Source organism: Amycolatopsis sp. TRM77291 (genome assembly GCF_054166285.1).
Map to the genome: position 1 here is coordinate 7002713 of NZ_JBSZHF010000001.1, position 56616 is coordinate 7059328.

56 protein-coding genes (2 of these 56 only partly in view) are annotated in these 56616 nt (G+C 69.4%); 19 read left to right on the forward strand and 37 right to left on the reverse strand.

Translation table 11 applies throughout. The features are described from left to right. From ACXIZN_RS32605 to pheA, 3 genes are all read right to left on the reverse strand, one after another. Window positions 1–355: the 5' portion of a DUF4232 domain-containing protein gene (locus ACXIZN_RS32605; protein WP_457958861.1), read on the reverse strand. The gene continues 296 nt to the left of window position 1, outside the view; 355 of the gene's 651 nt are visible here — the first part of the coding sequence; its start codon is at window positions 353–355; its stop codon lies beyond the left edge, outside the window. 155 nt (window positions 356–510) lie between these two features. Then, window positions 511–1131 carry a histidine phosphatase family protein gene (locus tag ACXIZN_RS32610; RefSeq protein ID WP_457958862.1) on the reverse strand — a complete coding sequence of 207 codons (621 nt, stop codon included), beginning with the start codon at window positions 1129–1131 and terminating at the stop codon, window positions 511–513. Further along, the gene (pheA, locus tag ACXIZN_RS32615) at window positions 1128–2036 is read right to left on the reverse strand and encodes a prephenate dehydratase (RefSeq protein ID WP_457958863.1); all 909 of its coding nucleotides are present in this window, start codon (window positions 2034–2036) and stop codon (window positions 1128–1130) included. Before pheA ends, ACXIZN_RS32610 begins: the two co-directional genes overlap by 4 nt. Before the next feature lie 97 nt (window positions 2037–2133). Between pheA and ACXIZN_RS32620 the strand changes: the two genes are divergently transcribed. The 3 genes from ACXIZN_RS32620 to ACXIZN_RS32630 all read left to right on the forward strand — a co-directional run bounded on the left by ACXIZN_RS32620 (window position 2134) and on the right by ACXIZN_RS32630 (window position 4860). Beyond that, a complete protein-coding gene (locus ACXIZN_RS32620) occupies window positions 2134–2775 on the forward strand; it encodes a macro domain-containing protein (RefSeq protein ID WP_457958864.1) in 642 nt (213 codons plus the stop codon). Window positions 2776–2932: 157 nt separating this feature from the next. Beyond that, on the forward strand, window positions 2933–3865 hold the full coding sequence (coaA, locus tag ACXIZN_RS32625) for a type I pantothenate kinase (protein ID WP_126732485.1): 933 nt from the start codon (window positions 2933–2935) through the stop codon (window positions 3863–3865). Window positions 3866–4689: 824 nt separating this feature from the next. After that, a complete protein-coding gene (locus tag ACXIZN_RS32630) occupies window positions 4690–4860 on the forward strand; it encodes a hypothetical protein (RefSeq protein ID WP_167373516.1) in 171 nt (56 codons plus the stop codon). 75 nt (window positions 4861–4935) lie between these two features. On the opposite strand, the gene ACXIZN_RS32635 is transcribed toward ACXIZN_RS32630, so the two are convergent. The 5 genes from ACXIZN_RS32635 to ACXIZN_RS32655 form a co-directional block, all read right to left on the reverse strand. Next, window positions 4936–5352 carry a type II toxin-antitoxin system VapC family toxin gene (locus ACXIZN_RS32635; RefSeq protein ID WP_192747446.1) on the reverse strand — a complete coding sequence of 139 codons (417 nt, stop codon included), beginning with the start codon at window positions 5350–5352 and terminating at the stop codon, window positions 4936–4938. Continuing rightward, entirely contained in the window at window positions 5349–5648 is a 300-nt protein-coding gene (locus ACXIZN_RS32640) for a type II toxin-antitoxin system Phd/YefM family antitoxin (RefSeq protein WP_192747445.1), read from the reverse strand. Before ACXIZN_RS32640 ends, ACXIZN_RS32635 begins: the two co-directional genes overlap by 4 nt. A gap of 68 nt (window positions 5649–5716) precedes the next feature. Continuing rightward, window positions 5717–7273, reverse strand: coding sequence for a DUF1841 family protein (locus ACXIZN_RS32645; RefSeq protein ID WP_457958865.1), 1557 nt, complete (start codon window positions 7271–7273; stop codon window positions 5717–5719). A gap of 157 nt (window positions 7274–7430) precedes the next feature. Then, the gene (locus ACXIZN_RS32650; protein WP_457958866.1) at window positions 7431–8744 is read right to left on the reverse strand and encodes a hypothetical protein; all 1314 of its coding nucleotides are present in this window, start codon (window positions 8742–8744) and stop codon (window positions 7431–7433) included. Next, complete coding sequence (locus ACXIZN_RS32655; RefSeq protein ID WP_457958867.1) at window positions 8741–9631, reverse strand: nitrate- and nitrite sensing domain-containing protein; 891 nt, start codon at window positions 9629–9631, stop codon at window positions 8741–8743. Before ACXIZN_RS32655 ends, ACXIZN_RS32650 begins: the two co-directional genes overlap by 4 nt. Before the next feature lie 121 nt (window positions 9632–9752). Between ACXIZN_RS32655 and ACXIZN_RS32660 the strand changes: the two genes are divergently transcribed. The 4 genes from ACXIZN_RS32660 to ACXIZN_RS32675 all read left to right on the forward strand — a co-directional run bounded on the left by ACXIZN_RS32660 (window position 9753) and on the right by ACXIZN_RS32675 (window position 14898). Next, the gene (locus ACXIZN_RS32660) at window positions 9753–10070 is read left to right on the forward strand and encodes a nucleotide pyrophosphohydrolase (RefSeq protein ID WP_457958868.1); all 318 of its coding nucleotides are present in this window, start codon (window positions 9753–9755) and stop codon (window positions 10068–10070) included. A 68-nt stretch (window positions 10071–10138) separates the two neighbouring features. After that, entirely contained in the window at window positions 10139–12658 is a 2520-nt protein-coding gene (locus ACXIZN_RS32665; protein ID WP_457958869.1) for a M14 family zinc carboxypeptidase, read from the forward strand. Between the two features lie 9 nt (window positions 12659–12667). After that, the gene (locus tag ACXIZN_RS32670; protein ID WP_034309658.1) at window positions 12668–13294 is read left to right on the forward strand and encodes a response regulator; all 627 of its coding nucleotides are present in this window, start codon (window positions 12668–12670) and stop codon (window positions 13292–13294) included. Window positions 13295–13365: 71 nt separating this feature from the next. Then, on the forward strand, window positions 13366–14898 hold the full coding sequence (locus ACXIZN_RS32675; protein WP_457958870.1) for a hypothetical protein: 1533 nt from the start codon (window positions 13366–13368) through the stop codon (window positions 14896–14898). Here ACXIZN_RS32675 and ACXIZN_RS32680 read toward each other — a convergent pair. From ACXIZN_RS32680 to ACXIZN_RS32720, 9 genes are all read right to left on the reverse strand, one after another. Continuing rightward, window positions 14879–16996: an AAA family ATPase gene (locus ACXIZN_RS32680; RefSeq protein WP_457958871.1), complete on the reverse strand. Its 2118-nt coding sequence runs from the start codon at window positions 16994–16996 to the stop codon at window positions 14879–14881. The genes ACXIZN_RS32675 and ACXIZN_RS32680 overlap by 20 nt on opposite strands. 63 nt (window positions 16997–17059) lie before the next feature. Further along, window positions 17060–17686 carry a histidine phosphatase family protein gene (locus ACXIZN_RS32685; protein WP_457958872.1) on the reverse strand — a complete coding sequence of 209 codons (627 nt, stop codon included), beginning with the start codon at window positions 17684–17686 and terminating at the stop codon, window positions 17060–17062. A gap of 9 nt (window positions 17687–17695) precedes the next feature. Beyond that, entirely contained in the window at window positions 17696–18328 is a 633-nt protein-coding gene (locus ACXIZN_RS32690) for a class F sortase (protein WP_457958873.1), read from the reverse strand. Beyond that, window positions 18325–18933, reverse strand: coding sequence for an excalibur calcium-binding domain-containing protein (locus tag ACXIZN_RS32695; RefSeq protein WP_457958874.1), 609 nt, complete (start codon window positions 18931–18933; stop codon window positions 18325–18327). The genes ACXIZN_RS32690 and ACXIZN_RS32695 overlap by 4 nt, the downstream gene beginning before the upstream one ends. A gap of 133 nt (window positions 18934–19066) precedes the next feature. Then, window positions 19067–20212: a GAF domain-containing sensor histidine kinase gene (locus ACXIZN_RS32700; RefSeq protein ID WP_457958875.1), complete on the reverse strand. Its 1146-nt coding sequence runs from the start codon at window positions 20210–20212 to the stop codon at window positions 19067–19069. Between the two features lie 14 nt (window positions 20213–20226). After that, window positions 20227–23469, reverse strand: a complete 3243-nt coding sequence (cydC, locus tag ACXIZN_RS32705; protein WP_457958876.1) for a thiol reductant ABC exporter subunit CydC — start codon at window positions 23467–23469, stop codon at window positions 20227–20229. Then, window positions 23466–24473: a cytochrome d ubiquinol oxidase subunit II gene (cydB, locus tag ACXIZN_RS32710; protein WP_457958877.1), complete on the reverse strand. Its 1008-nt coding sequence runs from the start codon at window positions 24471–24473 to the stop codon at window positions 23466–23468. The genes cydC and cydB overlap by 4 nt, the downstream gene beginning before the upstream one ends. A gap of 489 nt (window positions 24474–24962) precedes the next feature. After that, window positions 24963–26474: a cytochrome ubiquinol oxidase subunit I gene (locus ACXIZN_RS32715; RefSeq protein ID WP_457958878.1), complete on the reverse strand. Its 1512-nt coding sequence runs from the start codon at window positions 26472–26474 to the stop codon at window positions 24963–24965. An 81-nt stretch (window positions 26475–26555) separates the two neighbouring features. Beyond that, the gene (locus tag ACXIZN_RS32720) at window positions 26556–27509 is read right to left on the reverse strand and encodes a S41 family peptidase (protein WP_457958879.1); all 954 of its coding nucleotides are present in this window, start codon (window positions 27507–27509) and stop codon (window positions 26556–26558) included. Between the two features lie 188 nt (window positions 27510–27697). On the opposite strand from ACXIZN_RS32720, the gene ACXIZN_RS32725 reads away from it, so the two are divergent. Both ACXIZN_RS32725 and ACXIZN_RS32730 read left to right on the forward strand, forming a co-directional pair. After that, window positions 27698–28285: a TMEM165/GDT1 family protein gene (locus tag ACXIZN_RS32725; protein ID WP_457960656.1), complete on the forward strand. Its 588-nt coding sequence runs from the start codon at window positions 27698–27700 to the stop codon at window positions 28283–28285. Between the two features lie 87 nt (window positions 28286–28372). Then, the gene (locus tag ACXIZN_RS32730) at window positions 28373–29035 is read left to right on the forward strand and encodes a DUF998 domain-containing protein (protein ID WP_126732501.1); all 663 of its coding nucleotides are present in this window, start codon (window positions 28373–28375) and stop codon (window positions 29033–29035) included. Between the two features lie 4 nt (window positions 29036–29039). On the opposite strand, the gene ACXIZN_RS32735 is transcribed toward ACXIZN_RS32730, so the two are convergent. Next, window positions 29040–29681: an IclR family transcriptional regulator gene (locus ACXIZN_RS32735; RefSeq protein WP_034309631.1), complete on the reverse strand. Its 642-nt coding sequence runs from the start codon at window positions 29679–29681 to the stop codon at window positions 29040–29042. 178 nt (window positions 29682–29859) lie between these two features. Then, the gene (locus ACXIZN_RS32740; protein WP_457960657.1) at window positions 29860–30717 is read right to left on the reverse strand and encodes a hypothetical protein; all 858 of its coding nucleotides are present in this window, start codon (window positions 30715–30717) and stop codon (window positions 29860–29862) included. 85 nt (window positions 30718–30802) lie between these two features. Between ACXIZN_RS32740 and ACXIZN_RS32745 the strand changes: the two genes are divergently transcribed. From ACXIZN_RS32745 to ACXIZN_RS32755, 3 genes are all read left to right on the forward strand, one after another. Then, on the forward strand, window positions 30803–31975 hold the full coding sequence (locus tag ACXIZN_RS32745; protein ID WP_457958880.1) for a homogentisate 1,2-dioxygenase domain-containing protein: 1173 nt from the start codon (window positions 30803–30805) through the stop codon (window positions 31973–31975). Between the two features lie 174 nt (window positions 31976–32149). After that, on the forward strand, window positions 32150–33967 hold the full coding sequence (locus tag ACXIZN_RS32750; protein WP_457958881.1) for a substrate-binding and vWA domain-containing protein: 1818 nt from the start codon (window positions 32150–32152) through the stop codon (window positions 33965–33967). Between the two features lie 11 nt (window positions 33968–33978). Next, a complete protein-coding gene (locus tag ACXIZN_RS32755) occupies window positions 33979–34719 on the forward strand; it encodes a hypothetical protein (protein WP_457958882.1) in 741 nt (246 codons plus the stop codon). A 2-nt stretch (window positions 34720–34721) separates the two neighbouring features. On the opposite strand, the gene ACXIZN_RS32760 is transcribed toward ACXIZN_RS32755, so the two are convergent. Beyond that, the gene (locus tag ACXIZN_RS32760; protein ID WP_457958883.1) at window positions 34722–35729 is read right to left on the reverse strand and encodes a hypothetical protein; all 1008 of its coding nucleotides are present in this window, start codon (window positions 35727–35729) and stop codon (window positions 34722–34724) included. Between the two features lie 94 nt (window positions 35730–35823). Here ACXIZN_RS32760 and ACXIZN_RS32765 point away from each other — a divergent pair, with 94 nt between their 5' ends. After that, window positions 35824–36615, forward strand: a complete 792-nt coding sequence (locus tag ACXIZN_RS32765) for a DUF2470 domain-containing protein (protein ID WP_257483647.1) — start codon at window positions 35824–35826, stop codon at window positions 36613–36615. Here ACXIZN_RS32765 and ACXIZN_RS32770 read toward each other — a convergent pair. Beyond that, a complete protein-coding gene (locus ACXIZN_RS32770) occupies window positions 36612–37073 on the reverse strand; it encodes a PPOX class F420-dependent oxidoreductase (RefSeq protein WP_126732507.1) in 462 nt (153 codons plus the stop codon). The genes ACXIZN_RS32765 and ACXIZN_RS32770 overlap by 4 nt on opposite strands. A 23-nt stretch (window positions 37074–37096) precedes the next feature. On the opposite strand from ACXIZN_RS32770, the gene ACXIZN_RS32775 reads away from it, so the two are divergent. The 3 genes from ACXIZN_RS32775 to ACXIZN_RS32785 all read left to right on the forward strand — a co-directional run bounded on the left by ACXIZN_RS32775 (window position 37097) and on the right by ACXIZN_RS32785 (window position 39828). Continuing rightward, window positions 37097–37894: a CPBP family intramembrane glutamic endopeptidase gene (locus ACXIZN_RS32775; RefSeq protein WP_034309615.1), complete on the forward strand. Its 798-nt coding sequence runs from the start codon at window positions 37097–37099 to the stop codon at window positions 37892–37894. A 13-nt stretch (window positions 37895–37907) separates the two neighbouring features. Continuing rightward, window positions 37908–39119 (forward strand): arginine deiminase, encoded by a 1212-nt coding sequence (locus ACXIZN_RS32780; protein WP_457958884.1) that lies wholly within the window; start codon window positions 37908–37910, stop codon window positions 39117–39119. Between the two features lie 157 nt (window positions 39120–39276). Beyond that, a complete protein-coding gene (locus ACXIZN_RS32785) occupies window positions 39277–39828 on the forward strand; it encodes a ferritin (protein ID WP_034309611.1) in 552 nt (183 codons plus the stop codon). A gap of 75 nt (window positions 39829–39903) precedes the next feature. Here the strand turns inward: ACXIZN_RS32785 and ACXIZN_RS32790 are convergent, their stop codons facing one another. The 4 genes from ACXIZN_RS32790 to ACXIZN_RS32805 all read right to left on the reverse strand — a co-directional run bounded on the left by ACXIZN_RS32790 (window position 39904) and on the right by ACXIZN_RS32805 (window position 42748). Then, a complete protein-coding gene (locus ACXIZN_RS32790) occupies window positions 39904–40746 on the reverse strand; it encodes a hypothetical protein (RefSeq protein ID WP_457958885.1) in 843 nt (280 codons plus the stop codon). Then, on the reverse strand, window positions 40743–41255 hold the full coding sequence (locus tag ACXIZN_RS32795; RefSeq protein WP_457960659.1) for a SigE family RNA polymerase sigma factor: 513 nt from the start codon (window positions 41253–41255) through the stop codon (window positions 40743–40745). The genes ACXIZN_RS32790 and ACXIZN_RS32795 overlap by 4 nt, the downstream gene beginning before the upstream one ends. Before the next feature lie 184 nt (window positions 41256–41439). Then, on the reverse strand, window positions 41440–41793 hold the full coding sequence (locus ACXIZN_RS32800) for a DUF952 domain-containing protein (RefSeq protein ID WP_457958886.1): 354 nt from the start codon (window positions 41791–41793) through the stop codon (window positions 41440–41442). Window positions 41794–41866: 73 nt separating this feature from the next. Then, window positions 41867–42748, reverse strand: a complete 882-nt coding sequence (locus ACXIZN_RS32805; RefSeq protein WP_126732512.1) for a DUF5926 family protein — start codon at window positions 42746–42748, stop codon at window positions 41867–41869. Between the two features lie 290 nt (window positions 42749–43038). Between ACXIZN_RS32805 and ACXIZN_RS32810 the strand changes: the two genes are divergently transcribed. Further along, the gene (locus ACXIZN_RS32810; RefSeq protein WP_457958887.1) at window positions 43039–43251 is read left to right on the forward strand and encodes a hypothetical protein; all 213 of its coding nucleotides are present in this window, start codon (window positions 43039–43041) and stop codon (window positions 43249–43251) included. A 49-nt stretch (window positions 43252–43300) separates the two neighbouring features. Continuing rightward, a complete protein-coding gene (locus tag ACXIZN_RS32815) occupies window positions 43301–44470 on the forward strand; it encodes a cytochrome P450 (protein ID WP_457958888.1) in 1170 nt (389 codons plus the stop codon). Here ACXIZN_RS32815 and ACXIZN_RS32820 read toward each other — a convergent pair. The 12 genes from ACXIZN_RS32820 to ACXIZN_RS32875 all read right to left on the reverse strand — a co-directional run bounded on the left by ACXIZN_RS32820 (window position 44467) and on the right by ACXIZN_RS32875 (window position 56249). Then, window positions 44467–44775 carry an antibiotic biosynthesis monooxygenase family protein gene (locus ACXIZN_RS32820; protein ID WP_457958889.1) on the reverse strand — a complete coding sequence of 103 codons (309 nt, stop codon included), beginning with the start codon at window positions 44773–44775 and terminating at the stop codon, window positions 44467–44469. The genes ACXIZN_RS32815 and ACXIZN_RS32820 overlap by 4 nt on opposite strands. A 100-nt stretch (window positions 44776–44875) precedes the next feature. Continuing rightward, window positions 44876–45301 (reverse strand): type II toxin-antitoxin system VapC family toxin, encoded by a 426-nt coding sequence (locus tag ACXIZN_RS32825; RefSeq protein ID WP_457958890.1) that lies wholly within the window; start codon window positions 45299–45301, stop codon window positions 44876–44878. A 398-nt stretch (window positions 45302–45699) separates the two neighbouring features. After that, window positions 45700–46626 (reverse strand): DUF4328 domain-containing protein, encoded by a 927-nt coding sequence (locus ACXIZN_RS32830; protein ID WP_457958891.1) that lies wholly within the window; start codon window positions 46624–46626, stop codon window positions 45700–45702. Window positions 46627–46661: 35 nt separating this feature from the next. Further along, window positions 46662–47012, reverse strand: a complete 351-nt coding sequence (locus tag ACXIZN_RS32835; protein ID WP_126732518.1) for a rhodanese-like domain-containing protein — start codon at window positions 47010–47012, stop codon at window positions 46662–46664. 47 nt (window positions 47013–47059) lie between these two features. Continuing rightward, window positions 47060–48691, reverse strand: a complete 1632-nt coding sequence (locus ACXIZN_RS32840) for a solute symporter family protein (RefSeq protein WP_457958892.1) — start codon at window positions 48689–48691, stop codon at window positions 47060–47062. Beyond that, window positions 48688–49014: a DUF485 domain-containing protein gene (locus ACXIZN_RS32845; RefSeq protein ID WP_321183280.1), complete on the reverse strand. Its 327-nt coding sequence runs from the start codon at window positions 49012–49014 to the stop codon at window positions 48688–48690. Before ACXIZN_RS32845 ends, ACXIZN_RS32840 begins: the two co-directional genes overlap by 4 nt. Window positions 49015–49154: 140 nt before the next feature. Beyond that, a complete protein-coding gene (locus tag ACXIZN_RS32850) occupies window positions 49155–50984 on the reverse strand; it encodes a sodium/solute symporter (protein ID WP_457958893.1) in 1830 nt (609 codons plus the stop codon). A gap of 31 nt (window positions 50985–51015) precedes the next feature. Continuing rightward, window positions 51016–51531: a hypothetical protein gene (locus ACXIZN_RS32855; RefSeq protein WP_457958894.1), complete on the reverse strand. Its 516-nt coding sequence runs from the start codon at window positions 51529–51531 to the stop codon at window positions 51016–51018. Beyond that, entirely contained in the window at window positions 51528–52364 is an 837-nt protein-coding gene (locus tag ACXIZN_RS32860; protein ID WP_457960660.1) for a LytR/AlgR family response regulator transcription factor, read from the reverse strand. The genes ACXIZN_RS32855 and ACXIZN_RS32860 overlap by 4 nt, the downstream gene beginning before the upstream one ends. Before the next feature lie 145 nt (window positions 52365–52509). Continuing rightward, window positions 52510–53913 carry a glycoside hydrolase family 16 protein gene (locus ACXIZN_RS32865; RefSeq protein WP_457958895.1) on the reverse strand — a complete coding sequence of 468 codons (1404 nt, stop codon included), beginning with the start codon at window positions 53911–53913 and terminating at the stop codon, window positions 52510–52512. A 175-nt stretch (window positions 53914–54088) separates the two neighbouring features. After that, the gene (locus ACXIZN_RS32870) at window positions 54089–54934 is read right to left on the reverse strand and encodes a S49 family peptidase (RefSeq protein WP_034309569.1); all 846 of its coding nucleotides are present in this window, start codon (window positions 54932–54934) and stop codon (window positions 54089–54091) included. Window positions 54935–54953: 19 nt separating this feature from the next. Next, complete coding sequence (locus ACXIZN_RS32875) at window positions 54954–56249, reverse strand: GAF domain-containing sensor histidine kinase (RefSeq protein WP_457958896.1); 1296 nt, start codon at window positions 56247–56249, stop codon at window positions 54954–54956. 169 nt (window positions 56250–56418) lie between these two features. Between ACXIZN_RS32875 and ACXIZN_RS32880 the strand changes: the two genes are divergently transcribed. Then, window positions 56419–56616, forward strand: partial view of a serine hydrolase domain-containing protein gene (locus ACXIZN_RS32880; protein ID WP_457958897.1) — the 5' end (the start) only. The gene runs 918 nt beyond the window's last position; 198 of the gene's 1116 nt are visible here — the first part of the coding sequence; its start codon is at window positions 56419–56421; the stop codon falls past the right edge of the window.

Below are 56616 nucleotides of genomic sequence, written 5' to 3' on the forward strand. Positions count from 1 at the left end.
GGAAACCCTGGATGGTGCACGGGTGCCCGCTCGAGTTGGTGATGACGAGCTTGCGGTACACCGTGCCCGCGGCGGCGTCACCGTCCTTGATGGACAGTTTGACGTCGCCAGCCTTGCACAGCCCGTCGTTCTTCGGCGCCTGCGCGGGTGACTCGGCGGGCTGCGCGGCGGGCGCCGGGCTCGACGAGCTCGCGCTGGGCGCGGCGGAGGTGTCCGGCGCCGAACTCGAAGGCGACGCGGACGTGTTCTGCGCGACGGGCGCGGTCTCCGTACCGCAGGCGCTGAGCAGAAGAAGCCCGGCGGTACCCGCGACGAGACCGCCGATGGAGATCAGTTTCGAACGAATCATGGTCATTCGCCTCCCTGTAACCGGACAATGCCGGGTGACCCACCGTTCAGTAGACGTGTTGTCCGCCGTGGGGGTTGCGCTCCATCGGTTAATTCCCCACAAGGTGTTAATCGATCTTGTGGGGGGTATTCCCCGGCGGGCGCGGAGGCAAACGTCCCTGGTCAGGCGTCGACGGGGGCGTCCGCCCAGGTGAGGCAGGTCCAACCGGCGGGGGTCGCGACGAGTTCGACGATCCCGGTGTTCGGTATGAGCCCCTGGTTGGCGACCTCGGCGGTCACGTTCCCGGCGAGCCATTCGCCGCCGAGGCGGATCGCGCCACCGTGGCTCACCAGCACCACCGTGCCGTCGGGGTCGGCCTGCTCGTGCTTGGCACGGAGGCGGGCGACCGCGTCGAGCATCCGGGCGCGGACCTGCGCACCGGTCTCTCCGCCGGGGATCGGCGGGTCGAGCTCGCCGAGCGTCCACCGGCGCACGACGCTCATGTAGGTCGTGATCGAGTCCTTGTCCGTCTTGCCTTCGAGCTCGCCCGCCGCGACCTCGTGCACGCCGTCGAGGACCTGGACGTCCAAGCCCCGTTCGGCCGCCAGCGGCGCGGCGGTCTGCTGGGCGCGGACCGCCTGCGAGGCGTAGACCGCGACGATCGGCTCACCGTCCAGCCGCTTCACGAGGCTCTGGGCCTGCTCGCGGCCCAGCTCGGTGAGCGGCGGCCCCGGCAGCGCGGTGTCGAGCGCGCCACGGACGTTGCCTTCGGTCTGGCCGTGGCGGACGAGGAGAAGTTTCACGCCTGTGCTCCCTTCCGTACCGACTCGACCCAGCCGATCGCGTCGGTGAAATCCTCGTTGGCGGCACCCGGTTCGATCTCGGTCGTGCCGTTGTCCGCGCGCGGGTGAGAGCCGAGGAACCGGACGTTCCGGCACCGGCGGCGCAACGCGGCCAGCGCGTCGCCGATCCGGGGCTCGGCCACATGCCCCTCGAAGTCGATGAAGAAGCGGTACTCGCCGAAGTTGTTCCTGGTCGGGCGGGCGTCCAGCTTGGTCAGGTTGATACCGCGGACGGCCAGTTCGGTGAGCAGTTCGGCCAGGGCGCCGGTCCGGTTCGTCGCGGCGGCGACGATCGACGTGCGGTCGGCCCCCGTCGGCTCCGGCAGCTCGCCGGGCGCGCGGACCAGCAGGAACCGGGTCTTGGCGTCGCGGACGTCGGCGACCTCGGTGGCCCGCACCTCCAGCGGGTAGTGCTCGGCGGCGACCGGCGCGGTGACGGCGGCGTCGAACTCGCCGGCGTCCACCGCGACCGCGGCCGCCGCCGTGGACGACGTCGCGACCGGATGCGCCCCCGGCAGGTTCGCCTCGACCCAGTGGCGGACCTGGGCGAGCGCGTGCGGATGGCTGGCGACGGTGCGGATCTCGGTGGTGCCCGGCCGGGTCAGCACGCTGAAGTGGACCGGCAGCAGCACCTCCGCCACCGCGACGAGCGGCTCGGCCTCGCTCAGGCTGTCGAGGGTGGCGGTGACCGCGCCCTCCACGGAGTTCTCGATCGGGACGCACGCGGCGTCGGCCGCGCCCGAGCGCACCGCGGCCAGCGCCGCCGGGATGGTCTCCGCCGGGATCAGCTCCTCCCCGGGGGCGAGCCGGCGCGCGGCCTGTTCGGTGAAGGTTCCCTGGGGGCCGAAGTAAGCGATCCGTGACACCCCGCCAGATTACGCACGGCGCGGGTGGCGACTTTCACTCGGACAGCCGGTACGCGCACCGGTTACGCCGGGTGGCGTTTTTTGTCATGCTTAGGGCGTGACCGCCGAACCGGGCACGCGCACCGGCCACGAGGACGCCGGCTCCTCCTTTCCTCCCCTGTCGGACCGCCCCACTCCGGAGCTGGTGTTGTGCGCCGTCGATGACCCGCTCGCACAAGCCTGGACGACCGTCGCGGACACTGTGGACGGCCGGGTCTTCGTGCACCGCGGATCCGTGCTCGACGTCGTCGCACAGGCCGTCGTCAGCCCCGCGAACTCCTACGGCTGGATGCGCGGCGGCATCGACGCCGTCTATGCCCGCGCCTATCCCGAGGTCGAGCAGAACGTGCGCAGCGCGGTGCTCGCCTACCACGGCGGGGAGCTCCCGATCGGCGAAGCGGTGGTCGTGCCCACCGGCGAGGCCGAGCCCGCCTGGCTGATCAGCGCGCCGACGATGCGGGAGCCCGGCGAACGCCTCCCGCGTGACACCGTGCATCCGTACCTGGCCGCCCGGGCGGTGTTCCGGCAATGGCGCGACGGCAGGCTCGACCAGGGCCGGATCCGTGATCTCGTCCACACGATCGCGATGCCCGGACTCGGTACCGGCTTCGGCGGCGTCGCGCCCGCGTCGTGCGCACGGCAGGTCGCCGCGGCCTGGAACGAGGTCTTCACGCCGGGCCGTACCCGTAACGGACGGTAACGCCTCGAAGCGGGGTACATCACATCGCAGCGCGTTCACGAGCCGTAAGCCCTACCGTTAAAGCGGCTTCATCCGGTTCGAGGCACGTTCACCCGCCGAGAACTCGTCAACACGGTTTTGTACGGCGCCAGCGCAGGCGACGGGCGAGGAGTGTGCGATGCCGCGGGTCCGTGAGCTCAGTCCCTACGTCGAGCTGCACCGTGAGCAGTGGCGCGAGTTGCGCAGGTCGACTCCTCTGCCGCTGACCGCCGCGGAACTGCTGCGGCTGCGCGGTCTCGGCGAACAGGTCGACCTGGCCGAAGTCGCCGAGGTCTACCTGCCGCTCTCCCGGCTGATCAATCTCCAGGTCGCCGCCCGGCAACGGCTGTACGAGGCCACCACCACCTTTCTCGGTGAAGACAGTCGGGGCACCAAGGTGCCGTACATCATCGGGATCGCCGGCAGCGTCGCTGTCGGCAAGTCGACCACCGCGCGCATCCTGCGCACCCTGCTCGCCCGCTGGCCGGATCACCCCAGGGTCGATCTCGTCACCACCGACGGGTTCCTCTACCCGCGCGCGGAACTGGTGCGACGCGGGATCATGCACCGCAAGGGTTTCCCGGAAAGCTACGACCGGCGGGCGCTGCTGCGGTTCGTCACCGACGTGAAGTCCGGGGCGGAACGGGTCAGCGCTCCGGTGTACTCGCACCTCGCCTACGACATCCTTCCCGACGAGGAACAGGTCGTTCAGCGGCCGGACATCCTGATCCTCGAAGGGCTGAACGTCCTTCAGCCCGGCCCTCGGCTCACCGTCTCCGATCTGTTCGACTTCTCGATCTACGTGGACGCGCCGACGACCGACATCGAACGCTGGTACATCGAGCGCTTCCTCAAGCTGCGGCACACCGCTTTCGCGGACCCCGCGTCGCACTTCCACCACTTCGCCGGCCTCCCGGACGACGAGGCCCGCGCCGAGGCGCGCCACCTGTGGCGCACGATCAACGAGCCGAACCTGATGGAGAACATCAAACCGACGCGGCCCCGGGCGACCCTCGTCCTCCGCAAGGACGCCGACCACGCGATCAACCGGGTCCGGCTGCGCAAGCTCTGAGGCCGTAGGCGGAACTCGGGTGATCGGAGCCGTGACTCACGTGCGCGGGGGCGCAACACGCGTGCCCGAAGCCCGAACACGCCTGTTCGGAGCCGCAACTCACGTGATCTAGGGCGGAACTCGCGTGATCGGGGCCGTAACTCGCGTGTTCGGGGGCGCAACACGCGTGATCGGGGCCGTAACTCACGTGACCAGAGACGCAACACGCGTGATCGGAGCCGTAACTCACGTGACCAGAGACGCAACACGCGTGATCGGAGCCGTAACTCACGTGACCAGAGACGCAACACGCGTGATCGGGGCCGTAACTCACGTGACCAGAGACGCAACACGCGTGATCGGGGCCGTAACTCGCGTGTTCGGGGGCGGAACTCACGTGACCAAAGCCCGACCACGCGAGATCAGAGCTGTGACTCGCGCGCTCCGGGGCGTAACTCGCGTGCTCCGGGCGTGACTCGCGTGAGGGGGGTGTAACTCGCGAGTCACGTCGACGAGACCACGACACGGCGTGATGCGGCAAGCACGGATTCTCTACTCACGGCGAGCGTTCACGACAAGTTCCAAGATCACTTCGCCGGGACCCGATCACACGGGTGACTTCCGGCCGTTCCCTCACAAAGACCAGCCTTCGCATCATCGGAGAGCCGTTGGTGCCCACTGGTCGCGCACCGCTGTCGGGCGGTGGCATTCCTCGGCCGATCGGCCGATCCACGCTCAGTACGTGTAACCGGTTGGCCGATACCGGCTACAGGCCCCCGAGGCGACCCTTGTCTCAGGGGTTCACGAGGTCTCGAAAAGGACCTTGAGCAGGGAGGAGGGTCACGATGTTCTCGATCGTCTTGACCTGGATCGGCTCGATTCTCGGCCTCGCACTGCTAGTGGCCATGGCCGCCGGTGCCTTCGTCGTCGACTTCGACGACGCCCGCGGGGACCGTCGCCGGAAGAAGCCGCAAGTCACGGAGAACAAGGGCACCCCCGCGGCACCGCTGGGCTGAACCGCTGGGCTGAACCGCAGTGGGAGTTCCGGCCGATCAAGGCGTCCGGACGTCTTGATCCTCGCGGAGATCCGCTCAGTCGAACGGATCGTGCACCTGCGCACCGAGCCCGGCCATGTCGGCGAGGTTCCTGGTGACCAGGGTCAGGTCGTGGACCCGGGCGGTCGCGGCGATCAGCCCGTCGATGGACGGCACCTTCCGCGGCGCGTACTGCCTGCCCCATTCGGCGGCGATCTCGGCGGTCACCGGAAGGATCCGTTCCGAGAACTGCGCGGTGAGCCCGGACAGCCACTCGGTCAGCGCTTCCGCGCGCTCCCTGTCCCGCTCGCCTCGATTCCTGAGCTTCGTTATCCCCCTCTCGATCTCCCCCACCGTCAGCGCGCTCAGATAGAGCCTGCTCGACGACACTCCACCCCACCACCGGGCGAAACCCGGGTTCTGCGTGCGGCGCCGAGCCTCGGACACGATGTTCGTGTCCAGCAGAAAGCTCACCCGCTCACCTCCACGACATCTCTCGGCAGGTCTTCCGCGCGTTCGGCGGCGATCTCCTCCAGTACGTCGGCTAGCGCCTCCCCGTACTCGGGGTGGTGGTGCTCTCCGGAGAGCACGAGCTTGAAATCGACGGCTTCACCGCTTCCGGTCAACCTGCGGTAATCCACGATGTCCAGCACCACGGCCACCTCCTCCCCATGTTTCGTGACGAACTGCGGCCCATCGGACGCGGCGCGGCGCAGCAGCTCGCTCAGCCGCTGCTTGGCGTCCTGCACTTGCCAGGTTGCTGCTTCCATCTAGACAGACTAGACAGAATGAGGTGGGTTGGCAAGGGAGGGAGGGGTGTGACCGGGGAAAACGGGGTTCAGGCGAGCTCGTCGAGCGCCTTCCGGTAGTCGTCGACGTCGTAGTCCATCTCGTGCTCGCCCGATTCGGTGAGCTGGGCGGCCAGCGCGTCGATGAGGCGGTCGAAGATCTCCTCGCGCTCCTGCCCGGTCTCGCTCAGCCGCCGCACGGCCTGCCAGACCTCGGCGGGCTCGTCGGCCCAGAGCTGGTCGACGATCGTGGTCTTGAGCGCGAGCCGCATCCGCGGTTCGCCGTCGAAGGTCTCCTCGGCCAGCGCCTCGTGGTACTCGGGGTGCTCGCCGATCACCAGGAGACGGCGCTGTTCGGGGTCGGCGGGTTCGAGCTCCAGCTCCTCGTCCCCGATCTCCGCGTAGACCGTCGGGACGGCGAACATCCGGCGCGCCAGGGCTTCCGCGAGTTCCGCCGGGTCCTCGATCCCCTCGGAGCCGTCGAAGTAGACGTCGAGCGCGGAGTCCTCGTCCTGCGCGAATTCCTCCAGGAACTCGGTCGCGCTCTCCAGCAGCGCGACACGGGCGGCCTCGGGGAGCCCGGCGCGGTCGGCGGCCCAGGTGACCCAGCCGAGCAGAGCCGGCTCCAGCGCGTCTTCGTAGGCCTCGTCGATCTCGAATTCCCCGTCCAGCAGCGATTCGAGGAACCGGGCGAGCTTTTCGGGGCCGACCCGCAGCGGGCTGCCCGGCTCGGTCTCACAGCCGTAGTCGACGAGCAAACGCGCGTAGAACCGCGTCGCCTCCGTGTCCTCAACGAGCCCGGAGCCGATGAAGTCGGCGACGACCTCTTCGCGGACCTGCTCGGGCCATTCGGTGATCTCGGGCGACGGCTCGGGAGCGGGAAGCGCCCGGATCCAGGCCAGGGCGAGCGCGTGGAACCGCGCGTAGTCCTCGCTGACGTCGGGCTCCTCGACGACGTCCGTCGCGGCCAGCCCGTCGGCGAGCAGCTGGTGGGCGCGCTCGGGCAGCACCCGCTCCAGCGTGACCAGTTCCGGGTCGTCGGCGGCCTGCTGCCGCATCTCGGCCAGCACGTCCTGCGGCTTGTCGACCACGACGACGTCGCGGATCCGGCCGCCCTCGGTGAAGTCGACCAGCGCGAGCAAGCCGTGTTCGGCACCGCCGCGGGTGAAGACGCACAGAAGGGAGGACTCGTCGCCGAAGACGTCACCGGTCCGCCAGCACTCCCCGACGGTCACCGCGGCCAGGTCCGCCGCCCATTCCGGTTCCGGGATGCCGCGGCCCAGGACGGTGTTCAGCGCCGAAGCGGCCGCCTCACGCTCTTCCTCGGTCTCGGCGAAGACCCGCAGCCCGGCGAGGAGCGCGGCCGCGGCAGGGGTGATCTTCCGCTCGGCGAACGCGATGAGCTCCAGGCCCAGCGGCGTTTCGTCCTCTTCGAGCTCGATCTCCCACCACTGGCCGAGCACTTCGGAGGTCAGCAGCTCGACGTCGAGCACCTCGGGCTCGGCACCGAGGGTCGAGAAGTCCCGGAGGACGTCCTTGAAGAGGCCCGTCACACTCGGAGTGGAGGGCTGGGCTGCCTTCTTGCGGGCACGGCTGACCGGACTCATGGCGACATGTTTTCACGCGGACCCGGCCTGGCTCGTCGCGGTGGTCCTGGGCGCGGAACACGGGGTCCAGGACGCGGGCGGACACCGGTTCACCGACCACCGCGACTTCGCCGGGTTTCCTCGGTGCACCGCGAATAACGACAGGCGGCGGGCGCGGTTACGCCCTGACCGCTTTGGGAATCGCGATTCTCGCCGCTTTGACCTCGGCGATCAGCCGCGTCTTGCGTTTGTGTATTTCCACCAATGTGCCGAGGTACGAGCTGAATTCTTCAGCCGTACCGGCCTTTTTGTGCGCCGTGCGCAGTTTGCGCAGTTGCCGGGCCGCTTCGCGGTAGGCGCTTGAATCCTTCCGCGTGATCAATTCTTCGACATGGTCCCGGTATACGGGAATGGTTTCGGCCGGATGGGCGACGGAACGGGAATCCGCGAGTTCGACCCGCACCGGCAAAGAGGCCTCGAATCGCACCGCCGCCCGCCATGCCTCGTCGGCGCGGTCCTCGCCGAGCAACGCGCGGACGAGTTCGTCGGCGGCCTCCGTGCTCCCGGCGGCGAGTTCACGCAATCGGGCGAGCGCGGTCTTCCGCTGCGTGACCCAGCGCCCCGTTTCCAGCGACTCCTCACGCAGCGCGAGGTACGTCGCGGCCGTGGGATTCTCGTCGAAGTCCTTGCGCGACAAGGGAACCGGCTCTTCCACCGGCGGAGGCGCCTCCTCCTTCTTGTCGTGCGTCAGCGCCCGCGCCGCATGCGCGATGGCCTCACTGTGCCGTCCCGCCGCGCGCAGCACACGCACGATCTTGAGACTGACGTCCACCCGCGGCGGCTTGGCGGCGAGGATCGCGACGAGCGCGTCGACGTCGCCGGACACCTCCGCCAGCTCCTCGCGCAGCCGCTCGGCAGTCTCGCGTTTCGCGCCGGACGGCTGCTCGGCCAGCACGCTGTCCACTGTGGACTTTATCCGAGCGATTCCCTTGTCTCCCAGAGCGGAGGCGAAGTCGGCAAGCTCGATGGCGGGCCAGCCGGGGCCGTCGAACTCGACTTCGAGGATCCAGGCGGCCAGGCTTTCGGGATCCGGCGGATGCGCCACGCAGGCCCGCGCGTACAGCTCGACGGCCCGGTACAGGCGGTCCGCGACTTCGCCCGAGGCGTCGTCGATCTGCTCCAGCATCTCGCTGATGTCGTCCACGGTCCGGCGGGCGAGCGGGGCGAGGTCGGCCCGGCTGCCGGCGTCGAGAAGCCGCTGAAGCGTGTCGAGGACCGAACCGACCTTCGCGGCGTACTCGACGTTGCCCGCCAGCACGGCGGTGTCGAGGAGACGGTGCGCCTCGGCGACGTCACTCCCCTGGGTGGCGAAGCGGCTCTCCAGGGCCTGCCGTAACGCAGGGTCACGCTCGGCTTGGGCGTGCAGCAGGTCCGCCAGCGTTTCCGCGTCCAAGGTACGCAGGTAGGGGCGCAGATCCGTCGGGGAACTCACCCGGACAAGTCTGCCCGACCGCCTCGCCGACTCGTGTGGGCCAACAGCGTGCTCTTTCCGGCGTAATCGCTCACCAGGTGTGACCACGTCGGGATCGGGATCGGCAGCCGGCGGGCGAGCTGCATGACGATCGCCATCACGACCCCCGCGAGCAGCGAAATCGCCGCGGCGGCGGCGAGGGCGCCGCTCAGCACGCGGCGCCCGCTGTCGACCGCGAGCTGCGCCGAATAGTCGATCTGGCGCGCGGCGAGGTCACCGAGGGTCCGGCCGACGACTCCGGCCGCGACGCGCCAGGACTCCTGGCCGACGGGCGGCGGCGTGGCCGCGCTCAACGCGGTTTCGACCGCGGCGAACCGGCCCCAGTCCTCGCTCGCGACGAGCTCCCGGTAGGTCCGGCGGCTACTTTCCGTCAGTTTTCCGGCGATCGCGTCGAGCCTGGACCGGTAGGCGCCCACGGCGGCGGCGTAGTCGCGCCGCCCCGCGTCGTCGATCCCGGCGACCGCGAGGGAATCGCTGCGGTCCATGCCTTCGACGGCGGTGAGCAGTTCAACGGCGATCGTCTGCTGGTAGCCGACCTCGGCGTCGGGAGCCGCCCGCGCGATCTCGCGCAGGGAGGAAAGCGAGGTATCGATGTGATCGGCGTACGCGGCATAGGTGGCGGACCGGCTGCCCGGCGCTTTCAACGCGGCTGCCCGCTCCCGCTGCAGCGACGCGATCTCGCGGCTGGCCTCGGCGAGGGTGACCGCCCCGTTCTCGGCGTCGTCGCGGTCCTCGATGGCCTGCTGCACGAGGAATCCGCCGATGAACAACGCGACGAGCACCAAGGCCGCGCTCGGCACGAACGCGATGGAGAGCACGCGAGAGCGAAGGCTTCGCTGGTACGTCAAGGCTTTCCTTCCGGATCGGTCTCCCGACGCCGAGCGACGTTATGCAATTTGCAAATTGCACGTCAACGAGCGTCCGCCATACGGCCGTTAGCCCACCGTGACGATCTGGTAGGCACGGCACGTGACACTCGACGACCTCAACCAGCGCCTCCGCGACTTCGCCGCGGCCAGGGACTGGGAACCGTTCCACACACCGAAGAACCTCGTCATGGCCTTGTCCGGCGAAGTCGGCGAGCTGACCTCGCTGTTCCAGTGGCTCACCCCGGAGGAGTCCGTGGAGTGGCGCGCCGACCCCGAGCTGGCACACAACGTGGTCGACGAGATCGCCGACGTCACGCTGTACCTCCTCCAGCTCGCGAACAGCCTCGGCGTGGACCTGATCGAGGCGGCCAACGCCAAGATCGACCGGAACGAAATCCGCTTCCCGGCGCCCGGTTAGCCGCCTTTCGGGTCTTGTGGGGCGTTCGTTCGGCGGAAACACTGTGCCGACGTCCCTGGAGGTGGCCCTTGTCGCGTTCGGCTCGCACCGTGTTCCTCGCCCTCGTGCTGTCCCTGAGCGCGGTCGCCGCGCCGGCCTATGCGGCGCCGCCACCGACGACGCACCGGGACCCCGGCAACGGGCCGGAACGCAACGAGATCGCCGCGACCGATCAGCCGATGAGCGTCGCGCGGGCCGCGGCGGGCGAGAACGTCGCGGGCGACCGTGCCGGCTACCCGCGCAAGACCAAGCTGCGCGTGTACCCGGAGAACACGGCCGACAAGTCGATCAAGCTCGGGCTCGCGCCGTATCACGCGATCGCGCCGAAGCTGAACGCGTTGCAGGCGCGCAGCGATCGGATCTCCGTCGAGATCGCCGGGCAGTCCGGCCTCGGCCGGGACCTCTACCTGGTGACGATCACCGCGCCGGAGAGCCCGTCCGAGACGCGGCGGCAGGACGCTTGGCGGTCGCTGATCGAGAACGACCCCGCCCGCGCCGCGCGCGACCCGTTCCTGCGCCACGGCTACAAGGCGCCGGTGTGGATCAACAACAACATCCACGGCAACGAGTGGGAAGGCACCGACGGCGCGCTCCGCGTCATCGAGAAGCTGGCGACGTCGAACGACCGCCAGACCGCCGAACTGCTGAAACGGAACCGTTTCTACTTCAACGTCACGGCCAATCCGGACGGTCGCGTCGCCGGAACGCGGCAGACGTCGCAGGGTTTCGACCCCAACCGCGACTTCGTCACCGCGTCGCAGCCGGAGGTGCGGGCCATGCGCGGGATCGCCATCGGCAAGCAGCCGCTGATGATGCTGGACGAACACGGTTACGTCGCGAACACGCTCATCGAGCCGACCACGCCGCCGCACGGCCAGAACTACGACTTCGACCTCTACATCAAGCACGGGTACGCCAACGGGCTCGGCATGGAGAAGGCGGTCCAGGCGCTCGGGCGCCCGGAGACGGCGAAGCCCGAGATCCCGTTCCGCGACTACGAACCCGGCAGCTGGGACGGCTGGGCGCCGATCTACACCGCCCAGTACGCGATGTACCACGGCGCGGTGTCGTTCACGATCGAGATCCCGATGCGGGTCAACAACGCGGACTACGAGACGCAGCCGGTGGCGGAGCTCCAGCGGCGCGCGGTGATCAACACCGAGGTCGTCGAGGCCACCATCGGCAGCACGCTGAACTACGTCGACCGCAACCGCGGCGAGCTCATCGCGAACCAGATCGAGATGTTCCGCCGAGGCACGGCGGGCGAGGCGCAGCGCGAGATCCCCGACGGGTTCGTGCCCGGCTTCGGGCCGGAAGACCGCTACCGCACGGAGTTCCCCCGCGCGTACGTCATCCCCGCCGGTGCGGACCAGCGTTCCGCCGTCGCCGCTTCGCGTCTCGTCGACCACCTGGTGGCCAACGACGTCCGCGTGAAGCAGGCGGATCGCCCGTTCTCGCTGGCCGGACGCCGCTACCCGGCCGGTTCGTACGTGGTCGACATGCACCAGCCGAAACGCGGCCTGGCGAACGTGATGCTGGAGCAGGGCAGCGACATCTCGGCGAAGGTGCCGGTCATGTACGACATCTCCGGCTGGAGCCACCGCCTGCTGTGGGGCGCCTCGGTCGACATCGTCAAGCAGGGCCGCCTCGACGTCCGTGCGCACGACGTCGTCGCGGCGTCGCCGACCGGTGGCGTCGACGCCGCGCCCGGCCGGGACCTCGCGCTGAAGCTCGTCGACGGCAAGGACGTCAGTGCCGCCAACGACCTGCTGAACCGCGGCCTCGCCCTCGGCCGCTCCGACGACGGCACGATCGTCATCCCCGCGTCGGCCCGCCAGTCCGCCGCGGAGGTGGCGGACCGCTACGGCGTCCGGTTCACCGAAGCAAGCGGGACGGCGACGCCGTTGACGCGGAAGACCATCGCGGCCGCCGTCGGTCCGGACGAACTGAAGGCGCTGCGGGACATGGGCTTCGACGTGCGGCCGGTGTCGGCGGCCGTGCTCAACGGCGGCTTCGACTGGTCCCGGGTGGACCTGCTGTTCGTCTCATCGGGACTGCGGTACACCGATCTCAACCCGGCCGCGAAGGACGCTTTGCGTGCCTTCCTCGCTCGCGGCGGCGTGGTCACGCGCGGTGCCACGGGCGCGCGGTTCAACACGGACGTGGGACTTCTCGAAGCACGTCCGGTGGCGGGCTGGGAAGACGGGAACGGTGTCGTTTCGGTCGTCAACGGGACCGGCCCGGTGGGCGGCGGCGCGCTGCCGGACTCGTTCGTCTACGGGCCGTTCTGGTTCACCGACCTCGGCTCCTCGGTCAGTGTCGAGCAGCGCTACGCGAGCGGGAATCCGCTGGTCGCGGGGCATTGGCGGACACGGGACGACGGGACGGGCGGCCCGCTGCAGGCGGCGGGACAGGCCGCGGTCGTGTCCGGGACCTCGGGGCTCGGCGGACGGGCGGTGCTGTTCGGCACCGAACCGCTGTTCCGCGATCACCCGAAGGGCTTGTACTCGCAGGTGGCCAGGGCGATTTACTGGGCCGCCGCGAAGTAACGTGGGGGTATGCCGATCCAGGTGCTGCTCATCGACGACCACGAGGTGGTGCGGCGCGGTCTGCGTGACCTCCTCACCGACGAGCCCGACATCGAGGTGGTCGCCGAAGCGAGCGGGGTCGACGAGGCCCTGGCCGTGGCGATGCACGTCGAGCCGGACGTCGCGGTGGTCGACGTGCGGCTCGGCGACGGCGACGGCATCGCGCTCTGCCGCGAACTGCGGTCGAAGCCGAATCCGCCACAGTGCCTGATGCTGACCGCGTTCGACGACGAGGAGGCCATGGTCGGCGCGATCATGGCCGGCGCGGCCGGGTACCTGCTGAAACAGGTCCGCGGCCAGGACGTCGTCAACGCGGTCCGCGAGGTCGCGGCGGGCCGGTCGCTGCTCGACCCGCTGTCGACGGCGCGGGTGCTCGACAAGCTGCGGCATCCGCCCGAGGACGAGCTCGGCTCCCTCACCGAACGCGAGCGCGAGGTGCTGGAGCTGATCGGGCAGGGCATGTCCAACCGGGAGATCGCGGAACGCCTGTTCCTCGCCGAGAAGACGGTGAAGAACTACGTGACGTCGGTCCTCGCGAAGCTGGGCATGCAGCGCCGCACGCAGGCCGCGGCGTGGATCGCGCGCCGGGACAGGTAGTGCGCGAAAAACGTACCCCCCCCCCGTCGTTTTGGCCGAAGGTCCCGATCGAGCCGGGGTTCCGTTCCTGGTTGACCAACGCTCCCGAACGACGGCTCCTCGTGGTCGTCCGGACGTTGACGACGTTGAACCGGCTTCAGGACATCCTGACCCTGACGAGCGCCGACCTCCGGATCCAGACCACCTTCACCTTCGACGAGGCGCGGCCGGGCATCCTTTCGGCCGGGGTGAGCGACGCGTTGCGTGCCCTGCGCGTCGCCGTCACGCCGTGGGAGCAGGCCGCTAAGAACACCTTCGACCTCATCCTCGCGGCGAGCGAGAACGACGCCCTGCACGAGCTGAACGGGCCGATCCTGCTGGTGCCGCACGGAATCGGTTACCAGAAGTACTACCCGGGCGGACGGGTCACGTCGGGGATGGATCCGGACCGGCTCGTGCACCACGACCGGGTGATCCCGGCGGCGATCGCGCTTTCGCACTCCGTGCAACGGGAACAGCTGAAGTCGGCTTGCCCGGAGGCGCTGGACCGGGCGGTCGTCGTCGGCGATCCCTGTCACGACCGGATGATGGCGAGCAGGCACCGGGTGACGGCGTACCGCGCGGCGCTCGGCGCCGGCGACCGGAAGATCGTCACGATCGCGTCGACCTGGGGCGGGCATTCGCTCTACGCCACGCATCCGCATCTGCCCCACCGGCTGCGGACCGAACTGCCGCTCGACGAGTACCAGATCGTCCTCACCCTGCATCCCGGCGTGTGGGCGGCGCACAGCCCGTGGCAGCTGGAGTCGTGGCTACGGCCGGAACTCGGCGCGGGGCTCACCCTCGTTCCCCCGGACCACGGCTGGCAGGCCGCGTTGCTGGCCGCGGATTGCGTGATCTCCGATCAGGGATCCGCCGCGCTGTACGCCGCCGCGGCGGGCAAACCGGTGCTTCTCACCGCGTCCGCCACCACCACGACGGTGGACGACTCGCCGCTCGCGCTGCTGACCCGCGTCGCGGCCGAACTAGCGCGCGAAGGGCTTCGCGAGCAGATCGACGCGGCCATCGAGAACCATGTCCCGGAGCGCTACCGGCCGATCGTCGACCAGGCCGTCGAGGACGCCGCGAGCGGTCCCCGGCTGGGTGATGTGCTCTACGACCTCCTGGACCTGAAGCGGCCGGATCCCCGTCCCGCCTTCCCGCCCGTGCCGGATCCGGCGCCGGTGACCCATCCGGTGGCCGCGCTCGCCGTCGGATGGGACGAAACCGGGAAACTGGTCCGGTTTCCCGCGTCCACCCGGCCGGAAAGCCTGCGCCACCGGCATGTTCTCGCCCACGCGGATCAAGCGACCCTGCGCGATCTGGACGGTGCGGCCGTCGTGTTCGCCGAGGATCCGGGCCGGTTCGACGAACTGCTCACCCACTGGCCGCTCGCCCGGCTCGTCGCCGCTCCCGCCCCCGGCGGCTGTCTCGCGCGGGTCCGGGACCGCGGCGATTTCCTGCTGTCCGCGGAAATCGACCCGACCCTCCTGGCGAGTCATCTCTACCTTCTGCTCGCCTCGCACGCGGACGTCGAAGGCACGCACGCGGTCGGCGGGCGGCCGGTCACCGTCTCCCGCTGTTAGCCAGGACCGAACGGAACTCGGCCTCTCGCGGATGCCCCGCGTCGAAGTACGTCTGCCAGGCACGCTGGAAGTGCGTGTGCGCCCGGCCGTGGTCCCCGCGCGCCGCGAAAAGCCTGCCGAACTCCTCCTCGAACTCGGCCGTGTACTGCGTCGCGCCGGACACCAGCCGCCACGCCTCGTGCAGTTCGCGTTCGGCGTCGTCGTAGTGGCCGACCGTCCGGAGGTATTTGGCCCGCACCATGGACACCCGGCCGAGGTTCCGGCTGTCCGACGCGGGGAACTGCTGTGCGGATTCGGCGAGCAACGCCCAGACGTGCTCGTACGCGCCGGCCTTCAACAGCACGTTCGCCAGCATGCGGGTGTGGATGCCGAGCGACCGGCGGCCCGCTTCGGCCATCGCCCGGTCCAGTGTCACGGCTCGCCAGAGGAAGTCCGCGGCGGCCGGGAGAAGCCCTTTCTCTTCGTGGAACCGGCCGCAGAACTCCTGCACAGACGATTCCAGCGCCGGGTTGTCCAGGGCCCGGACCGTTTCGAGCGCCTCCTCCAGCAGCGGCTGGGCGCGGTCGAAATCGTGCAGCAGGAAGTAGGTACGGCCTTGCTGGCTGAGGATCCTCGTGGTCAGGGCCGGTTCGCCATGCCGCCTCGCCGCGAGGAGACCGAAGTGGTTGATGTGTGCGAAAAGCCGGTGGTGCCCGCGGTTGAGCATGAGCACTTCCAGCGCGCCACAGATCTGCCCGAGCTCGACGTCGCGCTTGCGCTCGAAGGCCTGAAACGCCAGCGCGCCATAGGTTTCCCGCGCGTCCTCGACCCAGTCGAGCGGCGCCTTACCCTCGAAATCCGGGGCGGGCACGGAAACCGGCTCGTAGCAACGCAGGCGGTCCGGACTGGTGCGGTGATCCGCGGCGACGGCCTGGTCGCGGAAGAAGACCAGCGCCCGATCGGTCGCGACGTCCCGGGTCCCGCGCCGGCGCGCCCCCTCCCGGATCAGGTTGAACAGCCTCTGCCGGGGAGTGCCGGTCGGCGCCAGGAACCCCGCGTCGGTGAGTTCGTCGAGCGCGTCTCCGGCGGGCTTGCCGAAGACCGCGGTCGCCGACGCGGTCGTGAAATCGGGCCCGGGATGGGACGCCAGCAGTTCGCAGAGTTCCGCGGCGCCGGCGGACAGCTCGGCGAACGACTGCTCGAACGCCATCGCGATGACGTCGACCCCGCCGAGCACCCCGGTCCGCCGGAAATCGGCCAGTACCGAGGCGACCGCGCCGGGGCCGCGCCGCAGTCGTTTGCGGATCCGGACGCCGGCCTGCACCAGGGCGAACGGCATGTGGTCGCACAGCGCGGCGAGTTCGGCGGCGGCGTCGCGTTCCGCATCGATGGCCGCCGGATCCGACGCCTTGCCGAGGAGTTCGAGCGCGAAATCCCGTTCGAGGGAGTCCAGTTCGATCGGCGGAGCGACGTTGCCCGCCAGCAGGTCGTCGTCCTGGCGGATGGCGGTCACCAGCACGAGACTCGACGGCGACGAAGGGATCAGCTCGCGGACGTCCGTGGCCACTTCGGCGTTGTCCAGTGCCAGGAGGAACCGGCGCCGGGCGGTGACCGACCGGTACTGGGCCCACAGCTCGGCGGGGTTCGTGGTCACGAGATTCGTCTCGACCCCGAGCGCGCGCAGGACCCTGGTCGCCACCTCCGAGCGGCGCAGCACGGTGCCGTCGCGATAGTCCGCGAGGTCGACGTAGACCTGATCCGGGTACCGATCGCGGAGGTCGTCCGCGAGCCGATACACGAGCGCGCTCTTGCCGGCCCCCCGCGGGCCGGTGATGACGTGGACGCCCGGCCCCGAAGCGCTTCGCCGTTCCCTGTCCCGGTCGACGAAATGCGCGGGCGAGCCCGGCACATCGCGGACGCCGGTGCCGTCTCCGGCGAGGATCTCCTGCAACCGCTCGGCGAATTCGGGATCGGTTTCGACCAGTTCCCGGACGGCTCGCTCGGCGCCGGCGGGATCCGCGAGCAGCGCCTCGACGTCCTGTGCGGTGCGGCGCCGGGCGAGCCGCTTGGCCACCAGGTCCTTCACCCCGCCGGCGGCGCCGACCGCCAGCGCTTTCACGGCCTCACCCAGAACGGCTTCCCACACGGCGTGTTCCCCTCGTCACGGCTGGTACCGAGGCTATCAACGATCGGCCTCCCCGGCCGGGAGATGGCCGATCACGACCTGCCGGTTGTGGAAGTAGTCGTCCTCACGCAGCACCGTGACGCTGCCGGGTGAACCGCGGAAGTCGACGTATCCGGCCGAATCGAGCGGCATCCGGATCCACGCGGCGATCACGAAGGTGAGCGCACCGCCGTGCGTGACGACGATCTGGTGCTCGCAACGGCTTTCCAGGATCGACTCCATGGCCGCGTACACCCTCGCGGCCATCGCGCCTTTGGTTTCGGCGCCGGGGATTCCCTCGTCGTGCCCCAGCCGCTCGCCGGCCGCGGGTGGCGGGACGAACCTGCTGTCGAGCCATTCCTGCGGTCTGCCACCGGCTTCCCCGTACGACTTCTCGCGCAGCCGCCGGTCCAGGATCGGGGCCACGCCGAGCCGTTCGCCGATCAGTTCCGCGGTCCGCGCGGTGCGGCGCAGATCCGAGGAGTAGAGCTCCACCTCGTCCGGCACCTTCGCCCGCAGCGACTCGGCGACGGCGACGGCCGCGCGTTCACCGTCGAGGGTGAGCTCGGAGTCGAACCATCCACCCACCAGGCGGTCGACGTGGTGGGTGGCCTCCGGATGCGTGACGACGTAGACGGTGCGCATCCTCCGAATCTAAGCGCGCGTCAGTTTCGCGTAGGCGATGACGTTGTCGAGGTAGTTGCCGGTCGACGAGTCGAAATCACCACCGCAGGTGATCAGGCGCAGTTCCGGCCCGTTCGTGTCGCCGTAGACCTTCTCCGTGGGGAAGGCCGCCTTCGCATGCCGTTCGACGGCGTAGACGGTGAACACCGCCGTGATCCCGTCTTCGCGATGGACGAGGGCTTCGTCGCCTGCCTTCAATTCCTTGAGCCGGACGAAGACGCCGGGGACCTTCTTGTAGTCGACGTGCCCGGCGAGGACGGCGGGCCCGATCTCGCCGGGTGCCGGGCCACCGGTGAACCAGCCGGTGGTGATCGCGTCCTGCGGCACCTCCAGGGTGCCGTCACCGGCGAGGCCGAGGTCGATGATCTCGCCGGTGCGGACCCCGATCGCCGGGATCTCGAGCTTCGCGGGCCGGGCGGGCGCGAGCGGCGAGGCCACCGACGGCACCGAGGCCGCCGTGGACACCGTCGGCGGCGACGCGGGCGAGGCGACCCTGCCCGGCGGAGGGACGGTGCACGCGGTCAGCGCGGCCGCGAGCACCACCCCGACGAGCGTGCCGATGACCAGCGGGAACGGCCACCGGCGCCAGGAAGGCCGGATCATCGCTCCGCACGCCGCCGGAGCACCAGCGAAGCGCCCGCCGCCGTCGCGGTCAGCAGTGCCGCGCCGGTCAGCGCGACCGCGGCGACCTCCAGGGGACCGCCGTTGGCCTCGCCGCCGCCGGTCGCGACGCCGCCGACGGGTTTGACCTTGACCTGGCCCGATTTCGCCGGTTCGCCGAAACGGGATTCGCAGGCGTACCCGTCGTGGTCACCGTCGAGTTCGTGCGGGTCCCGCGGGTTCTTCTTGAGCTCGGCCTGCGCGGCGGCCTGCGACGGGAAATCGGCGCAATCCTTGTCGGTGGATCGCGGTGCGGGCGTTTTCGTGGTGCTCGGCGGCGCGCTGGGCGTGGTCGTTTTGGTCGGCGCCGTTCCGCGCTTGGGCAGGTCTTCGCAGGCGACGCCATCCTTGTTTCGATCAAGGCCGTGCGGATCGGAACGATCTTTTTCGAGTTCGGCCTGCGCGTCTTCCTGATACTGGAAGTCGCCGCAGTCCAGATCGGCGATCGCGGGCGCCTCCGCCAGCGCGAACGCGACGGAAGCGGGGCCGAACAAGGAGAATCCGGCGAGGATGACAGCCGTGCCGAGGGCGCGACGAACCGAGGACATGGGGAGTCCTTTCACTGGGAATTCGCGCTCCGAGCGCGTTCGATGCACTTACAATCGCGCACCGGCGCCCGCTGTTACGGATTAATCAGAATTCGCGAACTGTCACTCCAACGAGCGACAAAGGCCGTTAATTTCACACGGTCTGATCGAGTGGCACGTCGAAAGCGACCAAAGTCCCGAGACTCGGGGAAGAATTGATCGAAAAGCGCCCGCCGGACGTCGTCGCGCGTTCGGCGAGATGACGGAGACCGCGTTTGGCCACTCCCTGCGGGACACCGGATCCGTTGTCCCGCACCCGGAGTTTGACGCCTTCCGCGTCACGGCTGAGCGTCACGCGGGTCTCGCTCGCCCCGGAGTGCCTGACCACATTGGACAGTGCTTCGCGCAGGGCGGCGCGGATGTGGTCCGCCTGTTCGGCGGGGATGTCGGCCAGTTCGCCCGAAAGTTCCAAGGTCGGCGGGTAGCCGAGCAGTTCGCCCGCGATCCGCACCTCGCCCCGTGCGGACTCGGCGAGGTCGGTGGCGGTGACCGGCTGGTTCGCGGGTTCCGGGCTGCGCAGGGCGCGCACGGTGCCGCGGATCTCTTCGATGGTCTGGTCGAGCTGGTCGATCGCCTCGGACAGGCGCGCTCCGTCTGCCTGCGCGAAGCGTTTCCGCATGTTCTTGCGGACGCGGTCGAGCTGCATCCCGGCGCCGTAGAGACGCTGCACGATGACGTCGTGCAGCTCGCGCGCGATGCGTTCGCGCTCTTGGTAGAGGGTGACGCGGTGCCGGGCGTTGGCTCCTTCCGCCAGCGCCAGCACCACGCCCGCCTGCGCGGCGAACGCGGTGAGCACCTCGACCGTGCTGGCGGAGAACGGTTCCCCGCCGTGGCGGCGGTACACGGTGAGCGCGCCGAGGACGCGCCCGCCCGCGCCGAACGCCGACGCGGCGAACGGCCCGAAGCCCTGGAGCTCCGGCGGCACGAACGGCGCCGTGCGCGGATCGACGGTGAAGTCCTCGCTGACCACCGGTTTCCCGCCCCTGGCGACCTGACCGGCGGCGGAATCGGCGGAAAAGGCCAGCCCCCGGAGCCCCTGGGTGGTGTCCCCGTGCGCGGCCTCGGCGACCACCTGGCCGTCGTCCGCGCGCACCATGACGAGACCGAGGTCGGCCTCGGCCAGTTCGACGGCGCGGGCGACCACGGTCTCCAGCACGTCGCCCGGGTCTTCACCCGACAGGGCGGTGCCGGTGATCTCGGTGGCGGCGGACAGTGCGCGCGCGGCAAGCGTGGGATCCATGAGCGCTATCGACATTAGTCGGCTCCGGCCATCGCGCGCGCTGTGACGCGGCCCTCCCGCACCTCCAGGATCACGTCCGCGCCGTCGGCTTCGGTGGCGTTGTGCGTGACGTGGACGACGGTCTTCCCGGCGAGGGCCTCGCCGAGCCGTTCGCGGACGGTGCGCGCGGTCGGCTCGTCGAGGTGGGCGGTGGGCTCGTCGAGCAGCACCAGATCGGCCCGCGCGGCACCGAGCACCGCCCGCGCCAGCGCGACCCGCTGCGCCTGCCCGCCCGAGAGCCCGGCGCCGGCGCTGTCGAGCATCGTCGTGAGCTCGACGTCCTCGAGAACCGCCTGGTACAAGGCTTTCCGCAGGTCCGCCTCGGACGCCGCCGGTTTGGCCAGCCGCAGGTTCTCGGCGACCGTGGTCGAAACGAGCATCGGCTCCTGCGGCGCCCAGGCGACATTCCCGGGAACGGCGACGTCGCCCTTGCTCGGCTTGAGGAAACCGAGCAGGGCCGCGACGAGCGTCGATTTCCCGGCGCCGCTCGGGCCGACGACGGCGACGTGCGTGCCGGGCGCGATGTCGAGATCGACCCCGGTGAGAACCGGGCGCTCCGTGCCGGGCCAGCCGAGATCGGCGTCCCGGATCCGCACTCCGCCGGTGCCGGGAACGGCGCTTTCCTCGCTGAGAACGGCCCGTTCATCGCAAGCGGCGAGGCGCAGACGGGCCTGGCGCAGGGTGTCCCAGTGCTGCGCGGCGGGCGGAAGAAGGGAGAGGACCTCCGCCAGCGCGAGCGGCACCAGGGCGACCACGGGCGCGAGGACCGGGTTCAGTGCGCCGGCGGCGACGGCGCTCACGGCGAACCCGGTGCTCACGACGGTGGCGGCCCCCGTCGCCAGGATGATCAGGGCGTCGGCCGCTCCGGCGCCGAAGGCCTGTCGCCGGGCTTCGGCGGTCAGCGCGGCGTCGGTCGTGGCGATTCGGCGACGTCGCTCTTTGTCGACCCCGTACGCGATCAGTTCGGCGGCGGCTTCGAACAGGCTCAGCACCTGCGCCGACACCGAACGCCGTCCGGCGGCCAGCGCACTGGTCGCGCGGCGTTCCACCCGGAGCGCGAGCAGCGGCGCGAACGCGCTGACCAGCACGGCCGCGGCCAGCGCGAGCCCGGCTTCGGGCAGCACGGCGGCCTGGACCGCGACGGCGCCGACGGCCACCAGCGCGACCACGACCAGCGGCGTGATCACCCGCGGAAGCAGGTCGCGCACGGTGTCGGTGTCGCCGACGAGCCGTCGCTGCTCCTCACCGGCCCGCAGCGCGCGAGCCGGGCCGAGCCGCACCAGCGACTCCCACAGCCGGACGCGCAGGCTTCCGGCGATCCGGAACGCGGCGTCGTGCGTGACCAGCCGTTCGAGGTAACGCAACCCCGCACGGCCGAGGCCGAACGTCCGCACGCCGACGATCAGCACCGTCAGGGTCAGGATCGGCGGCTGTTGCGACGCCTTGGCGATCAGCCAGCCCGAAAGCGCGGTCAGCGCGACCCCGGCGAGCAACGCGGCGGCGCCGAGCAACGCGCCGCCGAAGAACCTGGGGTGCAGCAGGTCGCGCCAGGGCAGCGGCTTGACCGTCTGTCCGTCTTCAGTGATTCCGGAATCGGCTGTCGCCGTGGTCGACATGTCGACACCGGGTTTGCGCTCGTGTGCGGCGATGATCGCGGCGGCACCCTCGTCGACGGCTTTGCGGACCGCCGTCATGACGAGCGCGGCGCTGGCCTCGTCGAGGTGGGCGGTGGGTTCGTCGAGCAGGAGCAGCCACGCGCCCGACCGGACCCGCGTCAGCGCCCGCGCCACCGCGACGCGCTGCCGTTGCCCCTGTGACAGCTTGGAAACCGGCCGCTCGGCGAGCCCGGCGAGGCCGAGTTCGGCGAGGACGTCTTCGCCGCCGACCTCCTCGCGGACGGTGCCCCCGCCGAACACCGGCGACTGCGGCACCCAGGCGACGTTCTCGCGCCACCGCTCCAGGTCGGTGTCGGCGAGGTCGGTGCCCCCGACGGTGATCGTCCCGTCGTGTGCCTGCACGAAACCGAGCAGCGTGGCGAGCGTCGTCGATTTGCCGCCGCCGCTGGGCGCGCGCAACCAGGTGATCTCGCCGGGCCGGACGCTGAACGTCTCCCCGTCGGGCGCGAATCCGCCGCGCCTGGCCACGCGCAGTCCGCGGACGTCGATCTCGCCCTTGGCGGGTGTCTCGGAACCGTTGGGCGGCAAGGGTTCCGCGAGCACGTCCGCGACACGGCGGACGGCCTCGACACCGTCTTCGCTGGCGTGGAAGGCGGCGCCGACCGCGCGCAGCGGCTGGTAGCACTCGGGCACGAGGATCAGCACGCCGAGGCCGATGGCCAGCGACAGGTCGCCGGAGACCAGGCGGACACCGATGACGACGGCGACCAGCGCGACCGACAGCGTCGCGATCAGTTCCAGCGCGAACGCCGACGCGAACGCGACCTTCAACGTCTTGAGCGTCGTGCGGCGATGACGTTCGGAGATCTTCCGGACCGTCTCGGCCTGCGCGCCGGCGCGGCGGAACGCGCTGAGGACCGGCAGCGCGCGGACGAGTTCGAGCAGGTGCCCCGAAAGGCGTTGCTCGGCGTCGGCGGCTTCGGCGACGCGCTCGGCGGTGTGCTTGCCGATCAGGATCGCGAACAGCGGAACCAGCGGCACGGTGATCACGACGAGCACGGCCGACGGCCAGTCGGCGAACAGGATCGCGACGCCCGCGGCGAGCGGCACGATCGCGGCGGTCACCAATGCCGGGAGGTATTGGGTGAAGTACGCGTCGAGCGCGTCGAGTCCCTTGGTGGTCAACGACGTCAGCTCGCCGTGACCGCGGCGTGCGATCCATTCCGGGCCGAGTTTCAAGGCGTGGTCGAGGGCTTTGCCGCGCAGCTCCTCCTTCGCGCGGGCGGCCGCGCGAACGGAAACGATCCGCACCGCCCAGCCGGTCGACGCGCGCCCTGCGACGAGCGCGAGCAGCACGGCCAGCTGGGCGGTGCGGTCCCCCGGTGTTCCGCGGACGACCGCGGAGAGGACGTCGGCGAGCAGGAAGGCCTGCCCCACCAGCAGGATCGCGTTGACGAAGGACAGGAACCCGCTGAGGATCAACGCTCGGCGCGCCGCACTCGAAAGTGGAGCCAGCGCGCCGAGCGGACCCTTCCCCGGTCGCGCTGGGTCCATTGTGGACTCCGTGGCGGAAAGGGTGTCGCGGCCGGGAAGTTCGGTCATGGTGCGTGCACCGGTGGGATGTGCCGGGTGCCGATGCGCTTGCGGAACACCCAGTACGTCCAGCCTTGGTAGATCAGGACGGCGGGAGCGCCGAACAGCGCGACCCAGGTCATCACGGTCAGCGTGTACGGGCTCGACGCCTCGCCCGCGATGGTCAGCGTGTTCGCCGGGTCCACAGTGGACGGCAGGACGTTCGGGTACAGGGCGACGAAGATCGCGACGGCGGAAGCCGCGATTACCCCGCCGAGCGCGGCGAACGCCTGACCTTCGCGGCCCATGCGGATCTTGAACCACGCGACGACCGCGGCGACCACCGCGACGCCGATGAGGAACAGCGTCCACAGGTCACCTGAGCGCAACTGCACGACGATGAGGAACCCGAGCAACGGCAGGAGCGCGACCGGGAGCAGGCGGGTGGCCAGGTTCCTTGCCCGGTGGCGGAGGTCGCCTTCGGTCTTGAGCGCGAGGAAGGCGGCGCCGTGGACCAGGGAGAACCCGACGACCGCGATCGCGCCGAGCAACGTTTCGAGGCTGAGGGCGACGAACGGGCCGCCGACCCGGTTGCCGTCGGCGTCGAGCGGGAGGCCGAGGACGGTGGTCGCGAGGAGCAGGCCGACGCCGAACGGCGGGATCCACGAACCGATGCCGATGACGCGGTCCCAGTTGCGGCGCCAGCGATCGGAGTCGACCTTGCCGCGGTACTCGAACGCGACGCCGCGGCCGATGAGCGCGAGCAGGACCACCAGGAGCGGGAGGTACGCGGCCGAGAAGAGCGACGCGTACCAGCCGGGGAACGCGGCGAACATCGCGCCGCCGGCGACGATCAGCCAGACCTCGTTGCCGTCCCAGACCGGGCCGATCGTGTTGACCATGACGCGGCGCTCGGTGTTGTCCTTCGCGAGGACCGGCATGAGCATGCCGACGCCGAAGTCGAAGCCTTCGAGGAAGAGGTAGCCGAGCCAGAAGAGGGCGATGACGCAGAACCAGATCGTTTCGAGGGTCATCGGATGCTCACCTTCCTGGGCTTGGGCTTCCGGTGCTTCCGAGGCTTCGGGGACCGAAGGGCGCTTTCGCCGCATGCGACGCGGGGACGGGGGCCTTCAGCTCGCTGCCCGGTCACGCGCTCTGTCGCCTCGCGCCGTGTCGCGAAAGCCACTTTCGGGACATCAGGCGTCGCGAAAGTGGCTTTCGCGACACGGCCACCGGGCGGACAACGTCCTTTGTGGACGAACAAAACGGAGATGTTCCCCGGGGGCCACTCGTGGACATCGACACGATTCAGCACGATTGAACTCNGCCCCCCCCCCCCCCCCACGCTCCCGGACCCCAGGAGCCCGCCCTTCCATCCCCAGTCGCCCTGAGTTATCCACAACCGCTCAAGTTGTCCACAGATCGGCTGTGGGTAACCCGCCTGAGCGATACCCCCGATACGCTGGGTGCGGGGCCGTCCCCCGGGAAGGGCGGGGGGCTGGGTAGGTGACGTCAAGAGGCGATCAGTAGGCGAAGGCCAGTGCGTCGTCATCGCCGTCACCGCCTTTCGAGTCGCTGTTCTTGCTGGTCGGGGCCGGTTTCTTGGGTGGCATGACGGCGTCCACGCCGCCGCGGACGTACTTCCGCATCAGGTAGACCTCGACCACGCCGAGCACCGCGTAGACGGTCGTCAGGGCGATCAGCGACGTCCAGACCTCGCCTGTGGACAACTTCGAGACCGCCTGCGCGGTGAACATCCACACCCCGTCGACACCGGTCGGGTTCGGCACCACCACGAACGGCTGACGGCCCATCTCGGTGAAGATCCAGCCGGCGCTGTTGCCGATGAACGGCGTCGCGATCCCGCCGAGCACCATCCACGGGAACCACCGCTGCCCGGGGATCCGCCCACGCCGGGTCAGCCACAGCGCCAGCAACCCGATCCCGGCCGAGATCGCGCCGAAGCCGATCATCGCGCGGAAACCCCAGTAGGTCACCGGCAGGTTGGGCACGTAGTCGATCGGCTTGCCCGCCAGCGAACCGAGCTGCGGGTCGTCCGGATAGTTCGTGCCGTACTTCGCCTGGTACTCGGTCACCAGGTTCTCCACGCCCTTGACCTCGGTCGAGAAGTCGTTGTGCGCCAAGAACGAGAGCAGCGCGGGCACGTTGAACGTCTTGACGTCCTCGCAGTTCGCGTTCCGGACGTCGCCGATCGCGATGATCGAGAAGCTCGCCGGTTTCTCCGTGTGGCACAACGCTTCCGCCGACGCCATCTTCATCGGCTGCTGCTCGAACATCAGCTTGCCCTGGAAGTCGCCGGTGATCGCCAGCACCGCGAACGCCACCACACCGGTCCAGCCGCCGAGACGCAACGACGAACGCCACACCGCGCGGTGCTCGTCGTCCTCCGAACGCTTGCGCCACAGCTGCCAGCCCGCGACACCGACCAGGAACGCCGCCGCCACCGAGAAGGCGCCCGCGAGCGTGTGCGGGATCGCGGCCAGCGCGGTGTTGTTCGTCAGCACCGCCCAGATCGAGTTCATCGTCGGCTTCCCGTCGACGAACTCGACCCCGACCGGATGCTGCATCCACGAGTTCGCCGCCAGGATGAAGTACGCGGACGCCACCGTCGCCAGCGAGTACGCCCACGCGCACGCCAAGTGGACCTTCTTCGGCAGCTTGTCCCAGCCGAAGATCCACAGTCCCAGGAAGGTCGACTCGACGAAGAACGCGACGAGCCCCTCCATCGCCAGCGGCGCGCCGAACACGTCACCCACGAACCGCGAGTACGCGCTCCAGTTCATCCCGAACTGGAACTCCTGCACGATGCCGGTGACCACGCCCATCGCGAAGTTGACCAGCAGGAGTTTCCCCCAGAACTTGGTCATCTTCAGGTACCGCTGATCACCCGTCCGGACCCACGCCGTCTGCATCCCGGCGACCAGGACGGAAAGCCCGATGGTCAGCGGGACCATCAGGAAGTGATAGACGGTGGTGATACCGAACTGCCATCGAGCGAGATCGAGAACTTCCACGCCTCAAGCCTGCTCAACGCCCGTTGAGCCCGCCAGTCCAAGTGGTCCCGATCTCGCCGGGACGTAGGTCCCGCGCCCAGGTCAGCCGAGGCCGGCCAGTGTGAGTCGCGCCTCGTCGGCGACCTGCCGCCGCACGCCCGAATCCCCCAGCGTCAGCACGTGTTCCAGCGCCAGCGCGTACGCCGTGTCGAAAGCGGCCTCGACGTCGGCGGCGATGTCGGGCTGGACGCCGACGCCTTCCCAGTTGGTCCCCGTGACCGGGTTCACGGCCCGTCCACCCGGGACGGTGACATCCAGGTGGATGTCCACTTTGTACTGTCTCCGCGGGTTCGCCCCGCCGCCGGTGACCGCGCCGACCGTCTTCGCCCGCCCCAGTTGCTGCAACGAGTAGCTCAGGTCCTCGGCACCGGAGAACGTCGTCGGCCCGGTCAGCACCCACACCGGCTTGTCCGCGCCGAACTTCCGGCCCGGTACGTACGGCAGTGTCCAGAACTGGTTCGTCACGTCGCCGTCGCGCAGATAGATACTGTTGAAATGCGTCGGCTCGCCGACCAGGTAGCTGATGATCAGCGCGACCGCCATCGGGTCCCCGCCCCGGTTCTCCCGGACATCGATGATCAGCGCGTCGGTGGTGGCGAGCAGCGTCATCGCCGCGGCCAGCGCCTCGCCGGCGACGTCCGGCCCGTAGAGCAGCTTGGTCTCCAGGTAGCCGACGTTCCCGGCCAGCCGCCGCGCCGACGCGATGCCGTGGCCGTTCAGCTCCGCCTCCCGCCGGTACTGCTCGGGATCGAACGACTCCCCGTCCACCTCGGGCAGCGGGTCGGCGTGATGCCGTAACCGCAGGTGTTTGTCCCCGTTGACCGATTGCAGATCCGCGGTGACCGCGACGGCGAACGCCTGATCGTCGAGCCCCGCGTACGCGCCGTCACGCAGCCTCGCCCGCAAGAAGACGGTCAGCTTCTCGGCGACGTCGGGGAACACGTAGTGCTCCTTCAGCCGCTTGCACACGTCCTCGATCCGCGCTCTCTCGTCCATGCGGCCGGACGCTACCAGCGGAACCGGAAAAAAGAATTCGGTTTGCCGAAATCTCAATTCAGCCCGACCACGAAAAACAATTCGCCCGCACATGCCGGGCGATTCGGAAAAGCCATCAGCTTGCCTTTCTCTGAATCGCCCCTTTATCGTTGCAGTGAAAGGGGTGAAGCACTGTCATGTCGAGCTCGATGTTGGCGCTGATCAGCGCGTTTGGCCTGGTACTGGCCGTGGAGCTACCGGACAAGACTCTCGTCGCCACCCTCGTTCTCACCACCCGTTTCCGCGCGTGGCCGGTATTCGCCGGGGTCACCGCCGCATTCGCCGTGCAATCCGCGATCGCCGCCACCTTCGGCAGTGTGCTCACTTTGCTTCCGGAGACACTGGTGACCGTGATCGTCGCCGCGATGTTCGGTATCGGCGCGTTCATGCTCCTTCGTGAAGGGTTCAGCCCCGGCAAGGACGGCGGCGAGGACGCGTCGCGTTCCGGGCCCAGCCCCGCGACCTTCTTCCGCTCCGCGCTGACGTCGTTCGGTGTGCTGTTCGCCGCCGAATGGGGTGACGCCTCCCAGCTCGCGACGGCCAGTCTCACGGCCCGCTTCGGCAACCCGTTCGCGGTCGCACTCGGCTCCTTCGTCGCGCTTGTCGCCGTCGCGGGGCTCGCCGTCTTCATCGGCGCGAAGGTCCGCAGCCGGATCCGCCCCAAGCTCATCCAGCGCGTGGCGGGTTGCGTCTTCGCCGGGTTCTCGCTGTTCGCGCTGGCCCAGCTGGCGTTCTGACCGCACGGGTTCTTCACAGGTTCGCCGGGTAACCTTTCGGGAACGAAAAGGTGAACACCCGCCCCGACCTGCCTGGAGAAACCGCTCGTGACCTCGCCGAAGACACTTGCCGTCTCCCCCGTGCACGGCAGGCTCGCGGTCTTCGGCATGGCCGTCGCGGTCGCCATCTCGATCGACCTGCACCTGAGGCTGTCCAGCCAGGTCAGCCCGATCTGGCAGACGCTGTCCGAGTACGTCTACGGCTACCTCTCGCCCGGTTCGACGGCGGCCCCGCTGTTCGGCGCGATGTGCCTGGCGCTGGGCTTCGGCTCGCTCGCGCTCCTCGGCGGGATCGCGAAGGCGCACCGCAAGGGCTACGAGTCCGTTCTCGTCCTTCTCGGCGTGTGGTGCGCCGGGCTGTTCGTCCTCGCGCTCGTCCCCGTCGACCCCGAGGGCCAGGCCCGTTCACTGGCCGGTCAGATCCACAACTACGCGGCGCTGGCGGCCTTCCTGGCGCTTCCCGCCGCCGCCTGGGTGCTGACCCGCCGCGGCCGGGCGCGATGCCCGTGGGAGCCGCGCCGCACGACGATCCGGCGGCTCGCGGTGGCCAGCTTCGCCGCGGTGGTGATCGTGCTCGGCGGGTTCGTCTGGACGATGCTCACCGGCCCGTCGCATCAGGAGGTCACGCTCGGCCTGTTCGAGCGGCTGCTGTTCGCGGTCGACCTCACGCTGCTGGCGACCATGGTCCGCCCGCTGCTCAGCCACCGCTGACGCGCTACTCGGGCTGCTTCAGCACCTCGGCCAGCCGGACGGCGGCCGCCACGACCGCCGGGCCGACCACGGACGCGTCCAGCGGTTCGAGCGACACGACGCCGACGCTGGCCTTCAGGCCGGGCACCCCGCGCACGGGCGCGGCGACCCCGGACGCCCCCGCCTCCAGCTCACCCGACGAGGTGACCCAGCCTTCGCCGCCGCCGGGACGCAGCGTGATCGCCTTGCCCGCGGCGCCGGCGGACAGCGGATGCCGGGTCCCGACGCGGTAGGCGACGTGGAAGCTCGTCCAGGACGGTTCGACGACCGCGACGGCCTGCGCCTGGTCCCCCTGCGCGACCGACAGGTGCGCCGTCGCGCCGACCTTCTCCGCCAGCTCGCGCAGCACCGGCCTCGCGGCCTCGCGGAGCTGCGGGAGGACCTGCCCGGCGAGCCGGAGCAGGCCGACCCCCAGCCGCACCTTGTTGCCGTCGCGCCACACCAGGCCGCGTTCGGACAGCGGGACGAGCAGCCGGTAGACGGCGGCCCGGCTCGCGCCGATGGCGACGGCGAGCTCGGAGATCGTCGCCGCCTCGCCGCCGGCGTCCGCGACCGCTTGGAGCAGTGCGAGCCCGCGGTCCAGAGTCAGCGACCCTTCACGAGTCACGGCCGACCCGCCCGAAGCTCAGGCGACCGAGGCTGAAGCGACCAAAGATCTTTTGATCTTTTGAAGTCGCGCCTTTTGGCCAAAGGCCCCGCTATCGCGATGACAGGGCGCCCTTCAAGAACGCGCGAGCTTCCATGGTCACGAGCGCCCTGGCAGCGCGATAGCGGCAGCGCGATAATCAATGCAGCAGCCCGAGTTCCCCGAGGTCGGCGACCGGCTCGTCGAACGAAGCCGCCGCGTAGGAGGCGAAGAGCCCGCGAACGGCCTTCGCCGCCTCGTCCGACATCCCCTTGGCCTCGGCGGCCAGCGCGGCGCCGTCGGTCGATTCGAGGGCGGCGCGCACGTCACCACCCGAAAGGCAGCGCGCGGACGCCACGATCAGGTTCAGGAACCCGTGATGGGTGAAACCGCTCGACTCCTCGGTGTGCCGGACGGCACGGTGCAGGCTGTTCGTCGCCTTGAACGACGCCCCGGTCGAGCCGCTGACCACCGCGAGGAAGTCGGCGACCTCGTCGACGCTGGGGAAGTTCTCGCCCGCCTTGCCGCCGCAGCGGATCTTCGGCCAGCTGCCGTGCTCGATCACCTTCCGCACGCCGTCCAGCCAGCCGACGCCGCGCCGCGGCTCGACCACGCGGATGACGTCCTCGGGCACGAATTCGGAGACGCGTTCCAGCCAGACCTCGTCGACGTCGGACGGCGCCGGCATCTCCACCATGCGCAGGCTGAGGATCTCGCTGCGCGACTCGACGATCGAAATCGCCTTCGGGACACCGCCGAGGCCGGTGTCGATGATGAGCGACAGCGGCAGCGGTTCCTTGGGTTTGATCTTGATGAGCTCCGTGATGAGCTCGGGCAGCCGCGACGCCTGGCACAGGAACACACCGAGGACGCCGGAGTGCTCACCGGCCCTCGACGCGAAGTGCGCTCGCAGCGCTTCGGGCATGGACGCCTCGCCGGGCGGGAACAACGCCGAGTCGTCGACGAGCCGCGCGAACAGGGGAGGGATTCCTCGGGGGCCGGGTGGCGTGAGTTCCACAGCGCTTGACACGACTGACACGCTAGTAGCGTACGACATCAGGACAAAATCGTTCGCACAACGGACACGTTCCGGGGAGATTCCGATGCCTTACTACCGGCAGGTAGGCGAGATCCCGCACAAGCGCCACACGGCGTTCCGCAAGCCCGACGGGGGCCTGTACGCCGAGGAACTGATGGGTGTCGAGGGCTTCTCGGCGGACTCGGCGCTGCTGTATCACCGCGGGCTGCCCACCGCGATCGTCGACGCGGTCGCGATCGAGGACGAGCGCGGTCCCATCACCCCGAACCACCCGCTCAAACCCCGCGCCTTCAAGACCCACGACCTCAAGTTCGGCGACGCCGACGCGGTCACCGACCGGCGGCGGCTGTTCGGCAACGCCGACGTCACCATCGGTTTCGTCCACGCGACCAAGCCGTCGCCGCTGTACCGCAACGCCGCGGGCGACGAACTGTTCTACGTCCAGGGCGGCGGCGCGACCGTCGAGACGATCTACGGCGCTCTGGAGGTCGGCGACGGCGACTATCTCGTCATCCCGACGTCGTGCACCTATCGCGTGCTCCCGCACGACGACGGGGTCAAGCTGCTGACCATCGAGGCGCGCGGCCACATCGGCCCGCCGAAGCGGTATCTGTCGGCGAAGGGCCAGTTCCTGGAGCACTCGCCGTACTGCGAGCGCGACATCCGCGGCCCGTCGGAGCCGCTGGTCGTCGACGGCACCGACGTCGAGGTCCTCGTGCGGCACCGCGCCGGGCTGACGCGCTACACCTACGCGACCCACCCGTTCGACGTCGTCGGCTGGGACGGCTGCCTGTACCCGTGGGTGTTCAACATCGACGACTTCGAGCCGATCACCGGTCGCGTGCACCAGCCGCCGCCCGTGCACCAGACCTTCGAGGGCCCGAACTTCGTGGTCTGCTCGTTCTGCCCGCGCAAGGTCGACTACCACCCCGAGTCGATCCCGGTGCCGTACAACCACGCGAACGTCGACTCGGACGAGCTGATGTTCTACGTCCGCGGGAACTACGAGGCGCGCAAGGGTTCCGGGATCGAGGTCGGCTCGCTTTCGCTGCACCCGTCCGGTTTCACGCACGGGCCGCAGCCCGGGGCGGCGGAGGCGTCGATCGGGGCGCAGTTCTTCGACGAGACCGCGGTCATGGTGGACACCTTCGCGCCGCTGGACCTCGGCGAGGCGGCGGACGCGTCGGAGGACCACGGCTACGCCTGGACCTGGTCCGGCCGGGGCCCGGGCGCTTGACGGCATGCATTTAGTCCTCTGAATGCGGTATTCGAAGACCGGCGTACGCATTCAGAGGACTAAATGCGAGGCGGTGGCGGGATAAGTACCGCCATGGCCGCAACGGTTCGGCAACGCCGAGCCTGACAAGGCGAAACCTCCGGATAATCGGTGTTTCTCACCGGGAGGTTCTCCATGGTCGTGAATCCAGGGCAGTCCCGCGGCGGCCGAAAGGTCCTGGCGTTCGTGGCCGCCGCGGTGGTCGCGATCGGATTGATCATCGGTTTGCGCGCGATCACGAGCGATTCCGGCGAGGAAGCCACGGAAGCGAAGTGCACGACGGGCGACGCGGTCAAGCTCCAGGTGTCGTCATCGCCGGAGAAGGCGGGCGTGGTCGCCGAAATCGCCAAGGGCTACAGCGGCCGCACGGTGGCCGGACGCTGCGTCGACGTGCTCGTGCAGTCGAAATCGTCCGGTACCGCGATGCAGGCGCTGTCGCGCGGCTGGAACGAGGCGGTGGACGGCCCGCGCCCGGACGTCTGGACGCCCGCCGCGTCGGGCTGGGTGAACCTGCTGCGCCAGAACCTCACCGGCTCCGACCATCCCGCGCTGGTACCGGAGGGCGACCCGGAATCGGTCGCGAACGCACCGTTGGTCGTCGCGATGCCGAAACCGATGGCCGAGGCGCTCGGCTGGCCGGGCAAGGGCATCGGCTGGAAGGACCTCGCGGCGCTCGCCACCGATCCGCAGGGCTGGGCGAAGTACGGCCACCCGGAGTGGGGGAAATTCCGGCTGGGGAAGACGAATCCGAACATCTCGACGTCCGGCCTCAACGCCACCATCGGCGCCTACTACGCGGCGACGGGCACGTCTTCGGACCTCACCGCGAACGCGCTCGCGAAGCCCGAGGCCCAGACGTTCGTGCGGAACGTCGAGCAGGCCATCGTCCACTACGGCGACAACACGCTGACGTTCCTGACGAACCTGCAGAAGGCCGACGACCGCGGCGCCGCGATGTCGTACATCTCGGCGGTGACGGTCGAGGAGAACTCGCTCGTCGGCTACAACCAGGGCAATCCCACCAACGACCCGGCGAAACGCGGGCAGCACGCGCCGCCGAAGGTGCCGCTCGTCGGGATCTACCCGAGCGACGGCACGCTCAACTCCGATCACCCGTTCACCGTGCTGAACTGGGCCGACGACCTCCGCAAGCAGGTCTCGGCGGATTTCCTCGCGCATCTGCGCGGCGCCGAGGCGCAGCAGAAGTTCAGCGACATCGGTTTCCGCACGTTCGACGGCAAACCCGGCTCGCAGACCACGAAGGAGAACGGCGCCGAGCCCGATTCGAAGCTCAACCTCATCCGCCCGCCGAGCCCGCCGGTGCTGACCGAGGTGCTGAAGTCGTGGAAGGACCTGCGGAAGAAGGCGAACGTGCTGCTGGTCGTCGACGTCTCCGGATCGATGGGCGACGGCGTCGACGGGACCGGGAAGAACAAGATGGATCTCGCGAAACAGGCGGCCGTGGCGTCGTTGCCGCAGTTCAGCGACGCGGACAAGGTCGGGCTGTGGATGTTCTCGACGAAAATGGACGGCGACAAGGATTACGTCGAGCTGCGGCCGGTGTCGCCGATCGGCGGCGAGCCGGGCAGGCAGGAGCTGGCGTCGCGGCTGAACGGGCTGACCCCGCAGAACGGGACGGGGCTTTACGATTCGTCGCTCGCCGCCTACGAATTCATGAAGCAGCGGCTGGATCCGGACGCGATCAACGCCGTCGTCGTGCTCACCGACGGCCGGAACGAGGATCCGGGCGGGATCGATCTGCCGAATCTCGTCGGCCGGTTGCGGACCGAGGGCGGCGGTGAGGCGGTGCGGATGTTCACCATCGCCTACGGCTCCGACGCGGATCTGGACATCCTCAAGGAGATCGCCGAGGCCACCCAGGGCGTCGGGTACGACTCGTCCAAGCCGGACTCGATCGACCAGGTCTTCACCGCCGTGATCTCGAATTTCTGAGATCCTGGGATATGCGCTTCGTCCGTGAGCTGGCCGAACCGTGGGGACTGCTCCTCGCGGCGACGTCGGCGGGTGCGGCCTGGGCGGTGCAGCTGCCGGTGCTCGCCGCGCTCGGCGTCGGCGTGACCGTGCTGGCCGCCCGGGCGGGCGTCGCCGCCGCCACGCGGCCGAAACCCTTGCCAGAGCCCGAAGAACGGCCGCTCCCGGACGTCGAGCCCGGTTCGCCCGAGGCGGATTGGCTGCGGCGCGCGGAAGCCGCGGCCGACGGTTTCGGGTCGATTTCCGCTTCGCTCGACACCGGACCGCTCGCCGACCGGGTGGCCGACATGGAACCGGTGGTGCGGGAAACCGTCGACACCCTCCGGCGGCTGGCCGCCCGGGCGTCCGCCACCGGAAAGGCGCTGGCGCGAGTGGATCTCGGCGCGGTGTCCGCCGAGAAAGCCCGGCTGCGAAAGGATCTCAAGACCGCCGACGACGACATCCGCGGCGACCTGATCCAGTCGCTCGAAGCCGTGCAGGCACAGGAGGACGTGCACGCGCGGCTGTCGAGCGCGCAGCGGAAACTGCTGGCACAGCTGCGATCCGGGGCGCTCGGCCTCGACGGGCTGGTCGCCAGGGCCGCCGAATTGTCGGCCGCCACCGGCGATTCACTGCTCGACACCACGACCATCGGCGAGCTGAGTGAACAGCTGGAAGGGATCCGGCGAGGCGTCGTGGAGACCGAGGAAGCGACGCGACGCTCCCTCGGCTGACGTCACCGGCCGAATCGGACCGGCCCGAACACCGCGTGACCGGGTACTCCGGCCTTCGCCGTCTTCCCTGCCGCGGGCACGCCGAGCACCCACAGCCGCCCGGTCGCGGCGATGTTCGCGGCCAGCGACTGATCCGAACCACCGGCGGTGACCGTCACCTCGCGGCCGTCGGGCAGGACGGTCCGGCCCTTCACGGTGACCATGCCGAAGAAGTTGACCGACGCCGGCCCGGACACGACGGCGAGTTCGGTCCATCGCGGCTCGGGCAGCTTCCTGAGCAGCACCACGACGACGATCGCGAGCCCGACGGCGCCCACCGCGAAGCCGTAGCCGGAAATCCACGTGGCCTCCACCAGGACGCTGTCCCGCCGCGGATAGTCCGCCGACGTCCAGAAGCCGAACGCGCTCGCGACGAGCAGGATCACGACACTGACGAAGTAGTACGCCGAAAGCAGCCGCCGCTGTGTCGCGAGCATCCGGCCCGGTGACATCGGCTCGAAGGCGAACGGGACCGAGCCCTTCACCGGAGCGTCACGGAACGCGCCACGGCGCGGGACGACCACGCCCGGCAGCATGACGAACGGGCCGAGCACCCAGAGCCGTCGCTGTGCCGCGAGCTGTGTCCGGAGCGGGCTCGGGAGCCGCACGACGAGCCAACGCCCGTCCAGCGGAACGCTCACCCGTGCACCCGCGACGACGGCGCCGTCCAGCCCGCTCACCAGGCGGAACGGCTTGCCGGTGAGCTTCCGCATCGAGAAGGATCCGGCAAGGGCGGAGTAGCCGAAGTAGACCGAAGACGGTGTCATGAAGACCAGCAGGGCCAGGGGCGCGGCGATCCCGTGTCCCCCGGAGACCGCGAGCACGACGCCCAGCGCCGCGGTCAGTCCGGTCGCGATGGTCATCGTCCCGGCGGTGGCGGTGTTGCGGTCGAGCAGGGGCACCAGGACCGGCATGTTCGTCGCCGGAATCCCTTCGGGTGGTTCGAGCACCCGGATTCTGCGGGCTTCCACCTGGTCAACCTATCGGGATGCGGTGAGACGTGATCCAGGCTACTTCCACTCGGTGGCCAGATCAGGTTAGGCTCACCTAACTAGGAGGTGAGCCGTGACCACACCGACGTCCATCCGCCGCCCGCCGGCGCCGAACCCCGCCGAACGCGCGAAGACGATCGCCACCCGCAACGGGCCGGCGACGCTGATGCCGACCGCGGAACAGCGCGACCAGCCAGGACAGTGCGGCCGGGTCATCCCCGAGCTGCACCACGTGCACACGAGCGGCAGCGTCAGCATCCTGCTGCCGGACGAGCACCACCTGGTGAAACGCGCGCACGAGGCCCAGCGCGGCGAGCTCGCGGTGATGGTCGAACTGACCGATCAGGCGCCGGTCGACCTGCGGGAACCCATCCGCGGGCTGCTGTGGATCACGGGCTGGCTCCGCCCGCTGTCGGAGGTTTCGGCGCGGGCCAGGGCGGTCTCCATCGCCGAGACCCGGCCGGACGAGCGGCTGCTGGACGTCGGGCACGGCGTGACGCTGCTGCGGCTGACCCCGGCGTCCCTGGTGCTCGCCGACGCCGAGGGCACGCATTCGCTCCGGCCGCATATGTTCAGCGCCGCGCCGCCGGATCCGTTCCACGACTACGAGGCCGCGTGGCTGCGGCATCTGGAGACCGACCACGCCGACGTCGTCCAGCAGCTCGCCAAACACGTGCCCGCCGAACTGCGCGGCGGCTGGATCCGGCCGCTCGGGCTGGACCGCTACGGGCTGCGGCTGCGGGTCGAGGCCGACTCCGGCGACCACGACGTCCGGCTCGCGTTCTCGCGTCCGGTCGAAGGGCCGCAGCAGCTGAGCGGCGAGATCCGCCGTCTCGTCGGCTGCCCGTACTTCCCGCAGGGTTAGGCGAGTTCCGCCGGGAAACCGCCCTTGGCGACCGGGCCCCACGACTCGATGGTGACGCGGATGATGCTCTTGCCCTGCTTGACCATCGCTTCGCGGTATTCGTCCCAGTCGGGGTGCTCGCCGGAGATCGCGCGGAAGTAATCGACCAGCGGCTCGACCGAGTCGGGCAGGTCGAGCACCTCGGCGGTGCCGTTCAGCTGGACCCACTGGTCGTTCCACTCGTCGGAGAGGACGCAGGCGGACACCTTCGGCTCCCGCCGGATGTTGACCACCTTCGCGCGCTTCGGGTACGTGGAGATGACCAGCCGGCCTTCTCCGTCGACTCCGCAGGTCACCGGGGAGAGCTGGGGGCCGCCGTCGGCCTTGGTGGTCATCAGGATGGCGCGGTGGCGGGTGGACAGGAAGTCGACGAGCGCGGCGCGGTCGACGGTTTCGTTGGTCGCGATGCTCCTTGGCATGCCCCGACGGTAACGTGCGGCCGATGAGCTGGCTGCGTCCCGAACGCCCGGCGCTGCCGGAATTCGTGGAAGATCCGGCGCGCCGCCGCGCGATCGTCATCGAACTGGTCGTCGTCTTCGGCATCACCCTCGGCCTGTCCGGGCTGCGCAGCCTGCTGTCCCTTGTGGACTCGCTGCTGCAGCCGGTGCCGCTGGCGCAGCAGCAGGCCCAGCTGAACGTCCCGCAGGCGACGCTGAGCCTGGTCGACCTGCTCAAGCAGCTCCTGAGCGCCGGTCAGCTGGTCGGCTGGGGCGCGCTCGGGCTGTACCTGTTGTGGCGCGGCGGGATGAAGCTCGCCCAGATCGGCCTCGACAAACAGCGCCCGGGCCGCGACGTCGTCCACGGGCTGCTGCTCGCCGCGGTGATCGGGATTCCTGGGCTGGGGCTGTACTTCCTGTCCTACGGCCTCGGGTTCAGCCTGTCGGTGCAACCGTCCACTTTGGGCGAGACGTGGTGGCGCCCGATCACGCTGACGTTGTCGGCCTTCGGGAACGCGTTCGCCGAAGAGGTGCTCGTCGTCGCGTACCTGCTGACCAGGCTGCGGCAGCTCGGCTGGCGTGAGAACACCGCGCTGGTCGCGTCTTCGGTGCTTCGCGGGTCGTATCACCTGTATCAGGGTTTCGGCGGTTTCGTCGGCAATGTCGTGATGGGCCTGGTGTTCGGCAGGCTGTGGCAGAAGACGAACCGGCTGTGGCCGCTGATCGCCGCGCACACCGCGCTGGATTTCGTTTCCTTCGTCGGATACGCGCTGCTCAAAGGGCGAGTTTCCTGGCTTCCCTAGCTAGTGTGAAACCGTGATTGACGAGACGACTCCACCCCGAGTTGACAGCGAAGTCGGCCCCCTGCGTGCGGTGCTGCTGCACAGGCCCGGCAACGAGCTCAAAAGGCTCACGCCTCGCAACAACGACCAGCTCCTGTTCGATTCCATCCCCTGGGTGGATCGCGCGCAGGAGGAGCACGACGCGTTCGCCGAGGTGCTGCGCGGCCGAGGTGTCGAGGTGCTGCTGCTGGCCGACGCGCTGCGCACGGCGCTCGCGGACACCCGCGCCCACGCGGCGGGCGTGCACGCGGCCGTCGACGAGCGGCGGCTCGGGCCCGACCTCGCCGATTCGCTCCGCTCCCATCTGTCGAGCGTCACCCCGGCGACGCTGGCCGAGGTCCTGATGGCGGGGATGACCTTCGAGGAACTGCCCGCCGCCGAGGGCGCCTCGCTGGTCCGGCTGATGAACCACCCGAACGACTTCGCCGTCGATCCGCTGCCGAACCTGCTGTTCACCCGTGACTCGTCGGCGTGGATCGGCGACCGGGTCGCGGTCTCCTCGCTCACCATGCCCGCCCGGGTCCGCGAGACCGCCGTGCTGGACCTGATCTACGCCTACCACCCGTGGTTCCGCCACGCGGCCCGCGCGTACGGGGCGCATTCGGCGCCGATCGAGGGCGGCGACGTCATGCTGCTCTCGCCGGGCGTGCTGGCCATCGGCGTCGGCGAGCGGACGACCGCGGCGGGCGCGGAGTCGCTGGCGCGGTCGGTGTTCGCCGACGGGATCGCGCACACCGTGCTCGCCGTGCCCATCCAGCAGACCCGCGCGACCATGCATCTGGACACCGTCTGCACGATGGTCGACGCCGACGCCGTCGTCATGTATCCGCTTTCCCGCGATTCACTGACCGCGTTCACGATGCGGCCGACCGACGACGGTTCGGTGAAGGTGGAAGGCCCGGCCCCATTCCTCACCGCGGCCGCCGAGGCAATGGGAATCGACCGGCTCCGGGTCATCGACACCGGGCTCGATCCGGTCACCGCGGAACGCGAGCAATGGGACGACGGGAACAACACCCTCGCCCTCGCGCCCGGCGTGGTCGTCGGGTACGAACGAAATGTGGAAACCAACGCGCGCCTGGCCGAAGCCGGTATCGAAGTACTGGCCATCACCGGCTCCGAGCTGGGCTCCGGCCGCGGCGGGCCGCGCTGCATGTCGTGCCCCATCCGGCGCGAAAGCATCTGACCCGGAAATTAAGTAAGCCTTCCCTAATCGATTTCAAATGATTAGGGAAGGCTTACTTAATTGAGGTGAACCTATTATCGGTAATACTAACCTAATAGGGGGCAGATCACCAGATAAAAGTGGAAATCGAATAAGAGGATGGCGTATCGTCGAACACATGGCCCTCCTCAAGAAGCAACCGCGCTCGAAGTTCTACGAACTGCTGCAGGCGCAGATCCACAACGAGTTCAACGCCTCCCAGCAGTACATCGCGCTGGCGGTCTGGTTCGACGCCGAGGACCTGCCGCAGCTCGCGAAGCATTTCTACAAGCAGTCCGTCGAGGAGCGGAACCACGCGATGGCGCTGGTCCAGTACATGCTGGACACCGACCACCACGTGGAGATCCCCGGCACCGGCGACGTGCGCAACGACTTCTCCGACGTCACCGAGCTCATCGAGCTCGCGCTGCAGCAGGAGAAGGACGTCGCGACCGACATCCAGCAGCTGGCCAAGGCCGCCCGCGCCGAAGAGGACTACATCGGCGAGCAGTTCACGCAGTGGTTCCTCAAGGAGCAGGTCGAGGAGATCTCCCAGATGTCCACGCTGCTCAACATCGTCAAACGCGCGAACGGCAACCTGTTCGAGGTGGAGAACCACCTGCACCGCGAATCCGTCGGGGACGGCGGCGCCGACTCGGGGATGCCCCCGGTCGCCGGCGGCGCGCTCTGACGCACCGGCCAACGCTCCCACCACGGGAAAACCCGGGCTCTCCCCCTTGGAGAAGCCCGGGTTTTCTCGTTCCCGTCAGCTGAACTGACAGCTCTGGTCGACGCGGGTCAGCAGGATGCCGGTGGCCGACCCGTCGTCGGCGAGTGAGATCCGGTACGCGCTCCCCGCGCCGGCGGGCGCGAAGTAGGCGCTGCCCTCCTTCGTACTGCCGGGGTACGCGGCGAGGATGTCCGACTCGGTCGAACCGACGCCGATCCCCTCCGGGGTGTGCACCGTCCCGGCCGGGTTGATGACGGTGATCCCGTCGGCGTCGGTCAGCGACACCGAAGCCGGCCCCGGAACGGCGGTTCCCTCCACGTAGCCGTAGACGCAGGATTCCCGGTAGTCCTTCGCGCGCAACGGACCGGCGGCGGCCTCCGCCTCCGCCTCGCTCATCCCGAGCCGGAGCTTGCCGAAGCCGGCGGGAGTCAGCAGCGCGCCGGTGGTCACCTTGCGCTGCGTCGGCGGCTTCGTGGAAACGGTGCTCTTCGGCGGCGGGGCGGGCTCGTCGTAGGACGTCGAGTGCGGTTGCCCGGAAGTGGGATTCGACGGGGCCGCCGGGGGCGAGACCGGCGGCGCCGAGCTCACCGGCGCGGGCCGCGCCAGGCTCGACGAGGCCGCCCCGATGGTGAGCTGGTCGCCTCCGGGGAAGGCCGCGCCGTTGTCCCTGTCGTGGATCGTGAAGACCGTGACCCCGCCGCCCAGCAGGACCACCGCGGCGGCCATCCCGCTGGTGGTCTGCATCAGCTGACGGCGGCGACGGCGACGGCGGGCGCCCGCGACGATCGTCTCGGGATTCAGCGTGGGTCCCACGCCCAGCCGATCGTCAGAGAACAGGTCACGCAGCTTCCGCTGCACGTCCTCTTCGGACATGTTCATCCCGCTTCCCTCCCTTCGTCCTTGGGCTCGATCAGGGCGAGCTTCGTGCGCAGCGACGCGATCGCCTTGCTCGCCTGGCTTTTGACGGTGCCCTGGCTGACCCCGAGCGAATCCGCGATCTCGGCTTCGGACAGGCCTTCGTAGTAACGCAGGACCATCACCGCGCGTTGCCTCGGCGGCAGCGCGCGTAACGCCTGCCACAACGGCTCGTGCTCGAACGGATCGGCCGGGCTGTACGGCCGGGTGTCCGGCGGATCGGGGACCAGGCTCTCGCGTTTGGTCCGGCGCCAGCGGCTGATATGCGCGTTGGCCATCGAACGGCGGATGTAGGCCATCGGGTCGCCGGTCTTGTGCTGGACGTACGACCAGCGGGAACCGATCTTCTCCAGCACGGTCTGGACCAGGTCGGCGGCGTCGTGCGGGTTTCCGGTGAGGGCGTGGCCGTACCTCAGCAGACCCGGGAGGCCGGCCTTCACGAAGTCGCCGAAGTCGGTGAGTTCACCCGGCACGTCACTCCTCCGGCTCTCGCCGGTCCCCCAGACGTCCGTCCCCGGCACGACCGTCGCGGCAGCGGTCACCGTATCGCCTCCTCCCGGGGTCACCCGGCCAGGTTCACCTGGCTCACCTCTCCCGAAACGCATGACCGCCCCCACAGGTTGTCTCTCGCCGCGAACCAATTCGAGGGACGCTTGCTCAGCGCCTCGACACGGAGTCGGGAATTCTGAACGTACCGTCCCCCTGAACAGGGAATTCGTGGACGGCCACCACCGCGTTACGCGGTATCGGCCCGTACACGTGGGGGAACTGGAGACCGGCCGGATGCGGCGGGTCGCCGTCCTCCCAGACGACGGGCGCGCCGACGAGCGCCGGGTCGATTTCCAGCAACAGCAGGTCGGTGCGGCCGGGGAACACGGCGTTGGCCGGGATATGCGCCGTCCCCGGGTCCGAGCAGTGGATGAAGCCGTCGGAGCCGAGGGACGCGGCGGTGTAGACGCCGCCTTCGGGCACCGCGGCCCAGTCACCCTTGGGGCAGATATGGAGGATCACGCGCCCATCCTCGCGCATTTCGTCCTCTGGATGCGGGGCTCCGCATTCAGAGGACGAAATGCGTGGGAGGGGGTCAGCGGATGGTGAGCTGGCGGCCGATCAGGCCGTCGCGCGAGCGGCGCTCGGCGGCGTTGAGCGGCTCGGTGTCGAGGGACTTCAGCGCGGCGTCGAGCCGGACGCCGAGCTGCTCCTTCGCGTCGGCCCACTCGCGGGCGTGGGCCTCGGGGTCGAGGTCCCACACCGGGACGAGCAGCCCGTGCGCGCGGAACGAACCGGCGTAGCGGGAACCCTCGCCGAGGCCCAGCTCACCGGCCGCGGACAGCCGCGCAAGCGCTTGCAGCAGCAGGTTCTCCGGTTCCGGCCGGACCCAGCGCAGGTGCGCCTTCTCGCCGGCGAGCACCCAGTACGCGCCCGCGCCGAGGCGTTCGGTCGGCATGATCGCCGCGTTCGCGCGCTCGAGGGACAGCGCGACGTCGCCGCTCGCGTCGGCGTCCTCGGGCAGCCACCAGGCGAAGTCGTTGTAGAGCGTGACGTCGAGTTCGGCGTTCACGTCGAGCAGGTCCTGGAGACGGGCCTTCTCGTCGGCGGTGGGCGGCGTCGTGGTGTCCGGCACGGACAGCACGTCACCCTCCTTGGCGTCGAGCACCCATCGCAGCGCGCGGCCGAGGTCGCGGCTGATGTCCGAAGACCGGGTCTGTACCTGCATGCCGACGTAACGCTCGCCGTCGGACCGGACGAACGCGGCCGCCGCCATCGGCAGCACCGTGCCGAGGGTGACCTTCTCGCCGGAGCCCAGCGTGAGCGCCGCCGTCGCCGACGGGACGAACTCGCGCAGCGCGATCAGCTCGGTCTCCGCCGCGAGCCCCTCGAAGGGCTGGCCGACGAAGACGTCGCGCACCTTCGGCTTGCGGTCCGAGGTCGTCTTGGGACCCTTCTTGCGCGAACCCTTGCCCACGTCAGCCTCCTCAAAGCTCGGTTCGGAACGCTATCGCGGGAAGGCACGCGTCTCGTAAGGCCCCCGGGGTTGGTGACGAAGACGGCGCGGACGGCACCCGGCGGACCGCCGGATCGACCGGATCGGCGGGTTTCAGCGGCCATCCGGGTACCACGGAAACGTGACTGAAAACGGTTGTCATCATCCGGACGATCGAATGGCGGGTGATCAGCCTGCCGTTTCCCCCGTACCGCACCGAATACTCGATCACGGCGCCATCCCGGCGCCGCAGTGCGGAGAAGGGATCACAGATGAGCACCTCGAAGCGCCGGGCCGCCTTGGCCGCGGTTCCCGTGGCACTCGGACTGATGCTGGCCGGGCCCGCGGCGGGCACGGCTTCGGCCGCGCCGGAATCCGGCGGAGCGGACCAGGCCCGGCATTGCCTGCTGCTGTGCGTCGGCCATCACCACGGGCATCACCACCACGGCCTGCACCTGCACCTGGGGCTTTGGCTGCATCTGTAGCTCAGCGCCGCGCCGGGGCGGCCACCCCGGCGCGGGTTACAGTCGGCGAGTGTTCGACCTCGCCGACCCGGCCTTCCTCGCGAATCCGTACCCGTATTTCGCCGACCTCCGCGAGCGCGGCGAAGTCCACCGGCACGACGGCCTCGGCATCGCCGTGGCGGTTTCTCACGCGGCGTCGGCCGCCGTCCTGCGGCATCGCGGGCTCGGCCGGATCTGGCAGGACGCGCTGCCGGTGGAGCGGTTCGCGTCGTTCAACCTGCTGCACCGCAACTCGCTGCTGGAGAACGAGCCGCCCGCCCACACGCGGCTGCGGCGGGTGATCGCGGGCGCGTTCGGACGCGGGCACGTCCAGCGGCTGCGGCCGATGGTCGCCGAACTCGCCGACGGCATGGTCTCCCGCCTCGCCGCCGAAATCGCCGGAACCGGATCTGCCGATCTGCTGACGCATCTCGCGCAGCCGCTGCCGGTCGCGGTCATCGCGGAACTGCTTGGCGTCCCGGTCGAGGACGGCCCGCGCATGGTGACCCTTTCGAACCACATCGTGAAGATGTACGAATACGGGCTCGCCGAAGAGAAGCGCGATGCCGCCGAAGCCGCGTCCGCGGAGTTCGTCGAGTACCTGCGCGACGTCGCGAAGCAGCGCGCGGACTCCCCCGGCGACGACATCGTCAGCGACCTTCTGCGCAGTGAGCTCACCGAGGACGAACTGGTCGCGACCGCCGTCCTCCTGCTGATGGCCGGGCACGAGGCGACGGTGAACGTCATCGGGAACGGCGTCAACGCGCTGCTCACCCACCGCGACCAGTGGGAGCGGCTGGTGGCCTCGCCGGAGCTGCTGGACCCGTGCGTCGAAGAGCTGATCCGCTTCGACGCGCCGCTCCAGCTCTTCGAGCGGACGGCGACCGCCGACGTCGAGATCGCCGGATTCCGGGTGGCCGAGGGCGAGAAGATCGGCGCGCTCCTCGGCGCCGCCGCACGGGACCCGAAGGTCTTCGACCGGCCCGACACCCTCGACATCGGCCGTACGCCGAACGCGCACCTCGGCTTCGGCATGGGTATCCACTACTGCGTCGGCGCCCCGCTCGCACGCGTGGAGATCGCGGCCGCGCTGAGCTCCCTCGCCGCGAAGCTGCCGGGACTGGAGCTCGCCGAAACCCCGGAGCGGCGGCCCGAATTCGTGATCCGAGGGCTGCGCTCGCTCCGGGTCACCACGCGCTAGGAGTACTCGACGACCACTTCGTAGAGCGCGGCGTTGGGGGTCGCGACCTCCGCAGCGCGTTCGGTCGACGCCTGGAAGACCTGGTTCCTGCCTGCCGCTTCCCAGGCTTCCTTGCTGTCGTAGTGCGTGACGTTGATCAGCTGGAAGCGCGAATCCGGCAGCAGGGCCCGGTGGAGCTTGGCGTCGCGGAACCCGGGCGCGTCCCGCATCAGCTTCGCGCGCTCTCGCCACGTCTCGACGAACTCGTCCACGTGGTCCGCGGGGATCTCGAAGACGTTGATGAAGGTGACGCCGTCGTCGCTCATGAGCACAGTGTCGAACCTCCAGCTAACTGGAGGTCAACGGTGACCTGGCTCACTCGGGGGCCCGGGCGGTAGCAAAGGTCCCTTGCTCTCTTTCCGCAGGTCAGCGTACAGATTCGGGATAGAGCGTGAAATGGGAAACGTGCACCGGCTTGATGTGCTCGAAATGCCGGCGGTCCACCGTGGCCACCTCGACCGTTTTCAGCCGTTCCGCCGTGGCCACGACCGCCGCGTCGGCCAGGCCCAGCGGCCAATCCGCGTACTGGCGCATGAGCACGGCCATCCGCCGGAAATCGTCGTCCATGGGGTGATAGACGGCGAACTGAGGCGAGCGCATGAGTCCTTCGATGAACGCCGCCTCGGCTTCACCACCGAGATACTTCTCGATGTAGTGGCACACCTCGGTCAACACCAGCAGATCACGTGTGGCCGCGGACTCCAGCCACGAGACCACCGCCTGATGATGATCATCTTTTCGGCTGACCATCGCGATGAGCGGGCCGGCGTCCACAATTATCGGGCGCGCCATCGGATCACCTGGTGTGTCTCAGGCGACATCTTGGCCGCGCACCACGGCCTTCACGCTCTCGGACGCGTCCGCGGGGAGATCGAACATCCCCAAGAAGGACGGCGGCGAATACGGCTTCGACGGCTCGTCCGTGGCCGTCTCAGGCCTGCGGATTCCATGAGCGGTGAGCCCGGTTTTCCCGGCCGGTGAAAATCGGCCCGTGACGGGCCTGGTGATCCTCTTCGTCCTGGCGGCGGACGGTTTGTACAGACCGAACACAGCAGACCTCGCCCGGCCGGGTCTCCCCGGCGGGCAGATCACACTCCTGCTGCTCGCTGCTCATACCCCATGTTACAGACCAGTCCGCTCCCAGCGGAGTGCGGAGATCCGCATTCAAACGTTCAGTGGAGAGGGTTGCGTCAGCGCACCGAAGAGGCCGGGCGCTCCCGCCGCTCAGGGTCCGGCGCCCCATCCACCTTCAGCACGCGAAGCAGCCGAAGGCGCTTCTCCGCCACAGGAGCGAGCAGGCCGGACATGCGCTTCACGAGCAGCGCCGTCACCACCGCCAGCCCGGCCGCGGCCAGGTCGGTCAGCGCGACCAGGACCACCCCGTCGGCCAGGGCCTGGACGCCGTCACGGAACCGCCACACGATGACGAGCCCGAGCAGCACCCAGTTCAGCATCCAGACGCCCCACCAGATCAGCACGAGCCGCGACGGCTTCGGCCGCGTTTCCCGCGTCCGGCGCAGGACGGCGTGTTCGAGTTCGGCGACGATCGGCAGCACCATGATCAGGTTCACCACCGGCACCAGCACGAACACCAGCACGTGCCACAGCCGCCTCGGCGGCACCTCGCCGCGGGCGTCCGCGGCGGCGTGCCTCGCCACGAGCAGCCACCACACGGTGAGCCCCGACGGAAGCAGCGAAAGGATCGTCGTGAGCAGGCCCGCGGTGATCACGAAGCTGTCGGACACCGAGACGACGGACGTCGACAACGCGGAGTTCCGGCTCTGCACGAGCAGGACGTAGCGCCAGATTTCGGCGGCCGAGGCCACGACGGCGAGAGCGGCGAAGGTCCACAGCACCGGCAGGAGGCTTCGCGTGATCACCCGCAGCCGTTCCCCCGCGGTGACCTCGCCGGAAGCAGTCCCGGGGACCGCGGTCGGCCGTCGCCAGACCAGGTTCGGGAAGCCCCATCGCGGCGGGACCGGATAGGACGGCGGACCGGAATAGCGTTCGGCCACGGGTTTGCGACGCGGCGGCAAGGCGCCGGGCGGCGGCGAAGCGACCCAGCGGACGTGATGCCGCACCGGCTGCCGCATCGGCGCGGGACGCACCGGCGGCATCGGCGCTCTCGGCGGGTAGTGGCCTGGCTGCACGGTTACAGCACTTCGGGTTCGACGCCGGGATGGTCGCCGACCATCGGGCGCCCCTCCTGCTTCCAGGAGCCCATCCCGCCGGCGACGTTCACCGCGTCCCAGCCGCTCGCGTTGAGCCACGCGGCGGCGCGCGCGGACCGGCCGCCGCTGCGGCAGATCACGTGGATCGGCTGGTCGTCGGGCAGCTCGTCGAGCTCGCCGACGCGCGCGGGCAGTTCACCCATCGGGATGTGCTTGGCACCGGGGGCGTGCCCGGCGGCCCACTCGTCGTCCTCGCGGACGTCGAGCAGCACGACGCCGTCCTTCGGCAGATCACGGACGGCGACGGTCGGGATGTCAGCAGGGCTCACCACCGTTCCATCCTCGCATCCCGTCCCGTTGCGCGCGCGTGAAGAGCGACTCAATGCTGGACGGCCTTTTCCGCCCCGGCGCCGGTGAGCGAGCGGACCTCCATCTCGGCGTACTTCTTCTGGTTGTGCTCCTTGGACAGCACCGTTCCGAGCCAGCCGAGGAAGAAGGCGACCGGGATCGACACGATGCCCGGGTTGTCCAGCGGGAACCAGTGGAAGTCGACGCCCTGGATCATCGAGGCGCTCTTCCCGGTCCTCGGGTCGACGGGTTTGCCCGAGACCGCGGGCGAGAAGACGATCAGGATGACGCACACGCTCAGACCGCCGTAGATGCTCCACAGCGCGCCCTGGGTGTTGAACCGCTTCCAGAACAGCGAATACAGGATGGTCGGCAGGTTCGCCGACGCCGCCACCGCGAACGCGAGGGCCACGAGGAACGCCACGTTCTGGTTCTTCGCGAGGATCCCGCCGACGATCGCGACCGCCCCGATCACCAGCGCGGTGATGCGCGCGACGCGGACCTCGCTGTCCGGAGCGGTCTTGCCCTTCTTGATCACGCTGGCGTAGACGTCGTGCGCGAACGACGCCGACGCGGTGATCGTCAAGCCGGCGACCACCGCGAGGATCGTCGCGAACGCCACGGCCGCGATGAAGCCGAGCAGGATCGGGCCGCCCAGTTCGAGTGCCAGCAGCGGGGCCGCCGAGTTGGTCGTACCCGGCGCCTTCGCGATCACGTCCGGGCCGACGAGCGCGCCCGCGCCGTAGCCGAGCACCAGCGTGAACAGGTAGAAGACGCCGATCAGCGCGATCGCCCACACCACGGAACGACGCGCGTCCTTCGCGGTCGGCACCGTGTAGAAGCGCATGAGGACGTGCGGCAGGCCCGCGGTGCCGAGCACCAGCGCGATGCCCAGCGACAGGAAGTCGAGCTTCGTCGTGCCGGTCTTGCCGTACTGCTTGCCCGGCCCGAGCAGCGCTTCCCCGGTCTGCCCGCCCTTGTCGACGGCGGCCTGGAACAGGCTGGACAGGTTGAAGCCGTACTTCCCGAGTACCCACAGCGTCATGGCGAACGTGCCCGCGATGAGCAGGACGGCCTTGATGATCTGGACCCAGGTGGTGCCCTTCATCCCGCCGATCAGCACGTACAGGATCATGATCACGCCGACGACCGCGATCACCAGGTCCTGGCCGAGGTTCCCCTCGATGCCGAGCAGCAGGTTCACCAGGCCGCCCGCCCCCGCCATCTGGGCGAGCAGGTAGAAGAACGAGACGGCGAGCGTGGAGACCGCGGCCGCCGCGCGGACCGGGCGCTGCTTCATCCGGAAGGCCAGCACGTCGCCCATGGTGAACTTGCCGGTGTTGCGCAGCAGTTCCGCGACCAGCAGCAACGCCACCAGCCACGCGACGAGGAACCCGATCGAGTACAGGAAACCGTCGTAGCCGTTGATCGCGATCGCACCGGCGATACCAAGGAACGACGCGGCGGAAAGGTAGTCGCCCGAGATCGCGATGCCGTTCTGCGGACCGGTGAACGCGCGCCCCGCGGCGTAGTAGTCGGACGCGGTCTTCGTATTCCGGCTCGCGCGGAAAACGATCACGAGCGTGATCGCGACGAAGATCGCGAAAATGGTGATGTTGAGCGCCGGATTGCTTCCCTGTACGCCCGCTGCCAGCGAATTCACCGCTCGGTCCCTTCGACCTCATGCCGGATCTTGTCGGCGAGCGGATCGAGTTTCCGGTTCGCGTACCGGACGTAGAGGCCGGTGATCACGAAGGTGGACACGAACTGCAGCAGGCCGAAGACCAGGCCGACGGTGATGTTGCCGAAGAGCTTGGTGCTCATGAACTCGGTCGCGTAGTCGGCGAGGAGCACGTACAGCAGATACCAGAGGAGGAACAGCGCCGAGACCGGGAAAACGAATACCCGTAGCCGTCGGCGCAACTCGGCGAAGTCCGGACTCGCCTGCACCTTTTCCCAGTCGGATTCCGGATCGGTATCGCTCACGTCGGGACCTCCCGTCTACCGCGACCATTCGATGACTTCGTTGTCACGAAAGATCATGCCCCTCTCAGGGCCCGAGAGGGGCAATCCATTTGAGTGAACGGTACGACTCTGAGTAGATGCTCGCGACTCGAAAGAGTGAGTTACTTCCGGTGGCGGCCTTTACCGATGGTCCGTGCCTTCTCCGGCTTCTTCGGTGCCTTCGCTGTGTCCGCTGTGTCGTCTTCGGCCTGCCCGAACCGGGCGACGGCACGATCACGCATGAACCCGAGCGGGTCGGGCGCGTGCAGCCGCAGCATCACGCCGTGGACGTCGTCCGGCCGCCCGTATCCGGTCGCGCGGCTCACCACGTAGGTGGTCAGGAACGCCGCCGGGACGGTGATCAGCGCGGGCTGGTTCGAGAACCACGGCGCCCAGCCGCCGCTGTACTTGCTGACGATGTTGACCACCAGCGCGGTCAGCACCAGCCCGCCGCCGACGAGCATCCCGGCCAGCGCGCCGGGCCAGCTGAGCTTGCGCCACCAGACCCCGAGCAGCAGCAGCGGGCTGAACGTCGACGCGGCCAGCGCGAACGACATCCCCACCGAAAGCGAGAGGTCTTCCGACGGCAGCAGGACCGCCAGCGCGAACGGGATGATCGCCACGATCGCCGTCGCCACCCGGAAATCGCGGACGCGACCGGGCAGGACGTCGGTGGACACGACCCCGGCGACGCTCACCAGCAGCCCGGACGAACTCGACAGGAACGCGGCGAAGGCCCCGGCCGCCGTCACCGCGCCCAGGATCTGCCCGCCGAGGCCGGGGAGAACGGCGGACGGCAGGAGCAGCACGGCGGCGTCGGTCTTGCCGGTCACCAGCAGTTCCGGCACGTACATCCGCGAGAGCGCGCCCAGCAGTGTCGGGAACAGGTAGAACAGCCCGAGCAGCAGCAGGACGTGCACCGTCGTGCGGCGCGCGGCCTTGCCGTCGGGGTTGGTGTAGAAGCGGACCAGGACGTGCGGCAGCCCCATGGTGCCGAGGAAGGTCGCCAGGATCAGCGAATAGACCTGCAGCAGATCGGTGAGACTCCCCGACCCCGGCCGGAGCCAGTCGCCGTTGGACGTGGGCGCGTCGCTGACCACCGGCACCGGCGTGCCCGCGGTGAACTTCAGCGTCGTGCCCTTGGCGACCTTGTGCCCGGCCTCCGGCGTCCACACCGCGAAACCGTTGGCGCGCGCGCCTTCCACTTCTCCGTACGCTTCGAGCACGGTCACCGAGGTGACCTTCAGCGTGACGTCCGCCTGCACCGACACCGTGGTGTTCTCGGGGAACGTCGGCGGGGCGGGCTGCCCCAGCGGACGCGCGCTGCCCGGCCCGCCGGAACCGAGGAACACGATGCACAGGACGAAGGTCGGCACCGCGATGGCGAACAGTTTCAGCCAGTACTGGAAGGCCTGGACGACGGTGATGGCGCGCATCCCGCCCGCGATCACGTTGAACCCGACCACGCAGGTCACCAGAATCGCGCCCGCCCACGCGGGTACGGGCAGGATGGTCGCCAGGGTCAGCCCGGCGCCCTGCAGCTGCGGGACCATGTAAAGGATCCCGATGAACACCACGAACGCCGTCGAGACCCGGCGCAGCATCGTCGAACCCAGCCGCATCTCGACGAAGTCCGGCAGCGTGTACGCGCCGGACCGCCGCAGCGGCGCGGCGACGAAGAGCATGAGCGCGAGATAGCCCGCGGTGAAGCCGATCGGGAACCACAGCGCGTCGGCGCCGTCCTTGAGCACGATGCCGGCGACGCCCATGAACGACGCGGCGGACAGGTACTCACCGGAGATCGCGGCGGCGTTGCGGCGGGACCGCACGGTGCGCCGGGCGACGAGGAAATCGTGCGTGCTGACGGCCGACCTCGAGGAGCGATGTCCGAGGTAGAAGGTCAGGACCGCCACCAGCACGATGCCGGCGATGGCCCACGAATTCAGCTGCACGGTGTGGATCCTCGCATGTGCAGCTCCGCAATCAGTTCTCGATCATGTCGACGAAGTCGCGTTCGTGTCGTTCGGCGAGCCGGTTGTACCAGAGGCCGATGCCGAACAGGAACGGGAAAGGCGCCACCCCGAGGATCAGCCAGGGCACGGGGATGCCCACGACGGTCACCCGGCCGAACGACGGGATCAGATAGAAGAGCACCGGAAGCGAACACAGCGTGACCATCACCAGCAGCGCCAGCAGCGACGCCGTCCGCAGCTGGATCTTCACCAGATCCCGGACGAGGAGCTTGCCCCAGCTGGTCTGTTCTTCGAGTTCGACCCTGGCCCGCAGGGTGCTGGTGGCCTGCCTCGGATCGGCGAGGATCACCCGCTGCCGCTTGGGTTTCGCGTGATGTTCGGGTTTGGCCTCGTGCTTCGGGCCGGACGGCGCGCCGGGAACGGGCTCGACGGCGGCGCCCTCGGGCACCGCCGGTTTCCTGCTCTTGCCGAGTGTCGGGTCCGGTTCGCGGACGCCGTTGACGCGGCGGTAGTAGTCGTCGGTCACGTCGACCGGTTGGCGCCGACCAGCCTGTCCTTGAGGGCGCGCGTGTGGCGGCGGCTCACCGGCAGCACCTTCTCCTCGTTACCGATCACGACCTGATAGCCGCCCTGCCCCATGCGCAGTTCGGTGATCAGCGGCAGGGAGACCAGGAACGACCGGTGGATGCGGACGAAACCCGCCTTCTCCCAGCGTTCTTCCAGCTGGGCGAGCGGGATGCGGACCAGGTGGCTGCCGTCGGTGGTGAACAGCCGGGCGTAGTCGCCCTGCGCCTCGACCCAGCGGACCGAAGACCGCGGGATGAGCTTCGTGGTGCCCGCGAGCTCGACGGGGATGACCTCGTCGTCGTTCTTGACCTGCCCCAGTCCGCCTTCGGGGCCGAACTTCGGCGCGGCGTTGGCGGCGAGTTTGTCGATCACGCGGGTGATCGCGCGGTCGAGCCGATCCTGTTGGTAGGGCTTGAGCACGTAGTCGAGCGCGCCGAGGTCGAAGGCGTTGACGGCCTCTTCCGCGTGTCCGGTCACGAACACCAGCGCCGGCGACGGGCGCAGCGCGGCGAACACCCGCGACATCTCCATCCCGGACAGGCCGGGCATGTCGATGTCGGCGAACACCGCGTCCACGATCGGCAGGCCGCGGGCCTTGCGGTCGGCCAGCCTCGGATCGTCCGCGGACAGCAGGCGCAGCGCCTCCGAAGCGTCGATCGCCGGGTAGACCAGGGCGACGTGCGGGCTGTTGCGGAGACAGTGGACGAGTTCGTCTAGCCCTTTGGGCTCATCGTCCACCGCCAGGACGATGAGCTTCCGGGTGTCATCGTGAGCACTCACAGTGAGACGCATCCTGCCCATTGCCGGGTTCCTTGTCCAGCCCGCTTCACGAAAGTCGAACGAAAAGGACGGCACCGGGCACCCCCGCGCCTGAGGTGACCGGTGCCGTCATCTTTTCCGGTGACACGAACCGCCTCGCCGTGCCACACCTATCCCTTCACGGCGTGAAGGTGAACCAGTTGACGCTCACGAAATCGGCGGGCTGTCCGCTCGTGAAGGTCAGGTAGACGTCGTGTTTCCCGGTGACGCCGCTGATGTTCGCCGGGATGGTCCGCCAGCTCTGCCAGCCACCGGTGTTCGCGACGGCGAAGCTGCCGACGGGTGGGTTGGACCGGCTGCCGAGCCGGACTTCGACGAGTCCGCTCACGCCACCCGCCGCTCCGGACGCGACGCGCGCCTGGAACTGCCTGCCCGTCTGCGTCCCGAAGTCGATACCCGGATACAACGCCCAGTCACCGTTGCCCGCGGGGCCGATGTTCTGCCCGCCGCCGGAATCGGACGTGGCCTGTTTGGCGATCCCGGCCGCCTGGCCGTACGACTCGGCCTGGATCGTGCCGTACGCGCTGCCACCGCCGGGACTTCCCGTGGTGGTCGTGGGCGTGGTGGGGGCCGTGCCGCCGCCGCGGGTCAGGACGGTGACGTAGTCGACGAGCATCGGATGTCCCGGCACGATCCCCGGCCCCGGCGTCGTGGTGCCGGAGTTGTTGTTCGGGAACGCGCCGCCGATGGCGACGTTCAGCAGGACGAAGTAGCCCGCGTGGTTCGTCATGTTGGCCCACGTCGTGGCGTCGACCTGGTTCTGGCTGACCGAATGGAATTGCTGCCCGTCCACCATCCAGCGGAACACGTTGGGGCTGACGCTGGTGTCCCATTCGAAGGTGTAGGTGTGGAACGCGCTCTGGCAGCCGGCGCCGGGACAGGTGCGGCTGCCGACCAGCCCGGTGGTCTCGTTGCACGGGCCGCCGGGGTTGACGCCGCAGTGCAGCACACCCCAGACCGTGTTGATCCCGTTGACGTTCTCCATGATGTCGAACTCGCCGACGGCGGGCCAGTTCCAGTAGTTGCCGCGGTACGGCGAGCCCAGCGCCCAGAACGCGGGCCAGTAGCCGAGTGCCGCGGCGCCGGTGACGTTCGGCATCTGGATGCGGCCTTCGATCCGCAGCGCGCCACCGGCGGGCGGTTTGAAGTTCGTGCGCTGCGTCTCGATCCGCGCCGAGGTCCAGTTGCCCGCGCCGTCACGCAGCGGCGTGATCCGGAGATTCCCGGAACCGTCCTGGGCGAGGTTCGCCGGGTTCGCCGTGTAGTTCTGGATCTCGCCGGTGCCCCAGTTGCCCGGGCCGCCGGGATAGCCGTGGCCGGTGTCGATGATCCAGTTCGCGCTCGACGGGAGCGAGCCCGCGGCGCCGGTGAAGTCGTCGGTGAACACGGTGGTCCAGCCGGACGGCGGGGTCGGGACGGCGGCGGAAGCGGGCAGGGTGAGGGGGACGGTGATCAGAGCCGCGCCGGCGGTGGCGGCGAGCGCGATCTTCCAGCGGCTCGTTCGGGGAGAAGTAACGGACATCGGACCTCCTCGTCAACGCTGTCGAGGTTTGTTGCCGTTCACAACAAAGCGGTATGTCCGATATGAGACCTGGTCTGAACCACTTCCGCCTACCACCGTTCGGGTGAATCCGACCCGCCCCGAACGCGAAAGAACGGCCCGATCCGCGAGGACCGGGCCGTTCATCGCACGCGGGTCAGAGGCCGAAGCGGCTCCAGGCGGCCTTGGACTGGACGGCGTCCAGCAGCGCGCTCGCCGCGGCGGGGGCGCCGATGCCGAGCCGCGCCAGGAGCGGCTTCTTCGGTTCGGCGATCGCGATCTCGGCGTCCGGGTACCGCTCGGTGATCACCTGGCGGAGGCTGCCGACGCCGTCGACGAGACCGAGCTCGACCGCGCGGGCACCCAGCCAGACGTCCCCGGTGAACAGGTCTTCGGAGCCGGAAAGCCGGTCTCCCCGGCGTTCGGTGACCCAGTCGACGAACAGTTCGTGGAGCTGGCCGTGCATCTTCTTCAGCCACTCGACGTCTTCCGGCTTCTCCGGGCTGAACGGGTCGAGCCGGGACTTGTTCGCCCCCGCGGTGTGCAGCCGCCGCTCGATGCCGAACCGCTCCAGCAGGCCGGTGAACCCGAAGCCGCCGCTGATCACGCCGATGGAGCCGACCATCGACGTCCGGTGCGCGTAGATCTCGTCGGCGGCGCAGGCCAGCCAGTACCCGCCCGACGCGGCGACGTCCTCGGCGAAGGCCAGCACCGGCACGTTCTTCTCGTCGGCGAGCTGACGGATCCGCTCGGCGACCAGGCCCGACTGCGTCGGCGCGCCACCCGGCGAGTTGATCTGCAGCGCGACGGCCTTCAGCCGCTCGTGCCCGAACGCGCGCGTCAGCGCCGATTCGACGGCGGCGAGGTTGATCGACCCCCTGGCCAGCGGCGACGGGGTCGGCGTGATCACCCCGTGCAGCTTCACCACGGCGACGACGTCCTTGCGTTCACCCCGATCGCCGATCATCGGGAGACGGGAGGTCAGCTTGTCCGCAACGCTCATACCGCCAGGTTACCGACGTTCACGACGGCAGCACGCCGCTGCGCGAACCGCTCACCCCGCTGGACTCGTTCGGGCCGCCCTGAGGCGGGACGGTGGCGCTGTCGGCGGAGAAGTCCGGCAGATTCGGCCGCACGCCGGGCATGAACTTCGGCACCCGCAGGGTCACCTTCATGCCGGCGCCGGGCGCCGTCTCGACCATGAGCGCGTAATCGCGGCCGAACACCTGCTGCATCCGCTGGTTGATGTTGCCGAGGCCGACGTGCGCGCCCGTGCGGTGCTGGCTGCGGAGATCCGCGAGCTTGGCGGGCTCCATGCCGATGCCGTCGTCCTCGACGCTGATCAGCGCTTCGGCGCCGTAGTCCTCGGCGATCACCGTGACGCAGCCGCCGGACGGCTTCGAGGCGAGGCCGTGTTTGACGGCGTTCTCCACCAGCGGCTGGATGATCAGGAACGGGACGACCACCGAGAGCACCTCGGGCGCGATCTTCATCCGCACTTCGAGCCGTCCGCCGAAGCGGGCGTTCTCGATGGTCAGGTAGCGGTCGATGTTCCGCAGTTCCTCGGCGAGCGAGGTGAACATGCCCGAGGTCCGGAACGAGTAGCGCGTGAAGTCCGCGAAGTCCTGAAGCAGCTCTCGCGCCTCCTCCGGGTCTGTCCGGATCAGCGACGAGATGGTGTTGAGCGCGTTGTAGACGAAGTGCGGGGAGATCTGCGCGCGCAGCGCCTTGATCTCCGCCTGCTGGAGCTGGTTCTTCGATTCGTCCAGGCGCGCCAGCTCGAACTGGGTACAGACGAACTGCGCGACCGCGTCGGCCATCTGCACCAGCCGACCGCGGGTGCGCCCGACGACGATCAGCGCCGCCTCGGTCTCGCCCTCGACGATCAACGGCACGATCACCGCGGTCCGCATCCGGCAGGTGCCGCGGTGGTTGCACGGCATCTTGTCGTGCGCGACGACCTCGCGCCGGTGCTTGCGGATCGCGTTGCCGATGGCGTCGACGAGGTCGACGTAGTGGTCGTTGGCCTCGCCGTCCCAGGACAGCAGCGTGCCTTCGCTGTCGGTGATGCCGACGGCGACGCAGTCGAGCATCTCGAGCAGCTGGCTGGTGATCTTGTCGGCGACCTGCTCGTCGAGACCCTCGCGGAGGTCCGGTGTCGCCTTCGACATCCGGTGGACGGCCTGCAGCACCGCGTTCTCGACGATGCTCGCGGGACGCCTCAGCTTGATCAGGAGGACGACGACGAGGATCGCGAGCAACAGCGCCACACCCCAAGGGATGATCTGCGCGATTTCGAGCCCGGACACGGCGTCCATGCTCTGCGCTCGACCAACCGGGTGCAAGGCCTGCTCCCCACTTTCCGTTGAGTTGTGACAACTGAGGGTGGGGCCGACCCTACCCAAGACCCGGGCGTAGTCCCCATGGTCACTCCCCGTCGCGCGGAGAAGACTGTGCGCAGGCAATCGCTTCCGGGGGAGGAACACAATGCGCGGATCGGGGAAACTCGCGGCGGGGGTGCTGACGGGGGTCCTGCTGGCGAGCGGGACGGCGGTCGCGGCCGGGGATCCGGTGCGCGCGGCGGTCGGCGATCTGGTCGGCGAAGGGGGATTCCCGGGAGCGGTCGTCCAGGTCCGGACCGGTGAGGCGGTCTCGCGCTTCGGCGCCGGATACGCGAACCAGGCA

What these genes read in the sequence shown, in the direction of transcription:
- coaA (WP_126732485.1), top strand. Translation starts at nt 2,933, where the DNA reads ATGCCGCGGGTCCGTGAGCTCAGTCCCTACGTCGAGCTGCACCGTGAG.
- ACXIZN_RS32630 (WP_167373516.1), top strand. Translation starts at nt 4,690, where the DNA reads ATGTTCTCGATCGTCTTGACCTGGATCGGCTCGATTCTCGGCCTCGCA.
- ACXIZN_RS32640 (WP_192747445.1), bottom strand. Translation starts at nt 5,648, where the DNA reads ATGGAAGCAGCAACCTGGCAAGTGCAGGACGCCAAGCAGCGGCTGAGC.
- ACXIZN_RS32645 (WP_457958865.1), bottom strand. Translation starts at nt 7,273, where the DNA reads ATGAGTCCGGTCAGCCGTGCCCGCAAGAAGGCAGCCCAGCCCTCCACT.
- ACXIZN_RS32670 (WP_034309658.1), top strand. Translation starts at nt 12,668, where the DNA reads ATGCCGATCCAGGTGCTGCTCATCGACGACCACGAGGTGGTGCGGCGC.
- ACXIZN_RS32685 (WP_457958872.1), bottom strand. Translation starts at nt 17,686, where the DNA reads ATGCGCACCGTCTACGTCGTCACGCATCCGGAGGCCACCCACCACGTC.
- ACXIZN_RS32690 (WP_457958873.1), bottom strand. Translation starts at nt 18,328, where the DNA reads ATGATCCGGCCTTCCTGGCGCCGGTGGCCGTTCCCGCTGGTCATCGGC.
- ACXIZN_RS32695 (WP_457958874.1), bottom strand. Translation starts at nt 18,933, where the DNA reads ATGTCCTCGGTTCGTCGCGCCCTCGGCACGGCTGTCATCCTCGCCGGA.
- ACXIZN_RS32700 (WP_457958875.1), bottom strand. Translation starts at nt 20,212, where the DNA reads ATGGATCCCACGCTTGCCGCGCGCGCACTGTCCGCCGCCACCGAGATC.
- cydC (WP_457958876.1), bottom strand. Translation starts at nt 23,469, where the DNA reads ATGACCGAACTTCCCGGCCGCGACACCCTTTCCGCCACGGAGTCCACA.
- cydB (WP_457958877.1), bottom strand. Translation starts at nt 24,473, where the DNA reads ATGACCCTCGAAACGATCTGGTTCTGCGTCATCGCCCTCTTCTGGCTC.
- ACXIZN_RS32720 (WP_457958879.1), bottom strand. Translation starts at nt 27,509, where the DNA reads ATGGACGAGAGAGCGCGGATCGAGGACGTGTGCAAGCGGCTGAAGGAG.
- ACXIZN_RS32725 (WP_457960656.1), top strand. Translation starts at nt 27,698, where the DNA reads ATGTTGGCGCTGATCAGCGCGTTTGGCCTGGTACTGGCCGTGGAGCTA.
- ACXIZN_RS32745 (WP_457958880.1), top strand. Translation starts at nt 30,803, where the DNA reads ATGCCTTACTACCGGCAGGTAGGCGAGATCCCGCACAAGCGCCACACG.
- ACXIZN_RS32750 (WP_457958881.1), top strand. Translation starts at nt 32,150, where the DNA reads ATGGTCGTGAATCCAGGGCAGTCCCGCGGCGGCCGAAAGGTCCTGGCG.
- ACXIZN_RS32755 (WP_457958882.1), top strand. Translation starts at nt 33,979, where the DNA reads ATGCGCTTCGTCCGTGAGCTGGCCGAACCGTGGGGACTGCTCCTCGCG.
- ACXIZN_RS32770 (WP_126732507.1), bottom strand. Translation starts at nt 37,073, where the DNA reads ATGCCAAGGAGCATCGCGACCAACGAAACCGTCGACCGCGCCGCGCTC.
- ACXIZN_RS32775 (WP_034309615.1), top strand. Translation starts at nt 37,097, where the DNA reads ATGAGCTGGCTGCGTCCCGAACGCCCGGCGCTGCCGGAATTCGTGGAA.
- ACXIZN_RS32785 (WP_034309611.1), top strand. Translation starts at nt 39,277, where the DNA reads ATGGCCCTCCTCAAGAAGCAACCGCGCTCGAAGTTCTACGAACTGCTG.
- ACXIZN_RS32790 (WP_457958885.1), bottom strand. Translation starts at nt 40,746, where the DNA reads ATGAACATGTCCGAAGAGGACGTGCAGCGGAAGCTGCGTGACCTGTTC.
- ACXIZN_RS32810 (WP_457958887.1), top strand. Translation starts at nt 43,039, where the DNA reads ATGAGCACCTCGAAGCGCCGGGCCGCCTTGGCCGCGGTTCCCGTGGCA.
- ACXIZN_RS32820 (WP_457958889.1), bottom strand. Translation starts at nt 44,775, where the DNA reads ATGAGCGACGACGGCGTCACCTTCATCAACGTCTTCGAGATCCCCGCG.
- ACXIZN_RS32825 (WP_457958890.1), bottom strand. Translation starts at nt 45,301, where the DNA reads ATGGCGCGCCCGATAATTGTGGACGCCGGCCCGCTCATCGCGATGGTC.
- ACXIZN_RS32830 (WP_457958891.1), bottom strand. Translation starts at nt 46,626, where the DNA reads ATGCCGCCGGTGCGTCCCGCGCCGATGCGGCAGCCGGTGCGGCATCAC.
- ACXIZN_RS32860 (WP_457960660.1), bottom strand. Translation starts at nt 52,364, where the DNA reads ATGCGTCTCACTGTGAGTGCTCACGATGACACCCGGAAGCTCATCGTC.
- ACXIZN_RS32865 (WP_457958895.1), bottom strand. Translation starts at nt 53,913, where the DNA reads ATGTCCGTTACTTCTCCCCGAACGAGCCGCTGGAAGATCGCGCTCGCC.
- ACXIZN_RS32870 (WP_034309569.1), bottom strand. Translation starts at nt 54,934, where the DNA reads ATGAGCGTTGCGGACAAGCTGACCTCCCGTCTCCCGATGATCGGCGAT.
- ACXIZN_RS32875 (WP_457958896.1), bottom strand. Translation starts at nt 56,249, where the DNA reads ATGGACGCCGTGTCCGGGCTCGAAATCGCGCAGATCATCCCTTGGGGT.